This window comes from Aliinostoc maniaoense, assembly GCF_058172895.1.
In genome coordinates, this window is record NZ_CP187953.1 from 1 (window position 1) to 52,759 (window position 52,759).

The 52,759-nt window shown below is 40.7% G+C and carries 67 protein-coding genes, 15 tRNA genes and 1 pseudogene (1 of these 83 cut by a window edge); 45 read left to right on the plus strand and 38 right to left on the minus strand.

Annotated features, from left to right (window positions below):
• Position 1 precedes the first annotated feature (1 nt).
• Positions 2-556: pseudogene (locus ACPZ3T_RS29390) on the minus strand (DNA/RNA non-specific endonuclease); the annotation flags it as partial.
• Positions 557-836: 280 nt separating this feature from the next.
• Here ACPZ3T_RS29390 and ACPZ3T_RS29395 point away from each other — a divergent pair.
• Complete coding sequence (locus tag ACPZ3T_RS29395; RefSeq protein WP_490277484.1) at positions 837-1,352, plus strand: hypothetical protein; 516 nt, start codon at positions 837-839, stop codon at positions 1,350-1,352.
• Positions 1,353-1,528: 176 nt separating this feature from the next.
• Positions 1,529-2,614 (plus strand): tyrosine-type recombinase/integrase, encoded by a 1,086-nt coding sequence (locus tag ACPZ3T_RS29400; RefSeq protein WP_490277485.1) that lies wholly within the window; start codon positions 1,529-1,531, stop codon positions 2,612-2,614.
• 67 nt (positions 2,615-2,681) lie between these two features.
• Here ACPZ3T_RS29400 and ACPZ3T_RS29405 read toward each other — a convergent pair whose 3' ends face one another.
• The 3 genes from ACPZ3T_RS29405 to ACPZ3T_RS29415 all read right to left on the minus strand — a co-directional run bounded on the left by ACPZ3T_RS29405 (position 2,682) and on the right by ACPZ3T_RS29415 (position 3,691).
• Positions 2,682-3,044, minus strand: coding sequence for a VHL beta domain-containing protein (locus tag ACPZ3T_RS29405; RefSeq protein ID WP_490277486.1), 363 nt, complete (start codon positions 3,042-3,044; stop codon positions 2,682-2,684).
• Between the two features lie 74 nt (positions 3,045-3,118).
• A complete protein-coding gene (locus ACPZ3T_RS29410; protein ID WP_490277487.1) occupies positions 3,119-3,430 on the minus strand; it encodes a hypothetical protein in 312 nt (103 codons plus the stop codon).
• A 75-nt stretch (positions 3,431-3,505) separates the two neighbouring features.
• Positions 3,506-3,691, minus strand: coding sequence for a hypothetical protein (locus ACPZ3T_RS29415; RefSeq protein ID WP_490277488.1), 186 nt, complete (start codon positions 3,689-3,691; stop codon positions 3,506-3,508).
• 105 nt (positions 3,692-3,796) lie between these two features.
• Here ACPZ3T_RS29415 and ACPZ3T_RS29420 point away from each other — a divergent pair, with 105 nt between their 5' ends.
• Together ACPZ3T_RS29420 and arfB are read left to right on the plus strand one after the other, a co-directional pair.
• A complete protein-coding gene (locus tag ACPZ3T_RS29420; RefSeq protein ID WP_490277489.1) occupies positions 3,797-3,976 on the plus strand; it encodes a hypothetical protein in 180 nt (59 codons plus the stop codon).
• 67 nt (positions 3,977-4,043) lie between these two features.
• Positions 4,044-4,457, plus strand: coding sequence for an alternative ribosome rescue aminoacyl-tRNA hydrolase ArfB (gene arfB, locus ACPZ3T_RS29425; RefSeq protein WP_490277490.1), 414 nt, complete (start codon positions 4,044-4,046; stop codon positions 4,455-4,457).
• 214 nt (positions 4,458-4,671) lie between these two features.
• Here arfB and ACPZ3T_RS29430 read toward each other — a convergent pair whose 3' ends face one another.
• The 10 genes from ACPZ3T_RS29430 to ACPZ3T_RS29475 form a co-directional block, all read right to left on the minus strand.
• The gene (locus ACPZ3T_RS29430) at positions 4,672-4,890 is read right to left on the minus strand and encodes a hypothetical protein (RefSeq protein WP_490277491.1); all 219 of its coding nucleotides are present in this window, start codon (positions 4,888-4,890) and stop codon (positions 4,672-4,674) included.
• A 793-nt stretch (positions 4,891-5,683) separates the two neighbouring features.
• Positions 5,684-5,962 carry a hypothetical protein gene (locus ACPZ3T_RS29435; protein WP_490277492.1) on the minus strand — a complete coding sequence of 93 codons (279 nt, stop codon included), beginning with the start codon at positions 5,960-5,962 and terminating at the stop codon, positions 5,684-5,686.
• Positions 5,953-6,243 carry a hypothetical protein gene (locus ACPZ3T_RS29440; protein ID WP_490277493.1) on the minus strand — a complete coding sequence of 97 codons (291 nt, stop codon included), beginning with the start codon at positions 6,241-6,243 and terminating at the stop codon, positions 5,953-5,955. Before ACPZ3T_RS29440 ends, ACPZ3T_RS29435 begins: the two co-directional genes overlap by 10 nt.
• 22 nt (positions 6,244-6,265) lie before the next feature.
• Positions 6,266-6,553, minus strand: a complete 288-nt coding sequence (locus tag ACPZ3T_RS29445) for a hypothetical protein (protein ID WP_490277494.1) — start codon at positions 6,551-6,553, stop codon at positions 6,266-6,268.
• 48 nt (positions 6,554-6,601) lie between these two features.
• Positions 6,602-8,128 (minus strand): ATP-binding protein, encoded by a 1,527-nt coding sequence (locus ACPZ3T_RS29450; RefSeq protein ID WP_490277496.1) that lies wholly within the window; start codon positions 8,126-8,128, stop codon positions 6,602-6,604.
• Positions 8,129-8,133: 5 nt separating this feature from the next.
• Entirely contained in the window at positions 8,134-8,763 is a 630-nt protein-coding gene (locus ACPZ3T_RS29455) for a hypothetical protein (RefSeq protein WP_490277497.1), read from the minus strand.
• A gap of 4 nt (positions 8,764-8,767) precedes the next feature.
• Positions 8,768-9,424, minus strand: a complete 657-nt coding sequence (locus ACPZ3T_RS29460; RefSeq protein WP_490277498.1) for a hypothetical protein — start codon at positions 9,422-9,424, stop codon at positions 8,768-8,770.
• A 183-nt stretch (positions 9,425-9,607) separates the two neighbouring features.
• On the minus strand, positions 9,608-10,225 hold the full coding sequence (locus ACPZ3T_RS29465) for a hypothetical protein (protein WP_490277499.1): 618 nt from the start codon (positions 10,223-10,225) through the stop codon (positions 9,608-9,610).
• Positions 10,203-10,673 (minus strand): hypothetical protein, encoded by a 471-nt coding sequence (locus ACPZ3T_RS29470; protein ID WP_490277500.1) that lies wholly within the window; start codon positions 10,671-10,673, stop codon positions 10,203-10,205. The genes ACPZ3T_RS29465 and ACPZ3T_RS29470 overlap by 23 nt, the downstream gene beginning before the upstream one ends.
• Positions 10,674-10,923: 250 nt before the next feature.
• Positions 10,924-11,142: a hypothetical protein gene (locus ACPZ3T_RS29475; protein WP_490277501.1), complete on the minus strand. Its 219-nt coding sequence runs from the start codon at positions 11,140-11,142 to the stop codon at positions 10,924-10,926.
• Positions 11,143-11,388: 246 nt separating this feature from the next.
• Between ACPZ3T_RS29475 and ACPZ3T_RS29480 the strand changes: the two genes are divergently transcribed.
• From ACPZ3T_RS29480 to ACPZ3T_RS29595, 24 genes are all read left to right on the plus strand, one after another.
• Positions 11,389-11,679 carry a hypothetical protein gene (locus tag ACPZ3T_RS29480; RefSeq protein ID WP_490277502.1) on the plus strand — a complete coding sequence of 97 codons (291 nt, stop codon included), beginning with the start codon at positions 11,389-11,391 and terminating at the stop codon, positions 11,677-11,679.
• Positions 11,680-11,718: 39 nt separating this feature from the next.
• Positions 11,719-12,066, plus strand: coding sequence for a hypothetical protein (locus tag ACPZ3T_RS29485; protein ID WP_490277503.1), 348 nt, complete (start codon positions 11,719-11,721; stop codon positions 12,064-12,066).
• 910 nt (positions 12,067-12,976) lie between these two features.
• Positions 12,977-13,150 carry a hypothetical protein gene (locus ACPZ3T_RS29490; protein ID WP_490277504.1) on the plus strand — a complete coding sequence of 58 codons (174 nt, stop codon included), beginning with the start codon at positions 12,977-12,979 and terminating at the stop codon, positions 13,148-13,150.
• 302 nt (positions 13,151-13,452) lie between these two features.
• Positions 13,453-13,659 (plus strand): hypothetical protein, encoded by a 207-nt coding sequence (locus ACPZ3T_RS29495; protein WP_490277505.1) that lies wholly within the window; start codon positions 13,453-13,455, stop codon positions 13,657-13,659.
• Positions 13,660-13,983: 324 nt separating this feature from the next.
• Positions 13,984-14,457 (plus strand): EVE domain-containing protein, encoded by a 474-nt coding sequence (locus tag ACPZ3T_RS29500; protein WP_490277506.1) that lies wholly within the window; start codon positions 13,984-13,986, stop codon positions 14,455-14,457.
• A gap of 740 nt (positions 14,458-15,197) precedes the next feature.
• Positions 15,198-15,470, plus strand: a complete 273-nt coding sequence (locus tag ACPZ3T_RS29505; RefSeq protein ID WP_490277507.1) for a hypothetical protein — start codon at positions 15,198-15,200, stop codon at positions 15,468-15,470.
• Between the two features lie 486 nt (positions 15,471-15,956).
• Complete coding sequence (locus ACPZ3T_RS29510) at positions 15,957-16,493, plus strand: HNH endonuclease (protein WP_490277508.1); 537 nt, start codon at positions 15,957-15,959, stop codon at positions 16,491-16,493.
• A gap of 201 nt (positions 16,494-16,694) precedes the next feature.
• Positions 16,695-16,769: transfer RNA gene (locus tag ACPZ3T_RS29515), tRNA-Asp, on the plus strand.
• Positions 16,770-16,949: 180 nt separating this feature from the next.
• A tRNA-Lys gene (locus ACPZ3T_RS29520) sits at positions 16,950-17,017 on the plus strand.
• A 34-nt stretch (positions 17,018-17,051) separates the two neighbouring features.
• A tRNA-Glu gene (locus tag ACPZ3T_RS29525) sits at positions 17,052-17,128 on the plus strand.
• A 7-nt stretch (positions 17,129-17,135) separates the two neighbouring features.
• Positions 17,136-17,220, plus strand: a tRNA-Tyr gene (locus ACPZ3T_RS29530).
• Between the two features lie 90 nt (positions 17,221-17,310).
• Positions 17,311-17,403, plus strand: a tRNA-Arg gene (locus tag ACPZ3T_RS29535).
• 6 nt (positions 17,404-17,409) lie between these two features.
• Positions 17,410-17,483: transfer RNA gene (locus ACPZ3T_RS29540), tRNA-Phe, on the plus strand.
• Between the two features lie 90 nt (positions 17,484-17,573).
• Positions 17,574-17,647, plus strand: a tRNA-Gln gene (locus tag ACPZ3T_RS29545).
• A 9-nt stretch (positions 17,648-17,656) separates the two neighbouring features.
• A tRNA-Leu gene (locus ACPZ3T_RS29550) sits at positions 17,657-17,734 on the plus strand.
• 4 nt (positions 17,735-17,738) lie between these two features.
• Positions 17,739-17,836: transfer RNA gene (locus ACPZ3T_RS29555), tRNA-Pro, on the plus strand.
• A 3-nt stretch (positions 17,837-17,839) separates the two neighbouring features.
• A tRNA-Leu gene (locus ACPZ3T_RS29560) sits at positions 17,840-17,913 on the plus strand.
• 5 nt (positions 17,914-17,918) lie between these two features.
• Positions 17,919-17,996: transfer RNA gene (locus ACPZ3T_RS29565), tRNA-Leu, on the plus strand.
• Between the two features lie 4 nt (positions 17,997-18,000).
• A tRNA-Lys gene (locus ACPZ3T_RS29570) sits at positions 18,001-18,076 on the plus strand.
• 6 nt (positions 18,077-18,082) lie between these two features.
• Positions 18,083-18,156, plus strand: a tRNA-Leu gene (locus tag ACPZ3T_RS29575).
• Positions 18,157-18,165: 9 nt separating this feature from the next.
• A tRNA-Arg gene (locus ACPZ3T_RS29580) sits at positions 18,166-18,241 on the plus strand.
• A gap of 5 nt (positions 18,242-18,246) precedes the next feature.
• Positions 18,247-18,320, plus strand: a tRNA-Ala gene (locus ACPZ3T_RS29585).
• Between the two features lie 604 nt (positions 18,321-18,924).
• Positions 18,925-19,566, plus strand: a complete 642-nt coding sequence (locus tag ACPZ3T_RS29590) for an AAA family ATPase (RefSeq protein ID WP_490277509.1) — start codon at positions 18,925-18,927, stop codon at positions 19,564-19,566.
• On the plus strand, positions 19,553-20,467 hold the full coding sequence (locus ACPZ3T_RS29595) for a ParB/RepB/Spo0J family partition protein (protein ID WP_490277510.1): 915 nt from the start codon (positions 19,553-19,555) through the stop codon (positions 20,465-20,467). The genes ACPZ3T_RS29590 and ACPZ3T_RS29595 overlap by 14 nt, the downstream gene beginning before the upstream one ends.
• A 23-nt stretch (positions 20,468-20,490) precedes the next feature.
• Here ACPZ3T_RS29595 and ACPZ3T_RS29600 read toward each other — a convergent pair whose 3' ends face one another.
• Positions 20,491-20,721 carry a hypothetical protein gene (locus ACPZ3T_RS29600; protein WP_490277511.1) on the minus strand — a complete coding sequence of 77 codons (231 nt, stop codon included), beginning with the start codon at positions 20,719-20,721 and terminating at the stop codon, positions 20,491-20,493.
• Positions 20,722-20,875: 154 nt separating this feature from the next.
• Between ACPZ3T_RS29600 and ACPZ3T_RS29605 the strand changes: the two genes are divergently transcribed.
• The 4 genes from ACPZ3T_RS29605 to ACPZ3T_RS29620 are packed head-to-tail and all read left to right on the plus strand — an operon-like array spanning position 20,876 to position 24,667.
• Entirely contained in the window at positions 20,876-21,529 is a 654-nt protein-coding gene (locus tag ACPZ3T_RS29605; protein ID WP_490277512.1) for a hypothetical protein, read from the plus strand.
• An 11-nt stretch (positions 21,530-21,540) separates the two neighbouring features.
• Positions 21,541-22,503, plus strand: coding sequence for an AAA family ATPase (locus tag ACPZ3T_RS29610; protein WP_490277513.1), 963 nt, complete (start codon positions 21,541-21,543; stop codon positions 22,501-22,503).
• The gene (locus ACPZ3T_RS29615) at positions 22,503-23,546 is read left to right on the plus strand and encodes a metal-dependent hydrolase (protein WP_490277514.1); all 1,044 of its coding nucleotides are present in this window, start codon (positions 22,503-22,505) and stop codon (positions 23,544-23,546) included. Before ACPZ3T_RS29610 ends, ACPZ3T_RS29615 begins: the two co-directional genes overlap by 1 nt.
• A gap of 38 nt (positions 23,547-23,584) precedes the next feature.
• Positions 23,585-24,667, plus strand: coding sequence for an ATP-binding protein (locus ACPZ3T_RS29620; protein ID WP_490277515.1), 1,083 nt, complete (start codon positions 23,585-23,587; stop codon positions 24,665-24,667).
• A gap of 191 nt (positions 24,668-24,858) precedes the next feature.
• On the opposite strand, the gene ACPZ3T_RS29625 is transcribed toward ACPZ3T_RS29620, so the two are convergent.
• Positions 24,859-25,611: a PEP-CTERM sorting domain-containing protein gene (locus tag ACPZ3T_RS29625; protein ID WP_490277516.1), complete on the minus strand. Its 753-nt coding sequence runs from the start codon at positions 25,609-25,611 to the stop codon at positions 24,859-24,861.
• A gap of 396 nt (positions 25,612-26,007) precedes the next feature.
• Between ACPZ3T_RS29625 and ACPZ3T_RS29630 the strand changes: the two genes are divergently transcribed.
• Together ACPZ3T_RS29630 and ACPZ3T_RS29635 are read left to right on the plus strand one after the other, a co-directional pair.
• Positions 26,008-27,255 carry an HlyD family secretion protein gene (locus ACPZ3T_RS29630; protein ID WP_490277517.1) on the plus strand — a complete coding sequence of 416 codons (1,248 nt, stop codon included), beginning with the start codon at positions 26,008-26,010 and terminating at the stop codon, positions 27,253-27,255.
• Complete coding sequence (locus ACPZ3T_RS29635) at positions 27,209-28,132, plus strand: TolC family protein (protein WP_490277538.1); 924 nt, start codon at positions 27,209-27,211, stop codon at positions 28,130-28,132. The genes ACPZ3T_RS29630 and ACPZ3T_RS29635 overlap by 47 nt, the downstream gene beginning before the upstream one ends.
• Here the strand turns inward: ACPZ3T_RS29635 and ACPZ3T_RS29640 are convergent.
• From ACPZ3T_RS29640 to ACPZ3T_RS29650, 3 genes are all read right to left on the minus strand, one after another.
• Positions 28,113-29,363 (minus strand): hypothetical protein, encoded by a 1,251-nt coding sequence (locus ACPZ3T_RS29640; RefSeq protein WP_490277518.1) that lies wholly within the window; start codon positions 29,361-29,363, stop codon positions 28,113-28,115. The genes ACPZ3T_RS29635 and ACPZ3T_RS29640 overlap by 20 nt on opposite strands.
• 379 nt (positions 29,364-29,742) lie before the next feature.
• Positions 29,743-31,053: an O-antigen ligase family protein gene (locus ACPZ3T_RS29645; RefSeq protein WP_490277519.1), complete on the minus strand. Its 1,311-nt coding sequence runs from the start codon at positions 31,051-31,053 to the stop codon at positions 29,743-29,745.
• A 73-nt stretch (positions 31,054-31,126) separates the two neighbouring features.
• On the minus strand, positions 31,127-31,789 hold the full coding sequence (locus ACPZ3T_RS29650) for a hypothetical protein (RefSeq protein ID WP_490277520.1): 663 nt from the start codon (positions 31,787-31,789) through the stop codon (positions 31,127-31,129).
• Positions 31,790-31,880: 91 nt separating this feature from the next.
• On the opposite strand from ACPZ3T_RS29650, the gene ACPZ3T_RS29655 reads away from it, so the two are divergent.
• On the plus strand, positions 31,881-32,441 hold the full coding sequence (locus tag ACPZ3T_RS29655; protein ID WP_490277521.1) for a thermonuclease family protein: 561 nt from the start codon (positions 31,881-31,883) through the stop codon (positions 32,439-32,441).
• Between the two features lie 442 nt (positions 32,442-32,883).
• A complete protein-coding gene (locus tag ACPZ3T_RS29660; protein ID WP_490277522.1) occupies positions 32,884-33,660 on the plus strand; it encodes a hypothetical protein in 777 nt (258 codons plus the stop codon).
• A gap of 382 nt (positions 33,661-34,042) precedes the next feature.
• Here ACPZ3T_RS29660 and ACPZ3T_RS29665 read toward each other — a convergent pair whose 3' ends face one another.
• The 6 genes from ACPZ3T_RS29665 to ACPZ3T_RS29690 all read right to left on the minus strand — a co-directional run bounded on the left by ACPZ3T_RS29665 (position 34,043) and on the right by ACPZ3T_RS29690 (position 37,533).
• A complete protein-coding gene (locus ACPZ3T_RS29665) occupies positions 34,043-34,783 on the minus strand; it encodes an ERF family protein (RefSeq protein ID WP_490277523.1) in 741 nt (246 codons plus the stop codon).
• Positions 34,784-34,793: 10 nt separating this feature from the next.
• A complete protein-coding gene (locus ACPZ3T_RS29670) occupies positions 34,794-35,030 on the minus strand; it encodes a hypothetical protein (protein ID WP_490277524.1) in 237 nt (78 codons plus the stop codon).
• A 123-nt stretch (positions 35,031-35,153) separates the two neighbouring features.
• Positions 35,154-35,876 (minus strand): hypothetical protein, encoded by a 723-nt coding sequence (locus ACPZ3T_RS29675; RefSeq protein ID WP_490277525.1) that lies wholly within the window; start codon positions 35,874-35,876, stop codon positions 35,154-35,156.
• A gap of 165 nt (positions 35,877-36,041) precedes the next feature.
• Positions 36,042-36,215, minus strand: coding sequence for a hypothetical protein (locus ACPZ3T_RS29680; RefSeq protein ID WP_490277526.1), 174 nt, complete (start codon positions 36,213-36,215; stop codon positions 36,042-36,044).
• Positions 36,216-36,517: 302 nt separating this feature from the next.
• Positions 36,518-37,318 carry an antirestriction protein ArdA gene (locus ACPZ3T_RS29685; protein ID WP_490277527.1) on the minus strand — a complete coding sequence of 267 codons (801 nt, stop codon included), beginning with the start codon at positions 37,316-37,318 and terminating at the stop codon, positions 36,518-36,520.
• 62 nt (positions 37,319-37,380) lie between these two features.
• Positions 37,381-37,533 carry a hypothetical protein gene (locus ACPZ3T_RS29690; RefSeq protein ID WP_490277528.1) on the minus strand — a complete coding sequence of 51 codons (153 nt, stop codon included), beginning with the start codon at positions 37,531-37,533 and terminating at the stop codon, positions 37,381-37,383.
• Positions 37,534-37,943: 410 nt separating this feature from the next.
• Here ACPZ3T_RS29690 and ACPZ3T_RS29695 point away from each other — a divergent pair, with 410 nt between their 5' ends.
• Positions 37,944-38,372, plus strand: coding sequence for a hypothetical protein (locus tag ACPZ3T_RS29695; RefSeq protein ID WP_490277529.1), 429 nt, complete (start codon positions 37,944-37,946; stop codon positions 38,370-38,372).
• Positions 38,373-39,388: 1,016 nt separating this feature from the next.
• Here ACPZ3T_RS29695 and ACPZ3T_RS29700 read toward each other — a convergent pair.
• Positions 39,389-39,688 carry a hypothetical protein gene (locus tag ACPZ3T_RS29700; protein ID WP_490277530.1) on the minus strand — a complete coding sequence of 100 codons (300 nt, stop codon included), beginning with the start codon at positions 39,686-39,688 and terminating at the stop codon, positions 39,389-39,391.
• A gap of 380 nt (positions 39,689-40,068) precedes the next feature.
• Here ACPZ3T_RS29700 and ACPZ3T_RS29705 point away from each other — a divergent pair, with 380 nt between their 5' ends.
• Positions 40,069-42,081 (plus strand): UvrD-helicase domain-containing protein, encoded by a 2,013-nt coding sequence (locus tag ACPZ3T_RS29705; RefSeq protein WP_490277531.1) that lies wholly within the window; start codon positions 40,069-40,071, stop codon positions 42,079-42,081.
• 46 nt (positions 42,082-42,127) lie between these two features.
• Here the strand turns inward: ACPZ3T_RS29705 and ACPZ3T_RS29710 are convergent, their stop codons facing one another.
• On the minus strand, positions 42,128-42,409 hold the full coding sequence (locus ACPZ3T_RS29710) for a hypothetical protein (protein ID WP_490277532.1): 282 nt from the start codon (positions 42,407-42,409) through the stop codon (positions 42,128-42,130).
• A 220-nt stretch (positions 42,410-42,629) separates the two neighbouring features.
• Between ACPZ3T_RS29710 and ACPZ3T_RS29715 the strand changes: the two genes are divergently transcribed.
• Positions 42,630-42,815: a hypothetical protein gene (locus tag ACPZ3T_RS29715; protein WP_490277533.1), complete on the plus strand. Its 186-nt coding sequence runs from the start codon at positions 42,630-42,632 to the stop codon at positions 42,813-42,815.
• 370 nt (positions 42,816-43,185) lie between these two features.
• On the opposite strand, the gene ACPZ3T_RS29720 is transcribed toward ACPZ3T_RS29715, so the two are convergent.
• Entirely contained in the window at positions 43,186-43,452 is a 267-nt protein-coding gene (locus ACPZ3T_RS29720) for a hypothetical protein (protein ID WP_490277534.1), read from the minus strand.
• A gap of 79 nt (positions 43,453-43,531) precedes the next feature.
• A complete protein-coding gene (locus tag ACPZ3T_RS29725) occupies positions 43,532-43,921 on the minus strand; it encodes a helix-turn-helix domain-containing protein (RefSeq protein ID WP_490277535.1) in 390 nt (129 codons plus the stop codon).
• Positions 43,922-44,175: 254 nt separating this feature from the next.
• On the opposite strand from ACPZ3T_RS29725, the gene ACPZ3T_RS29730 reads away from it, so the two are divergent.
• From ACPZ3T_RS29730 to ACPZ3T_RS29750, 5 genes are all read left to right on the plus strand, one after another.
• Positions 44,176-45,363 (plus strand): GIY-YIG nuclease family protein, encoded by a 1,188-nt coding sequence (locus ACPZ3T_RS29730; protein ID WP_490277536.1) that lies wholly within the window; start codon positions 44,176-44,178, stop codon positions 45,361-45,363.
• Complete coding sequence (locus tag ACPZ3T_RS29735; RefSeq protein WP_490277537.1) at positions 45,360-45,836, plus strand: hypothetical protein; 477 nt, start codon at positions 45,360-45,362, stop codon at positions 45,834-45,836. Before ACPZ3T_RS29730 ends, ACPZ3T_RS29735 begins: the two co-directional genes overlap by 4 nt.
• Before the next feature lie 192 nt (positions 45,837-46,028).
• Positions 46,029-46,850: a DNA cytosine methyltransferase gene (locus ACPZ3T_RS29740; RefSeq protein ID WP_490277430.1), complete on the plus strand. Its 822-nt coding sequence runs from the start codon at positions 46,029-46,031 to the stop codon at positions 46,848-46,850.
• The gene (locus ACPZ3T_RS29745) at positions 46,801-47,898 is read left to right on the plus strand and encodes an ASCH domain-containing protein (protein ID WP_490277431.1); all 1,098 of its coding nucleotides are present in this window, start codon (positions 46,801-46,803) and stop codon (positions 47,896-47,898) included. Before ACPZ3T_RS29740 ends, ACPZ3T_RS29745 begins: the two co-directional genes overlap by 50 nt.
• A gap of 73 nt (positions 47,899-47,971) precedes the next feature.
• The gene (locus tag ACPZ3T_RS29750; RefSeq protein ID WP_490277432.1) at positions 47,972-48,238 is read left to right on the plus strand and encodes an HNH endonuclease; all 267 of its coding nucleotides are present in this window, start codon (positions 47,972-47,974) and stop codon (positions 48,236-48,238) included.
• Between the two features lie 51 nt (positions 48,239-48,289).
• Here the strand turns inward: ACPZ3T_RS29750 and ACPZ3T_RS29755 are convergent, their stop codons facing one another.
• From ACPZ3T_RS29755 to ACPZ3T_RS29775, 5 genes are all read right to left on the minus strand, one after another.
• Positions 48,290-48,562 (minus strand): hypothetical protein, encoded by a 273-nt coding sequence (locus ACPZ3T_RS29755; RefSeq protein WP_490277433.1) that lies wholly within the window; start codon positions 48,560-48,562, stop codon positions 48,290-48,292.
• Positions 48,563-48,785: 223 nt separating this feature from the next.
• Positions 48,786-49,019, minus strand: a complete 234-nt coding sequence (locus ACPZ3T_RS29760) for a hypothetical protein (RefSeq protein WP_490277434.1) — start codon at positions 49,017-49,019, stop codon at positions 48,786-48,788.
• A 218-nt stretch (positions 49,020-49,237) separates the two neighbouring features.
• On the minus strand, positions 49,238-49,486 hold the full coding sequence (locus tag ACPZ3T_RS29765; RefSeq protein WP_490277435.1) for a hypothetical protein: 249 nt from the start codon (positions 49,484-49,486) through the stop codon (positions 49,238-49,240).
• Positions 49,487-49,636: 150 nt separating this feature from the next.
• A complete protein-coding gene (locus tag ACPZ3T_RS29770) occupies positions 49,637-49,840 on the minus strand; it encodes a hypothetical protein (RefSeq protein ID WP_490277436.1) in 204 nt (67 codons plus the stop codon).
• Positions 49,841-49,926: 86 nt separating this feature from the next.
• Positions 49,927-50,427, minus strand: coding sequence for a hypothetical protein (locus tag ACPZ3T_RS29775; RefSeq protein WP_490277437.1), 501 nt, complete (start codon positions 50,425-50,427; stop codon positions 49,927-49,929).
• A 104-nt stretch (positions 50,428-50,531) separates the two neighbouring features.
• Here ACPZ3T_RS29775 and ACPZ3T_RS29780 point away from each other — a divergent pair, with 104 nt between their 5' ends.
• On the plus strand, positions 50,532-51,101 hold the full coding sequence (locus ACPZ3T_RS29780; protein WP_490277438.1) for a GIY-YIG nuclease family protein: 570 nt from the start codon (positions 50,532-50,534) through the stop codon (positions 51,099-51,101).
• Positions 51,102-51,231: 130 nt separating this feature from the next.
• Here the strand turns inward: ACPZ3T_RS29780 and ACPZ3T_RS29785 are convergent, their stop codons facing one another.
• The 4 genes from ACPZ3T_RS29785 to ACPZ3T_RS29800 all read right to left on the minus strand — a co-directional run.
• Positions 51,232-51,747 carry a hypothetical protein gene (locus ACPZ3T_RS29785; RefSeq protein ID WP_490277439.1) on the minus strand — a complete coding sequence of 172 codons (516 nt, stop codon included), beginning with the start codon at positions 51,745-51,747 and terminating at the stop codon, positions 51,232-51,234.
• Entirely contained in the window at positions 51,737-52,069 is a 333-nt protein-coding gene (locus tag ACPZ3T_RS29790) for a hypothetical protein (protein ID WP_490277440.1), read from the minus strand. Before ACPZ3T_RS29790 ends, ACPZ3T_RS29785 begins: the two co-directional genes overlap by 11 nt.
• 140 nt (positions 52,070-52,209) lie before the next feature.
• A complete protein-coding gene (locus ACPZ3T_RS29795) occupies positions 52,210-52,506 on the minus strand; it encodes a hypothetical protein (protein ID WP_490277441.1) in 297 nt (98 codons plus the stop codon).
• Positions 52,507-52,578: 72 nt separating this feature from the next.
• Positions 52,579-52,759, minus strand: the final stretch of a protein-coding gene (locus ACPZ3T_RS29800; protein WP_490277442.1) for a hypothetical protein. It continues 203 nt past the right edge of the window; only the last 181 of its 384 coding nucleotides appear in the window; the start codon falls outside the window, past its right edge; the stop codon is at positions 52,579-52,581.

Here is a 52,759-nt window from a genome sequence, read left to right on the forward strand (position 1 = left end):
TACTACCACTAGGTCCAGCGACAATATAAAGTTCTTTGCCCTGGCTTATCAATTCTCGACAATAATCTTCTAAATTACCCCACGTATTTCTATTGTTATCGGGTGTCTGGGGCATCATGTTTGTCATGAGGAAAGTAGCCGCATTATCCTCTGCTGTTCGGGTGCGGTCTGCTGAAGGTGCAATATGCCCTCTGTCATAACCACTTCCAGAGTACATAGAAGGAGTCACTCGCACCCAACCCGCAGGCAATGTTTTGTCTGGGCGGAAATTATTCTGCCTGTCTGCATCTCCCAGCCATGAGGAGTTCAGCTGCCAAGCTACCCAGTTGGCAGTTCCCTTGCTGTTGTTGTAAGAGAGTGCATATTGATTTTTTACCATCAGGTAATTATCAGGCGTAAGCTTTGTTGGTGTTGCACCACTGGGATTTCCCAAGAGTAAATGCACGCTGATTGATGGGGAAAGTTCAGTTAATGGTGGCACTTGGGACTGGGCTGGCGAACACCCAACAATCAACGCCACCAACGTCGCTACACCCAAATTTCGACAAATTCCCATAAATTGACGCACCTTTAGAGATTTATTTCACTTCAGCATTTCTGATTGTATTTCCTGAGTTTCACTCCGCTTTGCTTCAAATTGTAAAGTCTCCTGCCCCACCATCCCTAATTTTTCCTCTAAGAATTTGGTGTAGGCGATCTTCGTAGCTTACCGTAGGTATCGCTCTTTCGGTGGAGTGTAGCCCATCACTCACTTTTCCTCTAAGAATTTAGCGGATCGCAATCAGAAGACCGCTTTCACTCTACAATCAGTTAATTGCTATCAAATTTGATATCAAATGACTGACCAAAAAAACCCACCAAGTGAAATGATTCGCGTCCCTACTGCCCTAATTCCAGCAGTAAAAAAACTATCTAAACTACATCGTCAAGGTCATACAATCGCCTTGCTGCAAGAGTTAGAGGAATTAATCACCCAGTTTGATAGCAAAATTGATAGCGATATTGCCCCTAGTAGTTTAGCAGTGAAGCAGCTAGAGGCGAAGCTAGAAACCAAACTAGATACAATTACCAAGAAGCTGGAGCTTCTTGAGAGGGCGATGGCTTCTCTTCGATACAGCAACAACACTCGACCTCGTAGACAAGCGTACTCATACCAGCAACCCCAAGTTGAACTACAGCCCAGAACAAATGAAAGTTTAGCCCAAAGACTAGGCGTTACTGCCCAAAGCCTGATTACTGAAAGAGAAAAACTCACCCCCAAAGAATTTATCAGTTGGTCACGTAACCGCGACCCCATGAGTACAGCTTGGGAATATCACCCCAATGACGGGCTGTACCATCCAGTGAAATAACTTCCTTCGTCTAAATGCTACACCTAAATCACCACCAACCCCAAAGCCAAAGCGAAGGTTTAACCGTTCTCTTCATGTCGGCACATCCACTTAAGCTTTAGAATAAAATATAAGCTTCCTGAAACTGCACTTCTAGGAAGCTAGATATTTATTGTCGCGTAACTCTTATTTCCCCAATGGATGTGACTAATATTGAGGTTAGCTCCGTAGAAGTTCTGCCTGCCAAATCAGGAAACGTTGTAACGTCAAATACTTCGCCACAAGTAACTCCAGAATTGGTATCGGAGGTGATCAGGCAATATTATTACCGCACCCCTGCTGTTAGTAATGATGAGGAGTTAATCTTAGCTTGGGCAGGCAGTCAAAACCGCGAACAAACTAAGCGAAAATACTATCGGTTTGGTCAAAAATTCCTCTTATGGGTACGCAGTGAAGGCATACCCGATTTAAGATTAGTTCAGCAGCCGAAGTTACTAGATTTTATTACATCTTGGGGTGAGGTTTCCCCTTATACAAAAACGAACCAGATTTTGATGCTGCGGTCGCTGTGGAGTTACGGGAGTGGAGAAAATGTTGGCTATTTCTTGCGGAATATTGCCAGTACCATAAATTACGATAATTTTAGTGAATTACCGAAGGCAGAACGGTATCTAGAAGATTGGGAGATGGCGAAACTAGCCCAAGCTGCCCAGCAGTTGGGGGGAAAGCACTGGCTAATTTTTTGTTTGCTGTTTTATAGCGGGATGCGGGTTGGTGAAGTAGGACGTGTAACTGTTCCGGGTGATGAACCAGGGAAACCCAAAGAAGATTATCCGGGGTTATATTGGCATAACTTTAAATGGCAACCAGACCCATCACCAGAAGATAGACAACGCGGGTATTACACAATTAAGTTTCGGGGGAAGGGTGGGAAGTACCGCGAGATTGGCTTAGACCACGAGACATCAAAGTTGCTCAAAAAGTACCGAGGGATGGCTAGTGACAAGATGCCAGTATTCCCCAATATGTCACCCGACCCGAAAAAGCGGGGGTTGCCGTTGAGCGATAGGGCGATTAAAAGGTTGATTCAAGATATCTCTGAGGTAGCCAAAATAGAATTTTCTTGTCACTGGCTCAGGCACTCTCACGCAACAAGGGCAGTGGAAATTAAACCACTGTTTGATGTGCAAGACCAGTTGGGACATACCAAGTCTGATACTACCAAAACTTATATTCGTCCCAAAAAGGATGCAGGGACAGGTACGGTACTGCCAAGATTTTGAGGGAAAACACCTGTTTAGACAGCAAGCGATGGCGTAACCGCCCGCCGGAGGCGATCGCTTTAGGATGTTAGAGAATTTCTACTATGCGCGGTTGTCCATCAGGATAATAAACACCCAGGCAGTTGTTTTTAGTATCAGTAATTACCCAAGGGTGAGTTACATAGGTGCTTTGAGTAATTCTATTGTTTGGAGCAATTAAGGCGTAAAACTTCCGTTGACCAGAGTAATCAAGCCAATACAACCTCACTGGCGCGCTGCGTTGGTTGATAAATGTAATTTCCGTAGCTATTTTTCCACTGCGGGAAATTGAAACAGATTCAGATTCACATTGTTTGGATTGAGCATTGGCAAGAGGCGCACCAGCACTGATTGCATATAAAAGCAACGTACTGCTAATAATGGCGAAGTTAACGTGTGTAAATTTGACCATTGATCGTCTTGAAGTGTACATCTTTTAAAAGTACAGCTAAAGGTTAAGCAACGGCAGCGATCGCTATTCAAAAACTAACTTGGTTCATCCCGCCCAATCCCCAATTCTTTGAATTTGGTTTTGACCGAAGCCCAGTCATCACCACAGTAGTAATATTGTTTGTCTCGAAGATTAGCAAGGTAATACCCAGATTTACCACCATTGATGCGGAACAATTCAATTACTATTTGATTTTTGGTTATCCCAAATAATCTTTCTCGGTCACTTTCGGGTAAAGATTTATCAGTGCGATTAAAGAAAACACTTCCATATTTGAAATACCATGTTGTACCAACTCTCTGAATAATCTGGAAGTGAAGGGGATGAATAATACTTGTCGTTGACATAAGCTATACTCCAAGTAGAAGAGATGATGAAGAAAGCCCCCAGGTGTCAGCTGAGGGCAGATGTCAATTTAAAAGCTATTCATCGTCAGAGTCCGATTCTTCATCTTCCTCTTCTTCTAATGCTTCTAAGACATCTTCAGTATAAGCAACGTCTCGATTCCCTTGAGAGTCTGATTTAATCCAGACATCTGCATCCAAGTATTCAAACTCGACTTCAGGGTTATATTCTCCGTGTCCGTTGCCATCTTTGGATTGAGTCATTTGTTTCACCTCCTGATGAGGGTGTAGTTTTTTTGTCCCTCATAGTAATAATTATATCATGATAGATATCATGATATAATATGCTATTAATTAAAAAGGTGAGCCATGCCCAGAAAAAAATTAGACCGAAAAAAAGACTATATACAAATTGTGATAGAACCAGATGATAAGGCTGCTTTTGACGCTTGGTGTCTGGCGAATGGCATCACCATGAGTGAAATTATTCGCAAGGAAATAGCCCCTTACATTGCCAAAGGTAAAAAGCTTTTGGAAGGACAAAGTTAATCCGTAGGTAGACGCTCTTGGACTTGCTACCGCTACGCGATCGCCCTAATAACGCTATATATAAGGTATGCTGCACATCTCTAATAAAATTATTATCCCCGATAGCGAACTCGAAATGAGCGCGATTCGTTCTCAAGGAGCAGGCGGTCAAAACGTCAACAAGGTTGCTACTGCCATTCACTTACGCTTTGACATTGAGGCTTCATCATTACCCAGCTTCTACAAAGAACAGCTTTTGAAACTGAATGACCGACGCATTACCCAAGAGGGTGTTATTGTCATCAAATCTCAAGAACATCGCAGCCAAGAGCAAAACCGTGAGGAAGCTTTAGAACGACTCAAAGAACTTATTAAAAGCGCAGTCGTACTCAAAAGAAAACGCAAACCCACCAAACCAACTCGCAGTTCTCACTCCAAACGTCTCGACAGTAAAACTAAGCGAGGACAAATTAAGTCAATGAGAAGGCAGATAATTGATTAAAGTTCGGCGCATCGCATCCTGAACATATTGCAATTACTGCTAATCCTTATTACGGATTGAAACTTGTGCGGATTAAGCGATCGCAACCCTTCAACTTTCCTAACCTTCGCGCCCCGCTTTTTCCTCTAAGAAATTGCAAATGCCCAGTGATGGCGTTCCGTCCACCAGAGGTGATCGCATAATCGCACCACTGGGCATCTTAATTTAACTCATCCTACTTCTGCTGTTGATCTGGTGGAAGTTGACAAGCCCCCTTTTCAAACTGGTACTCAATACCTAGTCCTTTTAGGTAGAAGCTCACAGGATTACAACCAGATAACACGGCTGCAACAACATGAGCGATCGCAACAAGGGCAAGGAATAGGTAAGCATACTTCCCAGTGGGTAAATTTTTCTTGGGAAGTAGGGGCGAGTTCTTTTTTTCAATTCGCATAGCTATATCATGAAAGTGGATTATATTGATTGGCCTGGAGAGATTCCGGGCTTTTTTCTGTGAGCAAAACAGCAAACACAAAAGCCCCAGACTCAAGACAGCCTGGGGCATCCGCATTTAATGCGGTCTTATTACTATTGCTGATACTGATCGAACGTTGCACTTTTTATACCTCCTTGAGTTTAATCTAGGAGGCTGCCTTGAAGAGAGCGTTTGCAACAATTCCGGTAGCTAAAAGCTTGATTTTATGCTGCTTTGTTTAACCGGGCATTCGTGCATACAACTCAAATCACAAATTGCTATAGCAAAATGTGACCAGCAGTGGACATCTGCATATAAAATACAGTTATCCTTGTGCTTCTTCAAGGCAAGCCCTGAAGTTAAGTTGAATGAACGAACACCATAGCAGCTTGTTGACTTTTTCCTTAACCCATCCACCCAATTAGCACAACTCTGTGAACGGTCAAAACATAACTCTGGTCAAAACATCAAATGACGAATATTGCTGCTGCGAGTGTCGCTCGAACGAAACAGGGGGTGGGGGACAAAAGCAACTAAAATCAAAGATAGCAAATTTTCAAGACTTGTAGCAATTAGCTAGAATAAATTTTTCTGCAACATCTTGCACTTGGGGACTTTCCGCCTATGGCACTGATTCCAAGGTAAGCTTAATTGCCCTGGGGATGACTTTTTTTACTCGCTGGTTTCTGTTTTACATTCATCCCGCCTAGCAACTTGCTACCCCAATGACTTCGCTTCTCTGGTTTGGGTTGAGGTTTGGTGAACGGTGCAGCTACATCAACTCTTCTATAGTGCGCTTGGCTTGAGCCAATGCACCATCAATACTACTTTCCCCATATCCTTTAGTATTGTCTGCCAAAATTTCTAAATTGGCATTGCGGATATAGTAGAAATAACAGCCTACATCATAAGGATCTGGCTGGCAGTAAGTAATGATTATTGCAAATCCCTGGTAATTTTCTTGGGCTTCAATGGGATTATTTTTAAATGTTAGCGTTTTGGGAATCATATTCTTAGAGGATGGAGTGCGATCGCTCTCCACTACAAACAATTATTAAAACTTTTTTGTACAACTTCCTTGGCAAATTTAGTAGCTCTACGAGTTAAGGCTTTATCAGATGATAGCTCTTTACATCTACATCCAAGATGATAAGATTTGCCACTCCATATAAATTCAATTGCCCAAAAACTAGATTCAGCATAGACTTTTACAAATCCAAAGGGAGTTGTGACAACTCCTTCTGTATATGTTCCGCTACTTGTAGTGTGGTGTGAATAATTTCCAAAGTTTTTTGAGACTTTGGAGATTCTGGCATTTTTAACTAAGCTCATTTACTAACCTTGTTAATTATATTTAGTCTTTAATTATAGGCTTCATTATATAAAATGGATGAATTAAAACCACCATCCAATCAGTATTAGGGACATTTTCAAGCTCTTTGTAAAATTTAATATCACCAGCCTCAGTCCAGTGTTCCACCACTTCTAAATTAGAGTGGTAGAAAGCATTGGCTACTTCACCTATATTGAGTTGATCATGGGTGATATACACCCATGCGTGAATCTGGCTTTTATATGGAAATAAAGCCCGAAAATCCGCCGCATCTGCTAAAGCTTCAAAATCAGTAATTGTAGTCATCATTTCATTCTTAGAGGAAAGTGTAGAAGTAAGCGATCGCTTATGACTTATTTACCTACATATTATTTCCTCATACCAATCTCCGTTATTAGTTTTTGATTTTTGTTTAGTTTCAATTGGGGGCGGTTGTGCTAATGCTTGATCACCAAAGTTTTTACTTTTGGGATAGTTATAAAGGTCAACTTCTACAGGTTCTTTATCCTTAATTCCCTTCATTTTCAGTAAAGCTTTACCACTGCTGACGGCCTCCCCATCTAGTCCAGCCTTGGCTATACAATCTACTCTAGGTGCTGCATCAATATTCTTGGAAAAGCCTGCTAACTCGCTAGATATACTGGTTTGGTTGTCTGAGTGAGCAGTTAAGCAGACTGTATAACCCCATTTTCTGATGTTAGTCAATGATTGCTTGAGAAAGTTAGCCCAAGGTGATGGATTAACACCGTGTACTTCGTAGGTGTTCGCCTCCATCAAAAACACAGCTACTTTACCCGCCTTACCGCTTTTATCCTTGATGAAATCGAGATAGTCATCCTCATCAATGCCTAAATCTCTGCATTCCTGTTGACGCATTGCGATCGCAGTCGGGAATTGCTCAAAGAAATCATTAATTTCATCAACATCAGCAAGGACTTGAACGCCTGACCAAACATTAGGATTAGTTTCAGGGTTAATAATGACAACGTGCCAGCCGTCATCCTTGAGCAGCCGTATCATTAACCGTTCAAGTGTGGACTTACCAGAACCTTGCTCACCACTCAAAACTCTAAATGGAAGTTTTAATAGCTTATAAATCCACTTGTAATCATCGCCAAGTTTTAATTTTGATTTAGCAACTTTTGAGGATGATGATTTACCACTACTATCACTATCCTCGTCATCATTACTAATATTATTTAATATTTTATTCTTTTCCTTATCAGCCTTAGCTTTGGCTAATTGTTCCTCAGCAATTTGCTTATCAATCTGACTATCATTTAAGTCAAACTGTTTAAGTGTGGAGTTATGGGTGCGCTTTTGAATTTCAGATTGTCGCTCTAACTTATCTTGCACAGCCTCAACAGAAATTTGACCAGCCCTGACACGCTGAGTATCCCAATTTTGATTTATAGCTGTTACCTTAAAATCACGCTCATTTCTTGCTGATACAGTAGTCAGCTTGTAGTAGGTTTTCAAATCTTCCAACTGCTTAAATCTTTCATCATAATCATATTGGCATTTGGTAGACCATGCTAAATAAGCAGTACCAGCCAAAAAGGGAGCTAGTAATAACCAGATTCCACCGGAATTATTGCCCCTTAATTCTTGAATATAAAATGATTCGTCTGAGAGAGGTATAGATGCTTTGTATTGTTCAGTTTGCCATACTTCTTTTAGCAATCTATATCTGTACCGACAATATTTTAAATCTAACCTTCCCTGTGACTCTTGGGCATCTGGTTGATTAATATTTGCAGTCCTTGGACAAAATTGTACAACTATTTGGTCAAAGCTAAACTCATTAATCTTTCCTAAGTAGAAAGCTGATGCTAATGAACTGACAACACCTATAGCAGTAACAATAGGCAAAAGCTTTCTCATAACAATTACTTTCTATTCGCTCCAATACCAATAAAAATTAATGCCACCAACGCTGCACCTACCACACCACCTGTTAGCAGTTGGTTTTGTTCTTCCTTTGGGTAAGTATTGAACTGTTCAATAGCGTTATTTAATGCGCTATAAGTTGATTTTGAATCATTTACCATGCCAATAAAATTACCTATAGAAGCCCATATAACAAAGAAACTGGCTAATAATCCAAAAACAAATTTTAATAACTTACCCATACCGTCTACTTCCCACTGTCCATCTTTCCTATTTAAGTTGAAGCTATCCAGGCAATCACGGTTTACTATTTGGTTTGCGGCTAATGCTATTGCGATCGCAAGGCTTATACCATTAGTTCCAAGATTTAAAACAAGCCATTTACACAAGGAATAGGAACTTACGCCCCAGAAGAATGTCTCTAACCCACGTAACACAGAATCATTTTTGGATATCTTGCTATTAGCTCTTTGTTTATAGTTGTTAATTTCCTCTATTTGGTCAGGTGTAAAGCTATCATCTGTTTCTACTGGGTAATTTGCCTGTACTGCTTGCGATTCATCATCATTAAAGTCTGAAAAATCATAGGGAATCATAATAATTAAATATTCCAGCCCCCAATGGGGCATTTAATTAGCTAAATGTTTCTCTTACCCAATTCCAAGCTTTTTGTATTGGGTTAGTAACGTATTGTTTACGGGGTAATAAACTTAAATTACTCTCACTACCATTTTCTAAAATGTGCTGAATTTTTCTATCTTCATAATCTGCATCAGCTTTCATCTGGCTTACATAAGGTTTATTAGATATAGACCTCATTTGTACCTTATGGTCTACCTCCTTCATTTGGCTATCTACCCAAGCTTGTAATTGAATTATTTCCATCTGGTCAGTATGTCTATTGTTTTCAGCGTTTAAAGATGCAAGCAACCGCGTTTTATATTCCTCTAAAAAATTGTTAAACTTCGTATTTTCTAACGTTAAATCTGACCCAGATTTATTAATAGCTAGTGCGCCTTTACCACCTTGTTTGTAGATTTCAGCGAGGGATTGATTATACTCTGTATTTCCCTGAATATAGGTGGTTAAATGCTCCTTAATTTTTGGCATTACCATTATTATTCTCTCGCCTAGCTTACCCATGTCAGCAATTTGAGTCAGGGCTTTTTCATCTCCCATCGCAGCTTTAACTATTAGCTGATTGGAGACACCAAATTTATCTCTAGTAGCTCTACTTAAATTTTTACCGTAACCTGTTACATGGTCTTTTATGTATTTAGCCTTGACCATTAGCATTTTTCCTTTGGAATAGATAAAGGGCAGTAGTAAATTAAGTTTTTTTCTCTCAGTCGTTCCTCAATATTTGAAGGTAAATGATAGTGTTGGTAGGCTTGAGAAATTCCTGAAAAAGCAAAGAGTAAAGATATCAACGCAATTATTCTAAAAAATAATCGCGTTGTTGGCGTAGCCTCTTTACGAGAAGCGAAACCGAGACAATATAGCAGCTTGTGAGGTTCTTAAGTTGGTTCTTACTTCTTGAGTATCGGTTTGGATAGCTTTTACATTGTCAGCAAAGTTAGAAAATTTTTGATTTAATTGGTTAGTACGTGAAGTTAAATATTCTTTAACTTCAGTAGTGCTACTTTCTAAATCACTTTCAATAGTGTCAAACTTATGAGCAATGTAAGCCTTAATAGCACTGGTAACACTGCTTATAAATGATGAGTAATCATCAAATACATCATCAATTTTATTAGCTATTTCTGCCGTTTCCTCTTCAGTCAAAGCAAAACCTAGTGCTGATGACTGGGTATTTACTAATGCTTGTTTGTCAGCACTCGACATAACTATCTGATTACTCTGTGTAGTTACATCAGTTTCAGTGTTATTCTCAACTGATGTTGATAACTCACCCTTGGAAAAATGATTAACAGTTTGATTAAACTGCTCATTAGTCAGGTTATCAGCATCAAAGTTATGAGATGTAAAATATTCTTCAATTTGAGAAGGAGTTGGAGCATAAGCCCCAGCAGTAGCCTTATTTTTGTACAGGCGGTTATAAACTCTTCTAGTTCCTGATGCTAAAGCCATTTCTTTCTTTCCTTTCACTAATGAACTTCCAAACCACAGCACGGTAAATAACTGCAAAAATTACGCTACTAGAGTAGGTGGTGATTTTGCTATATTTAGAGCCAGCCTGCTTAAACCATCGGTAAATAGTTGAAATATCTGGTCTGATATCCTTAGCAATTAGTAACCGGATAAATTCTTCACCAGTTATCAAATTAGGAACTAAGTTTTTAGCATTATCAAATGCTGCGAGAATTGCTCTAAATTCTAGTGGCGTTAATGATAATTTTGGGTAGCTTTTCCTTAATGTTGCATACTCGTGTAAGTTGTTCGCATTAAGTTCAAGTCCAGATTCTAAGAGGAATTTTTTGAGCGATCGCCATGTAGTATCCCCGATGCGATCGCCTATAAAAGCCTCATATACTTCTCTTAGTTGTCTATCAACAGGTCTTTGCAGTGTACACACCATTGCATCAAAAATCTGCGAATTTTGGCAGTAAAAGTATTATGTTTTAGCACCAAACTGATTATTTTTTAATCATTAAGTTAAGTTTTTGTAGTAAATTTTCTCTTGCTCAAGCTTAATGAATACGCCCAATAATCAGAGTTTTTCTATCACCTGTAATTGTTTCAAGTGTTAGATTTTGGTGCAAAAAACATCTAAACTAATTAAAAACCCCCTAGCCAGTAGGGGGCAATAACTAAAGTAAATTAGTAGATTAAAAATTTATCGGCGGTGGTATTTCAATTCCCGCACCCTTTAAAGTCTCTAAAAGCTGAACTACTCGAACTGCTAAGTCTCTGGGTTGAGCTTTATTTCTGTTCCATTGCGAAATCACTTTAGGACACGTCCCCAGTGCGATCGCTGCTTCTTGCTGAGTTGGGTAAGCGGCGATCGCATTCAAGACATACTCGCGTTTTTGTTCTTCTGCACTCATAATAGTTTTGCTCCTGCTGTAGCTGATTCTACGGTTGGGGAAGTCCCCGGCGCGTCACCGTCGGGGGCGCATTGCTTCTTACTTTTGCATCCTATCAAATGTGGGCATATTTGTACCACATTTGGGACAATATCGGGATAAAGTATGTTTATATTCCTTTTTTGTGCCAATTCTGGGGCAGATTTGGAAAAATAGAAGCACTTAGGTAGCAATATGAATGCAGTAGGTTTGACCAGAAAGGATGAAATGCCCAGAAAAGATGAAAGGTTAGCAGTTCCCGCACTAGGCGAGTATTACAATGATTTACTCCATGTGGATTCATGGGTAAATGGTCGTACTAAGGTTGTCCAGGCACAATCATTGCTATGTGCCAAGCTTCAGGAACGCGACAAGCTAATTAAAGAGCGGGTGGAATATCTAGCTAAAAAGCGGGGTATCACCTTTGATGAGATGTGGGAGCAAATTCTTAACGGCACTGCTCAAAAGATGACTCCTGGTGAGGAAGGGCTAGAGTATAAGTCAGGGGATGAGGGGTAGTTTGTGAAAAGAGTAGTAATCTAAACTGAGAAAGATTTGATGGGTAAAGCAAGTCAACGTAAACAGAAAGCTAGGCTAATAATCCACACCTTAACTAGCAACGAGTTCTCAGAGCATATCAACAAAAGCCTAATGGGTATGCCTAAAAAAATTTACCAGCCACTTGTGGAAAAGCTTTTAACTAATATTCGCGCTGGTGTGAGTGATAAATGGGCAGGGATGATTGTAGGAGATATTGAGTACAGAATTGGCTACGAAGCTAATGGCAACTGCTACACAATGGTTATCCTTGATGAAGTGGGACATTGTTACAATTTCTACCCTGAGAATCCAAACTATGAAACTTGCATCCCGACCCCACCAACTAAACTGAGTCTTTTTGAGTAAATTAAAACTTATATGCTCCCCCAGTCACGAATACTATCTCAATAGCTATGGCGTAACCGATCGCTTATCGCTTATTGTTTAGTTTAATTTTTGTGAAACCATGCAAAAATTTCTGGAATTGGAGGAATTGCTATTGATTCCTTATTTCACAGAATAAGTAGCCTAGATTGTTATTTATTCTGCCTGTATATTTAATAACTATCTTACGAGTAAATATAAATATTTTTTGGTTTCCATCCTCATTCGTATTAGTTTTTTAAATATATAAAAGTGCCAATATGGCAACATTTATAGGGATTATTGCGAGAAAATAAAATTCTGGCCAAATTTTGCTAATAATATTGACGTTTACCAAAAAACCAGATAGATTAGAGGTTTTTGTTGACGTTTTTGTTAAAGTTGTCTAACATAAAGAAGCGACCACTTAAGAGTCTGTCTTTTGACAGATTTCTTACATGGATAAAAAAACAGATTAGCAGTTGGACTAATTAGTTCAACTGCTAATTTGCTTCAGTGTAGTAATATCCGTACTAACAGTATATTTAACAGTAATAGCTGTTGAGTGACAAAAAATTGTACACGGACTTGAATTGCAATTCTTAGTATCCAATTAAAAATATATTTATCAAGCAAGCTCTTCAGGTAATTAAATCTCTATAAATTATTAAATTAACAGTAATAAAAATTACTTGTTGTTATTACTAGTTGGATTTTATAAACAAGAAAATACAGATGCTATTTGCTGTATTCTTTGCAAGCACTAATCTATAATAAAGTCAGCGAAGTTGGAATCTGGTATCAAGGATTCCGAGAAAGACAGACTCTTAAGTGGTCGCGCCTTAATTGTCCCTTTTTCGTGTTCTTGTACTGAATCCGCTCCGTTGCCAAGAGACACGAAAGGAGAAAATTCATGTCACCCAGAAGAGCCTATTTTCTTGCTGGCACTTTGATCATCAGTGTTGTTTTATCTACAGCACTGACAATTACAGCTTTGAAGGGTAAAGTGATTACCCTGAAGTATGGAAATTTTAGTGTGGAAATTAATCACCCATCTGTTTGTGAACTACCACCAATAAATTTCTAGTCTAAGAAAAATCACTTGATACTAAAAATTACCTAGCTTGTCTCAGAGTTTTTACAGCTTCGAGACAAGCTTTTTTCTTGGTATTCAAAAATGCAGACTTCCTATGATTTATACACTAAGAATTTTGAGTTAAAAAAAATATCAAGGAATATTACTAGTGTTGGTTATTAACTCTAGTTTTATTACTTAGTAAAAAAACTAAATATCATGTAGAAAATTTGACGTTATGATTGTTTAATTTTGGTCTTATTTAACGATAAATCAAAGCATCTACGTATCTACCAAAAGTTTCCTCTAAGAAAATGACACATCAAAGTCAAGTATCAGAAAACTTATTTGAGCCAATTGAACCGCCAAAAGTCAGCGATAATTTGCTACCTAAACTACACCACATACTGGAGGCTAATGATTGCAACCAGTTTAGCAGCTTGGCTTATGAAGAGGTAAAAATTTATATAGAACAGGGAGACTCAGTAAATTTCAAAACTGCAAACTGCAACTTGGGCTGAATTTTTAGGACAAGTTTCATTGATGGGCTGATGGGCGATCGCTCAGGCTGTTAACTGCAATTTCCTAGAGGAAAAAAGGCGATCCGGTCTTTGAGAGGGCGATGGGCTTACGCCCCGCCTTCTTGCGATCGCCTTTTGCGCTTCAGGTACTAAAAACTGTTTTTCAAAGCGAAACGCGTATCGCCTCTCTAACTTACGGGAGCAGATTCTGGTACAGTCAGGTTAATTTGTCGGGATTGGCATAAATGATTTAATTATGGTCTAATTTTCGCCTCCCCAATGGGATAGTAGATGAGAAAGCTTATCTATCTATAATCTATTGCGATGAATTATTGGCTCATGAAGTCAGAACCAGAAGTATTTAGCATTACTGACCTACAACAGCAGGGGAAAACTATCTGGGACGGTGTCCGCAATTATCAAGCTCGTAACTTTCTGCGCCAAATGCAGCCAGGAGATTTAGCTTTTTTCTATCACTCCAATACTAATCCTCCTGGGATTGCTGGGCTAATGCGTGTAGTGAAAACGGATATTGCTGACCCCACACAGTTTGACCTAAATAGTATTTACTTTGATCCAAAATCAAGTCCTGAATCTCCCCGTTGGCAAACAGTTGTAGTGGAATTTGTGGAAACCTTCGACCAACCTATCTTGCTATCAACACTCAAAGAAGAATTTAACCCCGAAGAACTAATGGTGGTGAGAAAAGGAAATCGCTTATCGGTGATGAGCGTTCCTGAAGCGGTGGCGCAGAAGATTTTGGGGATGAGGTGTTCAATACCAACAAATAACTATTAACTATGAAGTGCTTATGTACTTTGCGAGTATACAGATACTCAAGTATCCAAGTATTTAAACAAAATCAATGCAGCAACAGGCTTTGTACAGGAGAAAACATTACATTAGATAGAAACTGCGATTATGGCTGCACTTAACTAAACAATTTTCTTAGAGGAAAAGGCGATGCCTTGGGTTGGGCGATCGCCTAATATTTGCGCGATTTCACTATCTTTGATAATCTTTACTTATGTATAATTTTAATCAAAACACTTATGAGTTCATGTACATTTACGGGGTAAGTGTGGGGTAAGTGTGGGGTAAGTGGGGGTAAAATATAAAAAAAATTGGTTAACCAAGTTTATAACTCTAAGCAAAATAGGCTGTTACCAAACAAAAACATATGAGATTTGAAAAAAACAAAAATGCTAATTATCACCACGGTTTGTAGAACATTGACATTGTTGAAAAAATCAAAAAATTTTTAATTATAAGAAAAATTAACCATATAGACTATTAAAACTACTGATTTTGCTTGTATGCTAGTTAATAGGTATAAAGAAACCTAGAACTAATTCCCGTCAGTTCTAGGCTCTTTGTTATTGCTTATATTAATACTGATTCCCGTCAGTATTTTTTCTCTTTGCATTCAACAGAACTGATTCCCGTCAGTTCTAGATGCTCGTGTTTTGTTCGCCAAAGTACCATTACTGGTTTATACCAGTAGTGAGCTTTGGTATTGTTTATTGGTACACACCAAAATGATAACAAATAATCAGCAACATCAGTCAAGAGATTATCTATCTCAAACTAATATCGAAGTTCCATCTGCTAATCCCAACTTGCAAGCACCACCAATAATTCAGCCAACGCCATATCATTATCTAGCTCTCCTACCTACCATTATTGCTGCTGCTACACCGTTAATTCTGGGACTAGTGAGACAAAGTAAGTCTTCGACAAATCCGCAGCCCACAAAAAAGCAAGGTAGAAAACAGGCAAAGGAAAATAGTGATGATGTAACTGAGAATTGAGATTAAGTGAGTTGTAAGTCACTTACAAGATAACAAAATCAGTAAAGTGACTTTATCATCCCCAAGGAAAAGGCGATCCGGTCTGAGACTGCGATCGCTCGTTAGGCTTTCCCCCCACATCTGTGCAGTAGACAAAACCATACTACAAGTGTATTATTGAAATTAGTCTGAATTACAAATACTACAAACATTCAATGATCAGCAGATTCTCCTCAACAATTAGTAGCGCGGTGCATTGCCGACCCAAGGGTTTAGGCAGAATATTCGCGCTGTTTGCATTTGAGGGAATGTATCTGTTCATTACAGATTTATCTGTAAGTGTTGGCATTTTTGGAGCGTTAGCCTGTTGGCTCAATCCAGATCAAATTATCCAAAGCGGGAGGTGCAAATGTCTCATAGCACCGATATAGGGCAAAAAGTATCAACTACCTAACCCCCGCTCCTGAATCTCAGAGGCGGGGGTTATTTTTTTAGGAGTGAATCAGAATGGAAGCTCAACCACCTTTTCAGCAATCCCATATACTACAAAATTCAGTAGTAGTCTTCTCCAAGAACTACTTACCACTAGCACGCATCAATATCAAACGAGCAATCGTGCTGTTAGTTACAGGTCAAGCAGAATCGTTGAATTTTGGTACTACAAAAGAGTGGGAAGTTCGCTCACCCAGTCTCGTACTACAAGTACCAGAACACATCCGCTTGACCATTGGCAATCCCGAACGGCATTGGAAAGTACCGCCTGTAAACCGTCGTGAGGTTTTGAAGCGAGACAACCACACCTGCCAATACTGCGGTAGCACCAAGCATTTAACGCTTGACCATGTAATTCCCCGTTCAAAAGGTGGACAGCATACCTGGGACAACGTTGTAACTGCGTGTTCCAAGTGCAATTCAATTAAGAGCGATCGCTTACCCCATGAAACTGGAATGGTACTAAAAACCAAGCCCAAAGCCCCAATTCACCCAGCAGTCGCATTTGCAGAACAGTTTTGGAACTCACAACGCCTGACTGAAGCTGAGTAATTTACTCAAACTCAATCACAGAGGGCAATACAGCTATTAAGTAACCCTTGCCCTCTCAGTTCTCAAAAAAGTTTGTAGTATGCCCTTGACACCTTTGTAGTATTTATGTAGTATAAATGTAGTGAAGCAATCAAGCCTCCCAAAAAGGCACAGAGCAAACACTATCAGAACCATGAAAACTGAATAATTGCCACTCAATGTGGGGGTGTAACTCAGTTGGTCTAGAGTGCCTGTCTGTCGAACAGGAAGCCGTGGGTTCAAATCCCATCATCCCCGTGTAGCCTTGTGGACAAATAGACAAGTCGCTTTGATTCTCAGTCAAAGAGAAGCGGGTGCAACTCCCGTCAAGGCTTCCAAATGCACAGATGGTGTAATGGCAACACCACAGTCTCCAAAACTGTTGTTCTGGGTTCAAATCCAAGTCTTTAGCGTTGCCGTGTCCTAACCGAAAAAGCTTACATACTAGCCGAATGGTAAGGCAACTGTCTCTTAAACAGTCTATGCAGGTTCAATTCCTGTGTGTGAATCAACAGCTTTTTCAACTTACATGGCATACATGGTGCAGAAGCGAAGTGGCCGAGCGGCAAGTCTTTCAAGCTTGTAATTAGCGGGTTCAAGTCCCGTCTGCACTACCAAATTCATGGGTCGGCTCGCCTATCAGCGTGGGCAACTGTCTGTAAAACAGCCGCTTCTTGCGTTGCAGGTGCGACTCCTGCCCGACCTACCAACAATGGAGAGTAAATCGATCAGGCGATCGGCACTGTTTGCTAAACAGATGGGATTGCATCTGTGGTTCGAGTCCACTGCTCTCCGTTTTGAGAACGTGGTGTAACTGGATAACACATCGGTCTACGAAACCGTAGCTTGCTTCCCGCAGGGTAAAGTGAAGGTTCAAGTCCTTCCGTTCTCGCCTTATCCCCTGGTAGCTCAGTTGGTAGTAGCGTCTGTTTGAAAAACAGAAGGTCGTCAGTTCGATTCTGATCTGGGGGACTGGCACATTGCCCTAGAGCTTCGATGGCAGAGCAAGCGGCTGTTAACGCGGAGGTTGTAGGTTCAAGTCCTACTGGGGCAGCCATTTATTGGGAAGTAGGCAAACAGGCAAAGCCGTCGCACTTTGAATGCGAAGTTTGAGGGTTCGATTCCTTCCTTCCCAGCCTATGTATACTCCTGTAGCCCAACTGGAAGAGGCGGCTGTCTCAAAAACAGTCTGTGTGCGGGTTCAATTCCCGTCAGGAGTACCAATATCGGGATGTAATTCAGTGGTCTAGAAGCCTTGTTTTGGGGACAAGGAGTCGTAGGTACTGCTCCGCAGAAGCAAGCTACAAATCCTACCATCCCGACCATTTGCCCTTGTGACGAAACTGGCAAACGTGCTGGTCTTAGAAACCAGATTTTGTGGGTTCAACTCCCACCAAGGGTATTGATACTCCCGTGGCGAAATTGGTAAACGCTTCCGTTTGAGGGACGGAATTGTTACTCTTTCAAATCCTGTCGGGAGTACCAACTTGGGTCGTTAGCTCAATGGCTAGAGTTCCCGCCTTTTAAGCGGAGTGATCAGAGTTCGAGTCTCTGGCGACCCACCAAATAATGCCCCTGTGATGCAATTGGTAGACATGACCTGCTTAAAACGGGTTTTCTACAGGTTCAAATCCTGTCAGGGGTATCAATTTATGGGAGTGTCGCCTAATGGATGAGGCAACCGTCTTCTAAACGGTTTTATGTAGGTTCAAGTCCTACCACTCCTGCCAAATATGGGTCTGTAGCTTAATTGGGAAAGCGTCTGCCTTGCAAGCAGAAAGATGTCGGTTCAAATCCGACCAGTATCCACTTATGGTGTCTAAAGTCGAAGTGGTCGAGACGCTAAAGAGTGAAGTTAGTCGATAGCGTCTACAAGTCCCGTCAGACACCCCTTTAAGGAAGATGCCGCTAAATGGTCGGCAACCGGTTTTGAAAACCGGGGTGGGGTAAAACCCAGGGGTTCGATTCCTCCATCTTCCGCTTTCCACCAGAGGCTAAAAAGTGAAGCACCGTGCTGATAACGCGGTAACAGGAGGGGCAGTACCTCCCTGGTGGATTAACGTTTCCATTGGTTTGATACCAGCAAGAGTTTCCAAGAGAACGGCTAGATGAGTAGGCGCAGCCCGTCGTAGAAACCGTCTATGCCGATTGCTCTGCATTATCTATTGTACCTCCACCAAAAAACCCAGTTATTATGACTGGGCTTTTGTGGGGCTATATTCCCCTGGTTATTTATAAAAGTTATATATAATTTGCCATTCTGATAATTACTACCACCTCGGCATTAGCAATTTCGGAATCAATAAACAACTCATCTAATAAAAAAACTGATACTATTGCAACTAAATAAATAGTGAACATTAATTGCGACAGATACAAGCGCAATAGTACATTGAGCATACTTAAAAAAAATATGATTATTGGGCTAACAAACCAGAAGGGGGGCGCAGGTAAAACTACCGTATCTGGTCATCTGGCATATTGGTTAAGCCAGCAGGGAACAGTGATGATTGTAGATGCAGATGCACAACAAAGCAGCACCAACTGGATGAAAGATTTACAACTGCCCTGCAAAACAATGATTGACCCAGATGATTTGTTTGATGAACTTCCGGCATTGGCAGAACAATATGATGCTGTAGTTGTAGACGGGCCAGGTAGCCTGAGTGAGACAACCAAGGCAATCTTATCTAGATGTGACCTAGCACTAGTACCCTGTAAACCAGCAGGTCTAGATATGCACAGCACATCAAAGATGGTCAGGATTTTACGGCAGGCAAGAGAACTGCGCTCTGGTATGCCCCATGTTGGCTTATTCCTCAATCAAGCTAAAAAAGGAACTGTATTACTCAAAGATGCCCAAAGAGCTTTATCAGAGAAAAATACGGGCTTTCCTTTACTAAAAACGATGATATATGACCTACAGGTAATTGCTGATGCGCCAGGGCAAGGCACAACTGTTTGGGGACTACCGGGAGCAACCGCCAAACGCGCTGCCAAAGATTTTGAGGCACTGTTTACCGAAGCCTTGGGGGTAATCAATGGCAAGAGATAGACGCATGGTAGAAGATTTTATCTTTAGGGATGATACCAACCAGACTAAGGCAACTATGCCCCTAAGTTTGATTGTGCTGCCCAAAGATGAATTACGGTATTACATCGACCCAGAAGAAGTAGACAAAATTGTTGCTAGTGCCAGAAAAAACGGCATTCTCGAACCACTCCTAGTCCGTCCCATTCCTGGTAGTGACAAACACGAAGTAGTTGCAGGGGCAAAACGCTACAGAGCTTCCCAGATTCTGGAACTAGCCCAAGTCCCAGTAGTTATCCGTTCTCTCAGTGATGAAGATGCTCTAGAAATTGCCCTCATAGAAAACTTTGCCCGTTCAGCACTCACTGACCTGGAAGAAACAGATGGAGTTTTGCGCCTTTTGGCTGTCAAGTTGAAGATTGAACCCCCAGAAGTACCGCCACTACTGCATCACATTCAAAATCAACAACGTGGTAGAAATTCTGCCAATAACGTTATTGGCAATGATGTAATTACTATAGTGCAAGAAGTTTTAACCTCCCTCGGCAACATTAAACTAGATTCATTTATCAGCAATCGTCTCCCACTGCTCAATTTACCCAGTGACATTTTAGAGGTATTACGCCAGGGTAAACTAGAGACAAGTAAAGCCAAAGCGATCGCACGAGTTAAAAATGACCAGACAAGGAAAGAACTCTTAGAAGATGCGATCGCCTACAATCTGTCATTAAGCGAAATCAAGCGCAAAATCAAAGAACTTGAGCAGCAGACTGCATCAGAACCAACATCAATAAAAGACCTAGCTGATGAAACCTTTCGCCGCTTAAAAAAATCTCAAGTCTGGGATGACCCAAAGAAAAAAGCGAAAGTAGAAAAACTGTTGGCTCAATTAAAGGCACTGATAGAAGATGACAACTTAAAGTGAAGTAATGTGGTAATTCTCTCTCACTATTCAATTTGCTTTCTAAGAGATGGTGACATAATCATCAGTCCTCGGACAACTTCTTCAGGAGTAGCAGTACCATCAACTACTTTTGGCATAATCGCCATCAATTCTAAAGCCAAATTTGTGGGAATACCACTTGCTTCTAACCGCTTCAATTCCAAAATATCAATGCCTGCGGCTAATCCCTCTAAATATTCCTCTACAGTCACGCCTAAGTTTTCAACTTCCGACATAAGTATAATTTCCTGATTTTTTGTGTGATTACACTCCCATTGTCTGGTAAAACTTCACAAGACAACTCGTGATTATCCGGTAGTGTATGCCGTACTGTCCAGCAGACAATGGTTTTAAAAGTAACCAGATAGTTTGATACTAATGGCAGACAGTATGGAGAACAACAGCGTAAATCTGGCAGACAGCACACCAGACAATAGCCTACAGTCGGCAGACAATCCGGCAGACGACAGACAAAATATTGATAATTTTTCTAAAATTTCTATATTAGAATTACAAAAAAAATATGGCATAGGCAGAGATCCTTTATACAATCGGATGAAATATCTGAAGATAACTACCTGGAAGATAGGCAAGAAAGCTTATCTGGATGCCGAGCAGATAACACACATGGACGGGCTGCACGACCACATTAAAACTACCGGAAAGATGGAAGGCTACCCAGTACCGCCGCCATCGGGGCCAGTTGAAACTGAGGACGAGCAGCCGACACCTACAACTACTCTGACAGTGGCTACTCAGACTCAGCAGATTGCCGCCCCAAATTACGCACCTCAACAAAAGCGACCACAGTCTTCAGAACAAGTTAACGATGTTGCCGCTATCGTACAATCTGCACAGGGTAAAGCTGCTGGTACACTCATAGCTGAAAACATACTAGCCAGACACTTTATTGAAAATCCTGACTTGCTACCAGATGAGCTAAAAGCCAAAATCAAGGAGTCTGGACAGATGCCAGGTGTTGACCCTTTCGCATACGCGGACTCATTGATCAATATGGCAATGGGTTCTATCAACGTAGCCTGAAATTCTTAGGAATGGCCTTTACAGGAACGGCGATCGCTCTCAACGGACTAAACCCCTTATCCTTAGCAGCTTTGGGGATTAGCGGATTGTTCGCCATGCTCCCTAAATTTTCCTCTAAGAAAAACGACCCAGACACAACTGACGAAATAACCGCGCCTGGGGAATTTAAAATTTACCGACAAGCCGAACTCAACCGGACTACAGCATCACTACTCGCTAATGGTGCAATTCTCATAGCTGGTGAAGATGGTAGCGGTAAATCTGTACTAGCTAGTGCAGTAGTTGAGAAACTTCAAGCCGATGGTTTCACTGTGGCGTTCATCGAGCCGGCGACACCCAAGCAGATGTTACTTGAAATTGCCCATCAGTTTGATATTGCAACTGAAGACCTGGAGGGAAAATCATTAACAGCCGACAAATTAAAAAGAGCGATCGCCCAATTCTTAGAGGAAAACACAGCATTTCTCATCGTGGATGATGCTCACAGTTGCGACACTAAATTTAGGATGTGGCTTAAGCAGTTGCGCCGGAGTAATGTACCAATGCTATTGCTGGCTACAGACCCACCCCGCACCGACATCTTTATCAATATCCCGCGTATTGAATTAAAGCCCCTGCCGGAGTACGCGATTAGGGAAATCATGGTAGCCGCAGCCGCAGACAGGGAAATTCAACTTAAACCCTCGGAACTTGCCAAACTGCAAGAGCGCGCCGGGGGAAATCCCATGCTGGCAACACGAGCTGTAGATGAGGAATATCTTGGTTTGGAAATAGAGGGTGCTGACCACCGCCGTTACTTTGACATCACGCCTCTCATTTTGTTGGCAGGTATTGCTTTCGTAATTATGCGCTTCATTGGGCTAGGTACTAATGACCAAGCACTCTATATATTTGGAGGTATTGCGGCGGCTGTATTCCTTGGACTTTCCCGCCTACTGTACAACTTACCGCGTGAAGATAGGAGAATCCGCTAATGCTTGGTATCTCCCATCTCCTAATTAGTGGCACTGCTACCAGCCTATTACTTGGGACAGCTAACCCGGCTGTTATTGCTGTAGGTGCGATCGCTGGACTTCTCCCAGACATCGACATTTCCACTTCGCCTGCGGGTCGTGTTCTGCCTTGGGTGAGTACGTTCTTTGAAACCAGAATGCCCCATAGAAGTTGTACTCATAGTTTAGTTGCTAGTAGTGCGATCGCCATTGTCGGCTATAGTGCAGTGCTACTAAATCCCAGTTTTATCAATCTCGTTCACGCCTTGAATATTGGCTACTTCTTTGGCTGGTTTGCAGACGTGTTTACTCGCGGTGGTGTGGAAATGTTCTGGCCTTCCCCGGTGCGGTGCGTCTGCCCTGGTAATCGTGATTTACGATTAAGGACTGGCAGCAATGCTGAGTATTTTGTATTGGTGCTACTGATTGCGATCGCTCTATTTACCTTCAATATCAATAATTCTGGTGGACTGCTAACTCAATTCAACAGGTTAATAGCTGCGCCGTCAGGTGTGCAGAAAATCTATAACGAATCTGGCAGTACGCACTTAATCAAAGCCAATATCAAGGGAGTTCGGACAACTGACAGGTCTAGAGTTGTTGGCCAATTTCTCATCATCCAGGCTCAAGGCACAGGCTTTTTAGTCCAGTCTGACGACAACAGAATTTACAAAGCCTCGACTGAACCGGATGCCCAAATTTTCTTAGAGGAAATTACAGCTGATGTGGGTCGCCCAGCCATCACTAATATTGAAGCCATTTTCTTAGAGGATGAACCGATAGGAGCAGCACTAGAAAAATTTAACCGCACTGGGGCAATGGTATTTATATCTGGACAGTTATCCTTTGACACCCTTGACGGCGTGACGTTACCACGCGACCCTTATCAATTCCCCTACATTCGGGCATCTGACAGCACAGTTACCCTGGAAGCTGCACCCCTGACAATTGTGCAAAGTAAGTTAGGTGAAGAGTTCGCCACAGGTCAATTACAGGTAAGAATCATCAACACGACCAGCCAGTAATACCCCTACACCCCTACACCCCTATCCCCCCAATCCCCATGCCTAAACCACTACCAACCCAAACCCTTAAACCTAACCAGACTAAAAAAGTTAATACAGAATCATCAACAGACGGTATTCTACTAGGTGATAAAGTCTGGTGGAATCCTGCCAAGCTTCGCAACGGTCATGTTGTTATTCTCGGAACTTCTGGAAGTGGTAAAACTCAGACACTTAAAGCACTTGCTCACGAATTACCGTTATTGTTTCCTGAAATTAAAATAGTGATTTCCGATTTTCATGGAGATTTGGAATTACCTGGAGAAGTTTGTTACTCTCTTAATGCTGAATCACCACATGGGCTAAATCCATTAGTCCTTGATTTAGATCCAAAAGGTGGTGGCCCGGATTTACAAGCGATCGCTGTCTCATCTATCCTGAGAAAGTCTTTAAAGATGGGAGACAACCAAGAAGGCTTAGTCTTAAATGCTTTTATAACCTGTTATGAAAATAAAGGCATTTTTCAAAAAAATCAATCAACCTGGACGCTAGAACCACCTACCTTTGCTGACTTAGAAAGTGAACTGCAAAGTCGGGTAGAAGATGGTTGTAAGGATTCAGGTAAGTTACTTTTAAAACTAGCCGCTACTTTCAAATACGGAATTTTTAGTAAGCCTCAGCCATCAATGAATTTCCCTGTTGTCAGATTTGATTTATCTGCATTATCTAAAGTACCAGGGTTGAGTGCGATCGCAGCAGAAACCCTCTTAAAACAGCTTTTCGACAGTCACAAGTTGATGGGCGAAATTGATGGTAGAGTTCCACGCTGTTATGCTCTACTAGATGAAGTAAAAGAAATTAAATCATCCCATACACTTGAGAAAATCACCAGTGAGGCGCGAAAATTTGGATTAGGAATAATCGTTGCTAGTCAAATGGATTCAGATATTTCTAATACTGTTCTTGCCAATTCCTCAACTAAGATGGTTCTCGGAGTAGATCAAGTAGAAGTTACTAAGGTTGCACGAAGATTTAGATTTGCAGTCAACTTAATCGCTAATCTACAACCGTTAGAGGCTTTAATCAGAATGGATAACGATGGATTTCATACTAAGATAAAGCCTTTTTATGAAAGAGTTTAAATAATAGATAAATTTATTTTTTGTGGTGTCTGCCAATTTATATTTCGGAATTATATAAATAAATCAAAAACAAGCCCTTCCAATAAATGAAAGGACTATTGTATAATTTATTGCTAATCTCTAAGAAGTTCAGCGTAATTAAACTATTTATATAGTTCGGTTTATTTGCATCTACTTACTTATGAGATTTTTTATATCTCTTTTGATTTAAACAAGTTGATTTTGCGTTTGGAGTATAGACCGTAGCCTACAACTATCAGACTACCAAATATAGTGGCGGGTTCGGGAACAGGCTGTGATTCATGCTTTCCTTCAAGGACATAAACAAACGTATCTAATTCCTCATTCTCACTTGAGTCTCTTGTAATTGTTAGGCGATTAGTATAGTATACATCTCTATGAGTTGGTTGGTGTTCCACTTGATTTGGCGTAGTGAGTGGATCGAAGACAATTGTATTATTCTTCCATCTAGAATCTGTTAGTGATGTCTCTAAATTAAAGGAAGGAAATAAAACTCGGAATTGGTTGCCTGTATCTCGGTCACTATCATGTTCATCACCTCTAGGTTTAACATTGTGGTAGATAGTTCCATTTAATGCAAAAGTGCTTTCATCTTCAAAAAATCCATTTGCGTAATCGAAAGTAAAACTATAATTCCAAAGTTTGTCATTTGCAATCTGAAATCTATAATCTTTTTCGGGATTGAAATTAGCATTAGTTTCAACAGTAAGCATGAAGTCAAAATCACTTTCCATGTAAGTAACATTTACGGGTGATTGAGGATGGCTGGCTGCTGTAATATTAACAGGAACATTTATTACGTTTATATTAAGATCCAAGTTAATTCCTATCAGACTGACAGCATCAGCATTTCTTGGAAAAAACACAAAAGAAACTACAGAAAAATAAATGAAAATACTTTTGAATTTATTAGTTTTTATCATAAATTATTTTTTACCCACTAAATAACACAATTTGCATTCTTAATTTAAAACACAAAGGCATATAAAAACATTAATTTTAATTAATATTTTTATATAAAAATTGCGAGGCTCTTTAGTCTTGAGTTCATTGTGCTTTGAACGAAAAAATGAGGTGCGATTCGTTCAAGGCACATTCATTTTAGGGAACAAAATAATAGAAAAACCTAATTGTAGATTGTATTAATTGTTGTGATTGGATTTTAAGTTTTTTAGACTTTCTATAAAACTGCGATTTTAATACTTCACCATAAAACCAACACAAGAACTAGTTTTGATACTAAAGACTTGAGCTACATAGACTAAGTTTTCGGTTAGCTGTGGGAATTATAGGAGAAAAGACTAAAATCAAACCTTTCTATGAAAGAATTTAGCAATAATTTATATATCTATATATGTGTCGGGCTGATTGCATTAATTTTCTTGGCAAGAAGTACCCCAGAAAATCAGCCTGTAATTGCTGCTAAAAGTGAGGTGACAAATACAAAAAATCCCTCTCTCCGAGACGCTACGCGAACTGAGGAGGATGAGGGATTAGAGTATGATTCTGCAAACTCACTATTACAACAAAATCGTCCTCTAAGAATGAGTATAACTGTGGATAATCCCTCATTCTTAAAGGTTCGAGTTGGTCAAGAAATCAAGCAAGGTGATGTAATATCAGATAATTCCACAGAGCGCGATCGCCTATCCAAACAGAAAAAATCTGTCACACTCCAAATTGATAATTTAAAATCTAAAGCTATTCCCGAACCTTTTAAACCTACAAAGCCATTAGGATTAAAGCAATTACCACCAGCCATTTTCTCAGAGGAAAAGGCAGCGATCGCTCAGTCGAAGTTGAGGTTAAATCAAGCGATCGCACTCCTGGAGACGCGGACAATTATTCTGAAATCTGACAACCCAGAACGACGGGCAGAGGCGGAGAAGGCAGAGGCAGGGTTACAGATTGCTAACCAAAAAGTGCAGGAGCAAGAGCAATTAATTCTGGCTATGAGAGATATGAGGCTGGAAGATACAATCTTGCACCATGAGGAAGCTAAGTTAAAACAGTTGCGCTCAGAAATGGATCAGGCTAATTCAACACTCGACCAAGCCAAAGCCAAACTCAACACATCGGCAATACTCCAGCAGCAAGAATTGCAGCAGCTTCAAATAAATGTGAGACTGGCGCAATCTGATTTAGAGGTAGCCCAATCACGCCTCATTGCTGCTCAAAACCGCCGTCAACTTACAGAATATGATGCCAACTTGAACGAAGCGAGACAGCAGCAACAAGAGAATCAAACTCAACAGGAATACTCAAGGCAACAGCAGCAGTACGCTCAGGCTATAAGAGACAGGGATTACCAGTTAGCACAACTTAATATTTCACTGACCACCATCGAGGATAAACTCGCACAAATCCCGATGGTGAGAAGCCCCAGGCATGGCTACATTAGGCGAATTAAGCCTTGGGTGGGACGTGATGGAAAATATACCACGACTATTACTATTAGCCCTACTCCTATTTCCCTTAAAAATAGGGGAAGTACAAGCACAGTCACCCCCACCAGTACCAATCAAAGTAGCACCACCAACAAAAACCCCGCCAACTCCAGAAGATGAACCCCAGGAGGAGAAAGAGCCACAGGAGGAAATTGCACCGGAAGACGCGCCACAGGTGGATCAAGATGCTGACGCGCAGATTCCTAAGCCTGAGCAAAACCCATTTAACAAACCCAGCATCGATGCAATTATTCAGAGAGAATTTAACGAAGATATGTGGCGGCTGCTGCGCGGTGGTCTTCCCTGCTTGGAAACTTCGGCGGTATGTTTGCAGCAATTGCAGGATAGAGCTATTACACAATCGCCTTTACTCAAAGAAATCGATGCCCGAATTAACGAGGCCAACGAGCGCATCAATGAAGCTAAGGCCAGAAACAAGAAATCAATTCAATTAGCCATCCTTACCCCAGCACTGCAATATTTATTGGGGCCAACTCCCACAGCAGGAGAACCACAAAAGGGAAATGGACTAGTTGACAACATCGCCGCCATTTTTCGTGGTGACACTGGGATAATAAATGGCTTATTAAATATCATTGGAGTTCCGCTATTTCAAGGCACACAGGGCGGAAATGCTGACGCGCAAAGGAATGCGATCGCAATTGGTGATTTACAGATTAAGGTGGCAGAATTGCAGCGAAACAGAGCGCAGTTAGCTGATACAATTCGTTCCAAGGTTACAGAGTTATTAGTTGAGTTTGATGAATCACGTACTGATTACCAAACCTCTCAGGTGGTAGCGAGTAGGGCAATTGATCAGTTTAAAGTATTTGAAATCCGTTACAGACGAGGAAATTCAGACACAGAAACTTATCTAACAAGACAAAACTCTTTAGATAACACTAAAGCCCAAACATATAGAGCTTGGGCGAAGATGAGACGGTCATTATTTAAACTTAAACTCCTGGTTCTCACCATCAAGGATGCTGAGATTTAAAATGGTGTCCCCCTGCAATTACTTCTAGCTTCCCATCTTTCCAAGCTTGGTAAATGGGGGCTTTGTTCAGTTTGGTATTGTCACTGCGGTAAATATCATAATGAAATCGCCAATCATGAGGCTTTCTGTTGCGCCAAACATTTGGTAACTCTTGCCCCTGATGTTGTACTTTCAATGTAGCGTTCTTAGAGGAAAAATATTGAGCAGTCCTATTATTAAATTTCAATTTAGAATTTAACAACACTGACCGCTTAAAGTTCTCCCAACTTAGATGACTTTCAGCCTCGCCTACTTCCAAAGCAAAGCCGCTCATCCTTCTAGAATCGGTAGCAGTGGCAGTTAAAATCTGGTCATCTGGATAGTTTGCTGCATCCTTAGTTACACCAAATTCTAAATTGATGGGTGCTACGCTCAACCATGTTTTCTCAAGTCTGACAAACATTTTTCCTCTAAGAAACTCTACTTGTGCAGACTTGGGTAAGAAAAACTGGAACGGTGCAGCCTTATCATTCAGCCAAATTGTTAGATTCTGATACTGACCTACAGCATTGTTACCTGATGAGGATGTAGGGATAAAGTAGTCAACGCCCCGACGTGGATTGTAGGACATCAATTTAAATCCGTTCCAATCCCCGCCGCTACCCTGTGCTAGCGTCCCCAGTTGGAAGCTGTGGCCAAAATACAGAGTTTCATAAAACTGTGGTTTGTCACTTCCCCCTGGTTTCCAATTCTCATAAGTCGGTTTTGAGTTCAACAGTTCCAGAGGTTTAGTAAACTGTTTTCTCGCTAGTGCTACAGATGCGGCGGGTGGTCTGTAACTACTAGTAATCAAATGAACTAAATCAGGATTTTGACTAACATCCTTAACTGGTGAGTCTCCAAAATATAACCCTAACGTCTGGGCTGCACCAGAACACCACGCACAATTACCATTACCATAATCACGCTTATTAGCTCCCCCAAATCCACCGCGCCAATATTTTAAAGCACCGGTGATAAAGAACCAATCAAGGGCAGCTTTAGCCGTCGCATTCACTTCCTCATCCTTAGCAAAATCATACAAATTAATATAACTGGTGATTGTGTGACCAAGGTAAACGGGACTATCCCATTCACCTTGACCAATCATATAGAGCGATCGCACCCTATGCCCTATTCTCTCTTTATAGATTTGCCGCGTACGCTCGTTTCCAGTTTCCTCAGCCATTAAGTAAGCTGATGTTTCACGCATAGCCCGAAGGTTGTCAGTATTCCTGCAATCAATCCAACTGGTACAGTTATCCTGTGAATTTTCCCAAAATTTTCTAGGTTCTGAGAAATGTTTAGTTAGCGGGTCAACTTTGGTGAAAAGTTGCATTGCGTCCCTCATCCTTAATCTGTAGCTAGGGCTGAGGAATTGACCAAAACCAAAGTATTTTCTAATCTGACCTTTTAGAGTAAATCCTGAATAAAAGTCTATTCCTAATGTGTGCTGATTCTTAGAGGAATGTGCATCATCGGATTGAAGGAAAGTGATCGCAGTTTCCCCATTTCCTCTAAGAAAATCAATCATGGCTTTGGGATATGAATTTTTCTCATACTCATACGCCGTACTTCCATACTTACCAGATTCAAAATTTTCTAAATATTCGCGCTTTCGCTGCTGAAACTCTCTCTCTAATTCGGGAGACCACTGAGCCAAGGCTGAGGATTGACCAAGTATTAATAGAAATATTATTAACATTTTTTTCATAATTAAAGAAAGATAAACTCCACCAGAATATATGAGTAAATTGGGCGCATTCGTACCATGTAAATGTATAGGTGAGATAAGCGATCGCAACTGCTGTCATACCTGCCATTGATGATTTATATACGAGATACAAAGTAAAGCCTATTAAAATCAAATAAACTGCTGTACCTATTATTCCCACTGACACAGCAGAATCTAATACTAAATTATGAGCTTTACTTGTGGGGGTAGGCTGAGTTTTCATCTTCCCATCTGGTTGATAGGGAAATGCTATTTCAAAGCCATCAAAGCCCCATCCTAGCAAGGGACGCTGATTAATTCTTCTAGTTGATATTTCCCAAAGCATGATTCTATCTGAAGTGATTTGCTTCATGATTGGGAGATTATTAATATTTCTATTTGTGGATAGAATGCTAATGATTAAGATGGAAGCGATCGCACCCACAGCAATCACTTTATAGTGCTTCCTTCCTAATAGATATGCAGTAGCAATAATCAAAGCCAGTAAACCTGCTCTAGTCTGGGTAAAGATTAAAGCAGGTAAGACAACAGCCACATACAGCAAAAACTGATTAATCTTAATCCATCTTTTTTGATATGCCACCAACGCCATTACACCAGCCGCCGCCAGGGTAAAGGCAGCATGGCCTCTATGGGAATAAAGCCCGATTGGTTGATGTCCTTGAAAAATGGTGCTTTTAAGAATGTTATCTCTGATTAACTGACCAGATGTAGCTGTATAGTCAATCTGCCAATTAAACATCTGGGGAAAGATGCTCAATGCTAAAATTCCACTACCAATTAATAAGCCTTGAATCTGCGCTTTTACCACCTCTGGCTTAAGCTTCACCACCAGGGCATTACTCAGGGTGAAGATAGCAATTAATCCATAATATAAAAGCCCACTTTTCATAGTGGATTGTCCGAGTAGCGATCGCAGGGGGAGAGGGCTGTAAATTGTGGTGATTAGCCCAATTGATAGAAATATTCCCCACAAAAAAGTGGCTATTTTCCAGAGTTTAGAAATTTTTAATAATTTCCATTCCTGAGAAACTATTAATAAGTTAAGTATGGTAATTAACTGTAGGGCTAAAATTTTGGGCTGAGTCCAAATCATTCCTCTATCTATACCCAAGGGATTGATGAGGATGACACTAAAGCAGAAAAGTATGCTGATTAATTTATTCATATATTCATAAAAGACTGAGGCTAAAAATACTCAACCTCAATCTTTTATAGTTGATTAATTTAGCCAAAAATTATTAAGTTCCACTGCCACCAGACCAAGAAGCTGGTACGTATCCTACTCCACTGGTACAACGAGGTGCATTACCCGCATCTGGAAGAGTGGAAAGTGTTTTCTCTAAACCATTTACTGAAAAAGTGGCAGGAATGCTAAATGATGAAGTATTGCGTAATGTACCGTAACCACAAGCATTAATTCTTACATTTTTATTTGTGTCTCTAGGTACGTTTAACAATACTGCTGAGCCTGGAGTCTGGTTAACAATCACCACATCACCAGCAGGGGTTTTGAAGTTTTGGCTTCTGGCTTCTACAAAGCTGCCATTAGTACAGCTTGGTAAAAGTTGAGTAGGTAGGGAAGCTAATGTAACTGTAGTGCCTGCTACTTGAATAGTTGGAGTCATCCCCACGCTGGAAGCACTTAATCTGATTTCCCCACACGCGCCAGCGACGCGTGAGCTAAAGCGGTCTACATAGCCAAGGGCTACGGATGCAGTTCCGTTGGCAGTGCCGGAAATATAAACCGTTGTTTGCCCATTGCTAGTTACTTTATATACAGTCTCACCATTGTAAGGAATTGCCGAGGCTGGAGCTATAGAACTAGCGATGCCTAACGGCAAAGCTGACGCTAACGCACCTACACCTAAAACTAAAGCGAAAATACTTTTTACTCTTTTCATAACACTCAATATTGACAATCGATTACGCTGCACACATCTTAGAAAAAGCCTTATCGATTTGATAATTGTTGAAATTAAGTAGGAAATTATTATGAAATTTGTATTACATTACAAAACAAAAATTTATATTGTAATTTTATTAAGTGCAATTACTGCTATTTCTGGATGCGGCAGACTGTATGCCAATAATCCCACCGTACCAATAGCAGAAAGTTGGGAAGTTATTAAGGTGTCGGATGGTGATACTATCACTGTCCGCCGTACAGGACAAGAGAGAAAAATTCGCCTGTGCGGAATTGATGCACCTGAAAAAGCCCAGCCTTTAGGTAAAGAATCAAAGGCGAATTTAGAGAGATTATCGAAGGAAGTAGGGGGGCAAGTATCGATTGTACCAGTGGAGAGCGATCGCTATGGTCGCCTTGTCGCTGAAGTATTTTCTTCACCTCCAAATAACAACGAAATTGAAAAATTTTGGAATGAGGAACAACTATCATCTGGCAATGCTTTTTTATATAAACAATATGTGGGGAAATGCCCCAATAAAATAGCTTTGGAGAATGGGGAAGCGATCGCTAAATCTAAAAAGCTTGGTGTATGGTCAGGGAATTATCAAAAGCCTTGGGATTATAGAAGAGAGCAGCGCAGTAGATAAAACCCACTGTGCCGAGTTATGGCTTTTGAGTGGGCTGAACAGCCATCACAAATTTAAAATTTTGGAGTCTGCACCCACTAGAACACCGATTCAGTAATAGTGAGGAATTTCAAGAAGAACTGAGCAAGTTGTATGCAGATTCTCCAAAAGGGTATCCACCAGTACCACCAGCACAGTTGGCGTTAGCAACTATCTTGCAAGCGTATCGTGTCGCACCCAAAACGGGAAAATTGTACGTTAAGGAATATGTCATTATCGATAAACCGTTATTCAACCTAGCTTATAGCCTCCGTCCCCTGAAATTTTTCGATTATGGATCTAAATCAGGCTCCAAAACTAACTTGCCCCTAAACAATGGACTGATTGTAGCGGTTAGAGTATTATATATACGGTTTTAAGTCGCCTTTATTATTAACTAGTGTTGTTGTGAATGATACATTTTATGCTGAAAACAACTGTAAGCTCAATTTTAGCGGTTGGAGCTATATCTATAACCTTTCAACCGTCAGTGATTGCTTTTTCAACCACTGATGATGGAACTCGTAAAGTAACTGGTTCTGTTGAAATTCCCTTCATATCTTACTCAGGTTTTACCTCTGGTGTAGAGTTGCAGTTAAACGGAAGCTTAATAGAAACTGGTGAGATTATCTATTCTAATAACCCAGAAAAAATTAGTTCTATGTTAATTGATTTTAACATGAGAGAAGTTATAATCACTGAACATAACCTGGTGAATTTTTCCTTTTTAACTACTCTTGGACTTAAGCCACTTCCTATGACTATTGTCCAAAGGTCTAAGCTTCCTTCTTTCAATTTGATTGAACCTAGTACGGAAAATAATAATGATATTTTAACAGCAAATAATATAGGTTTTATAGGTCAACCGAGTGTGGATAAAAGTCTGACATTGGGAAATTTTGTCGGTCAATTGTTGGTTTCTTCTTCTTCAGATTCTCTAGTTTTAGATTTACTGGAAGATTTAGTTTTTTCTGGATACGGAGAAGTCCAAGAAGGTTCTTTTGCTGGTTTTTACTATGCTAACGAAAAAAGGATTAAAAGAGTAAAAGTTGGTCCTGTAGAAGTTGAGTGGGAACACATACCTGAACCTACCTCCGTATTATCCCTCTTAGCCCTCAGCACACTCGGCGCAGCTTCAACCCTTCAGCGCAAACTAAAAAACTCCAAATCCACTGCAAAAGAGCTAGAAAAAGTTTCCTAAAAACCATCAATAAAACTCACAAATCCTTCATTGTGTCTAGTGAAGGGTTCACACAGTCAACCTTTTTCTGCTGTAAAGTCTCTACAGTAAGACCACAGGAGTGAAATTTTCTTAGAGGATAAATTAGCTAGGATGAAAGAAAGCTTATCGAACATCTCACGATAAAATTGCTCGTTCGTCGGCGGTGGTTTCGTCGAAGCTCCTCACCACCCCCTCCTCACTCACGCCAACCCATCCCATCCCTGCACCATCCGCCCCATTGCGCGTTTTTGAGTAAGCATTGAAATACTTGCAAGCAGACTCAAAAACGCGCTTTAAAAACCCTGGTTAGTTATTAGCCAGGGTTAACTGTTGTTTACTGCGACACTCCTTTCATTGACTATCAAAATTTGGTCGCGTAGTTTTTCATAGATTCGATTACAGCGTCGTACTTGCTCGTAGGTATATCAGCAGTGCGTTCAAGTTGAAATCCTGCCAGCACAGATTTCACATCTGATTCTGATAGGTGTAACTCATTCCTTGCGATCGCCCACAGCCTTTTTACCTGCCCTTCAGATATGGTCTGTACACCCGATACACCAGCCATATCATGCAAAATTGAGCCGGGCTTTTCTTTAGGCTTTTGAGTAAGGCCAGCTTCCTGTCTAATTTCTTTACCTATCTTTCGCTTAACCTCTTCCCAATTTTGACTATCAACTACGGTAATATCCAGTAAACAAAGGGTGTTATACCTTCTACCGTAACTAATCTGTACACCAAGCTCCTTGGCATCATTAAAATCGCCAGGGAGGGGAAAAACAGAATCAATCTGTTCGCCGCTTTCATGTCTGAGGCTCGAAACTAAGCAATATCTAGTTTCTATTAACATCATCTGATGAGCGATCGCTAGCCCAAAGCCTGACAATACAGGTGTAATTTTAGGTGTAATTTCTTCAAGTTCAGCGTATGTAAAATTAATCTCTCTACCAGATTTAGTAGGAATTTTTACATTTCTGTTGGCCAAAATAGCGGGTATTTCGGCTTTAGCTTTGGCCAAGGCTGCATTGAGTTGTGGTGTTTGCGTTGTCATATTCTTAGAGGAAAATTTTATAGGTGCATTGGCGTTAGCCTTGCCGTTAGGCATCGCGGATTAACTACGAATCCATCAATCTACGTGCTGTATTTAGGCGTTGGCCAATAGCGTCTAACTTGGCCTTAATTTCTGAGTCAGTTTCAGCCGTTGCGTTTTCTAGCTGTCCCATATATTGAAGAAGCTGCTGCAACTGGGCTGCTGCTTCCTGAGAGTGAGTCCAAATTTGGGCATAGCACCAAGCTGGATCAGGTATTGGGTAATCAGCGTTAATTAATTGGTTTAGTTCCTCGTTACTCATAAAGTCACCTGTTTGCTATGATTAAATGGCCATCTTGGCGAATCGGGGAAAATATCTTTGGTCGGATACCTGCCCCGATTAATACCCTCTCTTATGGCTGTGGGCTGGCGGCCAGTTTAATGTTTACCAGTCTGCAAACTCTGTGTCTCGTTCTGGCTCAGGTTCAAATTGCCATGCTTGCTCTTTCATAGCCGCTTCCTTGCGTTCGAGCCAGCAGTATTCATACTGGCGCAAAGTTTCACAGCCAAGATACTTCCACACTGCAAATATATGCTTATCTGGGATTTGTCCCTGTGCAGTTGAGTGAAGCATCAGGTATTTGCTAGCAACTGCATCCTGGTTAAAAGCTTTTTCTAATCCCGAATAGGCGTGACAAGTACAAGTTACTTCGTATCTGCACAGTTTAAGCTCGTAAAATTCGCCTGTGTTGCCACGAGCAATTAAATCATCCCAGTTATCGCCCGGCTGCAATTTGTAGGGGTCAGCTTTCACCCAAGAACGACTGATTAAAACTTCTACAAAATCAGCTTTAGAAACAAAGCGTGATAAGCCTCTGATTTTTTTTACTGTAGTGTGAGGAGCAGGGGTTTTATATTCCTTAACAATTTTATTTGGTATGTGAATATAAACACAATTCTTATATACATCAATAGTGGCATAATCAATCCCAGCTTTAATTTCCTCTGCCGACCATCCCCATTTTTGTAATAATGATTTAGTATTTTCTAGGCTGTAAATATGGCGTAATGCGTAGTCCTCGCTATTATCTTCATGTAGCAAGGATTTATGAAAATTAGAATAGTTGTAATTAGGTCTGATATGGGCTTTGGCAGAGAAACGTGTCATTTGGTCGGATACCTTTTTCTAAGGTTTATATAATTCATTATAGCGTGTAGACAAGCTATAATAAAGAAATTTACGCAAATTTCATAAATTCTTAGAGGAAAAGAAAAGCGATATCTACAGCAGCAAGAGTGGCGATCGCCTGGAATGTGCGATCGCTGTGCAAAACTATTCAATTTCTTCTACTGCACTTTCTAAATTTTGAACAGCAAAGTCTAGATATTCAATAAATGATTGATTTACATTTTCGTCATCTTCATCATTGATTATCTGCTGAATTTCAGAAATTAAATCGTTCAGTTTTTCGACAAGGGTTTGTTGTTGCTGCTTTTTCTTTTTCATGGTAGTAAATCAAAAATTGATAATTGGATGTATTCTTGGTTGATGTAGCTGTGAATAGTAGCTCCTTCAACCTCGTAGCAAGTTGAAGTTAGTTTTTTGTGGCCAATGATTAAATCAGTTCTTTTGCGTTGCCCTGGCAGTGGTCGAAATTTGTATTGTGGGTGTGAAATGTAGTTAATGTTGTCTTCTCTGTAGAGGAATCTGTAAAAAGTTCCTCTAATCTCGTAAATCTTGCGTGTGCTGAGTAGCGTTGAGTCGTAAATTCTCATTGGATAGGAATTTGAAGCGAACGCAGATATTAACTAGCCGTGATACTCACGAAAAACATAAACGCCATGAGGTGAAGCTTTTACAGAATCATAGCCTTGGATAAATAACTCACGCGCTACAGAATCCCAATCAATATGCTGCGACCAAAACAGAAATTTCTTCTCAAACTCTGACCAGTTATACATATTTTCAATTTCGTCAGATTTTAAAACAAAATCTCTCTCTGACTCCCAGTGTCCACAGTAATAACTACTAAATTCTTCAGCTAACTTTTCAATATCTGGATCATGAATTGGGTCTTTTGCATAATTGAGCCAAGCTGACATCGCGTCGGGGTCGTCGGCATCATCTAGTACCTGGGCTAATTTGCTGATATATTCCAAGCTTTCATATTCACGCAATGAGAAATCAGCAAAGTTTTCATAATCATGTATCGCGTATTCCTCGCACGGTTCATCATCCGCAACTGGCGACCATGAAAGCATCCATTTAATATCATCTTCTATGTCTTCTGGGTCTTGGGTTGCGTCAATCCAAAGCCCGTGTAAATGCCCGTTATTGTATGCAGATAAGCAAGCCACATAAATTTTAGGGGTGTTTTCATCGCTGCATTCTCTCTCATCTCTGGGAAATGGTAGACGACATTTTAAACTGCTAACAATGGGAAAGCTGAAACTAGGAAAATTGACACCTGCTAATTTAACAGCCAATTCTAAAGCTTGATAATCAATTGTCTTAGTTTCGGGAATTAAAATTTTACCTACCTGCTGCACGTTATAAAGTTGTTCAGCCACAGATAGGGCTTCTGATTCAGAATTAAAAACTAATTGCATGGTGGTCAGATACCTTTTAAAATCAAGCGAGGAAATGAAGGGAAAGAGCGATCGCTTTAGAGCTAGTACCAAATACTAAGTAATTGCCATCCTGGTAATTCTTTGGCAATAATTTGCCTGAGTTGGTAATCGTTTACTGTTGCTTGTTGAAACTCAAATTCAACGATTTTTAGCTTGCCTTCTGTATCGATGAAATCAGCCTGAAATTTCAGCATAGATACATTTGCAAAATTCTTAGAGGATAAAAGGAGAGCGATCGCTTGAGTTAGGCGATCGCAGAGATTAATTAGAAAGGTGCAATATTAAATGATTTGAAAAGTGTTTGAACTGTATCAGTAGCCATTAAACAAAATTGGCTTTTATCATCCGATACCCAAATCAATCGTAATTGGCCATCTTCTAAGCAAGCCCCGGTTATTTGCCCCCATGTCTGCGTGTGTGGGTTGTAGATCGAAACTGCTGTAATATTGCTATCTGCTGTAATCATTGGTCGAATACCTTGTGTTGTGCCATAAGTTCATTATAGCTTGTCTACACGCTATAATGAACTAGCTCAAAGCAATCTTTACAGAAATTTTAATTTGTAGACACGCTATAATGTGGCGGCAACGTAAGAGTAATAACAATGGCAGGAACTTTAAGCAGTGGCAGACCGGGAGGAAACCCAGAACTAGAAAAGCATCAGTTTAAGCCCAAAGGTGATGAGCCTTTGACCGAAAAAATCACTGTGAGGCTGACACCATCAACTATGGAGTTTTTAAAAACTTTGGGGAAAGATTACCCTGAATTTGTGCGTGAGGCGATCGCTGAAAAGATAGAACGGTATGAGGCCACCCAAGCTAAAACAGTTGCAACTGAACCGGCGACGGTTGGCCAACAACCTGAGAACAACCAAACCAGCCTTTTAAGCCAGGAAGCGGGAACAGACCCCAGCCAGCCGGAACAGGCAGCGACCCCAAAAACACGACGCAAGGCAGACCAGACCCAAGGGCAAAAGCAAGAGAAGCCCAAGACCCAGAACCGCGGCCGGAAAAACAGCGCGACTGAGAACTAGAGGGAACGAGGCCAGTAGGGCAGCAGGAAGCTGGGAACGACACCCACAACCCGCCGCCACTAGCAACAGCGCGAACGCAGGCAACAGAACGGGCAGCGAAAGCACCACGACCAACACCCCACACACCAGAAGAAACGGCGAACACCTCAGCAGATGGAAACGCCAGCCGAAAGAACTCGTCAACGCCACGCGCACACCCAACCACAACACGAGAACCAGCCGGAACAGCCGCCGCCGCCGCAGACAAGGGAGCAGGGGAAGAACCCCAGCGACGAGAACCAGAGAAACCAAAGCAGGTGTAGCGCGAGAAAATAGCTGAAAGCATGGTGAAAAGCTTGCAATAATCATTATTATAGCACGTAGACACGCTATAATAACTATAATTTAAGCCTGTCTTGCCCCGGCGCAGCCGGGGCGAGTGCTACTTGTCTTACACGAAAAATCGGCCACCAGTGGCACACCGACAGAAGCAACAGCCGCCGAGATACCTTTACCTCTCCTTTCTCTTTCTCTGCATTTCTTCCTCCCGCAAAAAAAGCAGCCCAAGATTTTTTCCATCACCGGAGCGGCTTGGCCTCACGAGTGGATTTCTCCTCCTCATTCAGAGGACGAGCGCAGGTGATATACTGAAAAATCGCTGCTTTTTTTGCACCGTTTTTTGGCTGCTGTTTCCGAGTCTTCCGCATCAAATGAGTATGCTTTGTGACAGCAGACAAAAAACATAACAACTACGAAGTAACATTATCCTCTGTGGAGTGACCAGAGTGTAGTGGAGGGATGCAGGGGCGGCGGGGTCTATCAACGAAGTGCAGGATTTTTCGGATTCAAGCCCCTGCCCCCGCAACGGAACGCCGGGAACGGAACGTTTTTAACTATGCAACTAAGCTGAAATATTTGTCAGAGCTTATCTAAAATTTTCCTCTAAGAAATTTATCTATGGAGCTTATCGAGCAGTTTTTCTCATAGATAAGCGATCGCTCTTACCCCAAAAAAAGGGAGCAAAAGCCCCCAACGAACTAGCTGTAAACTAACTCAACCCTAGACCCACGACTAGCCCAACCCAACCTGACCTGACCAACTGGCACAACGACAGGAACACGCACAGCAAAACGAGCAGGCCCCGCAGAAACACAACGCACCTTGACCGAGTAACCGACCACCTCAGCCCACCGCACAGCAAACTCACGCGGCAACGACTCAAACCACACCTCAGCCACGAAACCAGTAAAAGAACTGTCAGACTCCCGCCAGAAACAATCAACTGCACCAAAATCACCAGCCAAACCAGAAACCAACTCAAATGGAACTGAACGCATAGACCGAACCTCACAAGCGAAAAGACCAACCAGGAAACACCCCGGCTATTTTCTTCAAGCGGAGTGGGTCAAGGGTGGCGGATCGGGGTCTGGGGTGTCCCCAGATATAAATACGTAGTAACAGCTTTCCGCCACTTGCTCTCGCCCTTGACGCACGTAGCCATCCTGAGAAAGCCGGGGTAGCCCTGCGGCGATTGAGCGTTCCCCCAAAGGGGGCGGAGGGGGGAATCGACCGTAAGGGAGTCAATGATAGAAACGGCTTTGCAACAACTTTCTTTAAAAGCGTAGCTTTATGTTCTAAAATGTAGGCTTTAATATTTATTTATCGAGCGTACGCTGCATTCACTATACTATTTAGTAATAGTGTCCGACCCAAAAGTATGCCAAACTATCATCCTAAAACTGAGCATCTAACCAAGCAGAAAGCAGCTTGGCAGCATTTACCCACAAAAGCTGTACGAGTTCCTGAGATATTCTTAGAGGATATTGAGCGATACGCGCGATCGCTGGATGGACAAACTAGCCCATTTGAATCAATCATTTCTGTATTGGATAAGTTGAGTAAAGATGAATTAGCGCAAATAAAGCTGGCTATAGAATGTTTATCTGGCAATGATATTGATGAGACAACTGTACAAACTACATTACCTAATGTTTCGGAAAGTAGGGATACTTTACCTAGCTCAAATACCGCACTGTCCGCACCATCTTTACCCAATCTAGAATTTTCAAATAGTCAAATTGCAGAGTATAAAGCAAAGTTTGGTTTTATTCCTTCAAGATTTCAATTAGGAATAATTGATTGGGTTATCAACCAAAAGGGTAACGGCTGTTGCAACGCTGTAGCAGGTTCTGGTAAAAGTAGCACACTGAGAATAGTTGCAAAATCCCTATGGGAAGCTGGATTAAGACCTAATGAAATCAAGATTTGTGTTTTTGGGAAGGATAATTCCACAGATTTAATTAAAAAATTTGGCCTACTTTGGAAAAGTTCAATTAGTACATTACACAGTGCTGCCTTCACTCTCATCAGAAAAGAGCTTGGAGTTAAGCGCAATGAAGACATAACAGTTTCTAAATATAAATATGAGAAGATTGCCCAAAGCTTAGAATTAATTCCTAACCGAAGACGTAACATTCCTATAGGTAGGTTGCAGAGTGAAAAAATCATCAGTGACAGTGACGATTTTCTAAAACTAATTGATTTGGTGAGATTGAACAATCAAGAACCCACAGCAGAGATTATTAGAGCGATCGCAAATCATCATGAAATTGACAGCGTACAACAACCGCAGTTAGTAGCCCGATGGATTGCTTATTGCCTCAAAATTGGTGAGGAGATGGCAATTCAACAGAAGAAGCTGGATTACACTGATCAAATCTGGCTTGCTGTTAAGTGGCGACTGCATGAGCAGCCCTGGTTTAAACCGTACAAGTTTGCTTTGGTTGACGAGTGCCAGGACTTGAACCCGTTGCAACTAACATTTGTGCTGATGCTAATAGGTGATACTGGCAGAATACTTGCTGTTGGAGATCCAAGGCAAGCTATCATGGGATTCGCCGGGGCGGATAACCAAAGCTACAACAACATTGTCAGGCTTACTAGAGCTACAGAATTACCGTTATCAATTTGCTATCGTTGTCCGAAATCCCACATTGCCCTAGTTAAGAAAATCTTCCCCAATATTCCCATTGAGCCAGCACCAGATGCGATTGAGGGGATAATCCATCAAATTGAAGCAGTAGAAATTGAGAAATTTATAAAAAATGGTGATGTAATCATTGGCCGGAAAAATGCCCCATTAGTTAGCTTGTGTATTAAATTAATTGGTCAGGGGATAAAGGCTACTGTTAAAGGTCGTGATGTAGGGGACTTAATTAAAAAAGAAATTGACCTAATAGCAAAGATGCCTGGGTATAGCTTTGAGTTTTTTAACGATGCTGTTGCACAGTACCAGGACATCAAATTGCAACGCTATCGTGACCTAGATAATGAGGAAGAACTTAAACAAAAATTGTTGGACAAGTTAGAAGCGATTTTAGCTATTTATCAATCTCAAACACAAGCTAAAAATGTTGATGATTTAAAAGTTTGTATTGATAGAATATTTAGTGATACAAACTCGCCTATTACTTTATCTAACATCCACAAATATAAAGGAGGTGAGGCAGAGAGAATATTTATTTACAAGCCAAAGGATTTACCTATGACTTGGAGAAATCAGCAAGATTGGCAACTAGAGCAAGAGGAAAATTTACTTTATGTAGCACTAACTCGCAGTAAATCTGAGTTATTTATAGTAGGTGAGCCAGATTGGTATACACCGCCAAAGACAGAAAAAAAAGAAAATCAGCCTACTGTAACTGCTGATTCTAATAATGATGATTTTTAATTAGTAGTGTGGCGATCGCTTGTATGGTGCTATCGCCTAATTTCCTCTAAGAAATTTCATCATCTAGCCATTCTTCTTCTACCTCAGCGAAAACCTGAGCAAATTCTGCATCAAAATTTTCGTAATCTAGTAACCCATCATCATCAAAACAAAGCTCATCTCTACATTCTTTACACAAAACCTCATTCATCTCTGTGTAACGTAAATCATGAGATGAGCCGCAATGAAAACATCCGTAATTAAATTTATCTAACTTCCCCAAAATACTAATTGCACTGGTTTCGTCAGGTATGCCTAACTGCTCCATTGCCCATTTGATATCTAACATAGTAATTTGTTGATAAGTATAGTTTTTGATTATCCCGCAAAATTAACCAATAACTAACTTTCTATGTCTATGATAGCGATCGCTGGTGTCATCCTTGTGAGAGATGTGGTTATCAACACTATTCGCTTGTAGTTATTAGCACTATTTGCTTGATGAACTTTGTTAGGATAAGAGTGGGAGCTTCCAAAATTCTCAACGTAACGTTAGATAGGTTACTTTTATGGCTTGGAAAAAAAGTGATTCATATGCGAAAGTTGCGAAAGAAACTTTGGAGGCAGGGACTAAAGGCTTGGCACTAGGAGTTCCTCTTGCTCTGCTTGGGATAACTTCTGCACCAGCAGTTGCTTGCTTTGCTATGGCTTTATACCTTGGTGGAGTAATGATTGATGAGTGGAGTAATGATTAATTAAAATAATAGCTGTGCTTTTATCTATTTTGTGACCTAATTCGTGAATTATAACCTGGCCTAAAATTCACAAAATTACTGGATTTCAGTGTGACTTTATCCTTCAAATCACAATAGCAGTACAGCTTTTCTTGATGTTGCAAAAGTTAATATTTGGGCATTTATGGGCTATTTAATCCCGAATAATCCTAATAAATAAACCCCGTTGACAAACAACGAGGTCTACTTTTTTTAGTGCAATAAAGCTCTTGGTGCTGGTAACACCGGGAGTTTTCTTTTTAATATTAGCTCCATCATCAAGTGACAAATAATAATTTTTAGCGATCGCACTATCGGATCGCCTAATTTCCTCTAAGAATCGCAGACATACTTACTTTTTATCTCGCTGCTTATAGTATTCTGCTAAAGCTCCAAAAATCTTTTCTGCATCGAAACCAGAAGTGTTTTGTATATTAATGGACACATCTGAATTGAGACTTACAAACGATCCTGTTACAATAGTTAACCCTGATTCAGCCAACCCAAGCACTCGCAGCTTGGACTCTGGAGACAGCTTTTTCACCTCCTCTGCTATCAGGGCTTCCCTTTCGTCTTGGGATAATTCTTCGAGCATTCGCTTTACATCTTGTGCAGTCACAAAGTTTATTCCCTCTAGCATACAGCCATACCCTGATCATGATCGATAGCTATCAATCATAACTCGCAATAGCAAATCATCAGGCGATCGCACCTTCTAATTTTGCGCTATAACCATTAGAAATCGGCTGATTCTGTCGTGTTGTCTTCCATTTACGACCAATAGCTAGCAATACCTGCTCTATTTCATCATCATTAGCAGCATCAATCATATCTACAATGCTGGTCTTTTCCTCCTCCGAAGTCAGTGGCTCATTTGCCAATAACTCGCAGAAATAACGACGAGAGCCAGGAGCAAGTTGATCCATTCCTTCTAATAAGGCTGAAAATACCTCTGGGCTTACCCACTTTTTACCATTCCTAAACTCAGATAAATGGTTCGGGCCAATGCCAACTAAACTGGCTAGCTCCTTTCCTTGTATACCGTGTCGATCCATTGCTTGCTTGAAAAGCTTGCTGATCTGAGTCATAAATTTTTGTTACCCCATCATTAAACTAGTAGATGTATTATATACTAGCTATCAATCTACTAGATGAATCTAATCAATCTGATAAGTTGATTAGATTTTGATTCTATCTCAATGAAACAGCCCCGACAAGTTACTTGCCAGGGCAATTGTTAAAGCTAAGAGAATAGTATGACAATCAGCAAAACTACGCAAACGTCTTTTGACGGAAGTTTTAGCTTCCGTAATGTCGCAGTTGCAACAAGGGAGTCGTAGCTGTGGCAGAACAACATTACAGAATGACATTAGACGATGCGATCGCACAGTATGGATACCAGTTTGGCGCAATTTACAGAATTTACTGTGAACAAACAGGTTATTCCTATGTTGGCCAAACTAAAGACATTTCAACAGGACAGAAGCAGTTATCTCGAATTAAGACTCATTACAATGCTTTAAAAAAAGGTTGTCACCCATGCCTGAAATTACAAGCTGTTTGGAATGATACTCAAGGCAAATCAATTAAGGATGAAATTTTAGAAATTATTCCTTGTGTTGAGGGAGATGGAATCAACAGGAAGTTTAAGAAAAAGTTATCCAATGCAGAAAAACACTGGCAAGAAGTCTACAAGCATCATGAGGAATCAACTCCAGAGCGACATTATGCACTAAAAGCTCAAGAACTCAAAGAGCTAAAAGACGCAGGAATCATTAACAATGCAACCTTTATCTACTTTGCACTGAAATTAAAAAATCCTTGGTGCGATCGCCCGCTTCGTATTAAGCCAGCAGAATTAGCAGTTGAATTGGATATTCCTGAAAGCAGCATTTATGAAGCGATCGCTAAACTAAAGGCTTCAGAATTAATCAGCATTGATAAAGCTGAAATTGTTCTTAGATGGCAAAACCATTCTCAACAAGATAGTCATTCTGACAATTCAGAATCAATTATGGAAACTCAGAATGGATTCCAAGAACCCAGAATGGATTCTGATAATCCAGAATTGATTACGGAAACTCAGAATGGATTCCAGAAACCCAGAATGGATTCTGACAATTCAGAAAATCATCAGCCAGAACCTTTACAGGACAAGGATTCTAAAAACCCTCATACTATTCATACTTATTCAGACTTTATAAATACTCTCTCAGACAGGGAGAGAGAGGAATTTTTGAAATTCGGAGAACAGAAAGCCGCACAGCTTCCCCATCCCCCTACACTCCCCCGGCGGTGGGTAGAGGCCAACTGGGAAGAGTTAGCAGGCCAGTGGTACAAATCAAAAAATCAAACTCCCCCGGCGCAAAATTCAAAATGGGAGAATGACCCCCGCACCCCAAACTGGCTAGCCATCATCGAGGAGACAGCCAATCCCTTAGAATTTGCAGTGGGAGACAAAGAAAAACTCGACTTTGTGCGCTGGGCGAAGGAGACTAAACAATTTAGCTGGTTGAGGGAAGAATCATGATAGAGGATTTCCCCCAATTTGAACCTATACCAATTCGCCCAGAGGAATTAGAGGATAAGGAGATTTGGCAGCCAAGTTGGAAATGCTTTTGCTGTCAGGATACGGGTAAAGTTCAAAATCATTTAGTTAAATTAGTCATGCCAAATTATGACTATGACCGCGATCGCATCCCCCTATGCCAATTGTGTGGTGCGGGTGACAAGCTTTACCACTTAGTTGAATTTGGTGTAATTGATACTCGTTTTGAAACTTTACTGTGTAAGAAACTAGACGCTTTAGCTCGTGAGGAATGGAATAAAGCGACACAAGAACAGTTTGCAATTGCTAAAAAACGAGTGGGATTAATAACTGATGAAATCGCCGCAGCGCATAGCTTAACTAAGCGAAAACGCACTCAAAACGACGAGCGAGAAATACAGATACGGAAAGATAACGCGCACGATACATCAGGAGAAAATGATGAACTACTGTGAGGGTGACAGAATCATTACCCCTGGCGATGCCTTCGGCGGGCAAAGCCAACGGTTTGGTACGGTATCGAGTGTACACGCCAAAAAGCTTACTATTACTTGGGATAACGGACTTAGTGCCGAATATACCCCAAAACAGTTGCAAGCTTGGAATTACAGAAAATTCTTAGAGGATGAAGGAGCGATCGCGGATATATGCAACTCAAACACGCCAGCTTCTTTGCAGGAATCGCCGGTTTTGAACTCGGAATCCAGGCAGCCGGAGCAGCTGACATCATTACTACAGGATTATTCATCGAAAATAACCCCGACGCGCAAGCAGTCCTTAAATGCAGATATCCCAACATCCCGATCCACAGCGATATTAGAAATTACTACCCCAAGTCAGGACAATTCAACCTTTACACAATTGGATTTCCTTGTACTGGAACATCAATTGCAGGAAACGGAACAGGACTTGAACACCCAGAATCATCACTCTGGTTTGAATCCCTGCGCTGCATTGCCGACGGCCGCCCCAGCTTCATCATCATTGAAAATCCTGAAGGGCTTATCAATAGAGGATTACGAGCAGTTCTTGGGGGACTGCGAATGGTCGGCTATTGTTGGGACGATCCGCATCTTATATCGGCGGCGGAAGTCGGATCACCGCAAGGACGTAACCGACTCTTCATTATTGCCTACACCAACAACGTATGCGAAAGGCTCAACGGGATGCAGGCCTGCTGGGCAGACCAGATTGGAACAGAAATTGAAACCATACTTAACCAAGGGAGACAAGTTAAACCCAGCCGTGCCAGGGTGGATGATGGGCTTCCCCGTTGGCTGGGTGGAAAAAGTATTGATGGATGGTGGCGAGACAATCTCAATACAGCTCCCATTTACCCAGGAGTACGTCACCACCTCAACAAGCGACGAGAATGTAACGACCTCTACGCCCGTGCAGTCTGCCCCTTGCAAGCAGCAGTTGCAATTAAACGAGTCTGTTACCTCGCCAATCTCGTCACAGCAGTTTAATAAAGCTATAACTCTGCATCAACCCTGGGCTTATTTAGTTGGTAGATATAAGTACTTTGAAACTAGAAGTTGGCCTACTAATTACAGAGGTAAAATCGCTATTCATGCAGCTAAAAAGCAGAAAGATACCGATTACTGGTGTAAACAACTATTAGATTTGTTGCCAGAAACAGAATTAATGTTTGGTGCGGTGGTGGCGATCGCTGACCTGACCGACTGCATTAAAATGACTCCTGAGTTTATAGCCCAGCAGTCACCAACAGAATTAAGGTCTGGGTTGTGGGAAGTTGGGCGTTATGCCTGGAAGTTACAAAATATTCAAATTCTTCCCGAACCTATACCAGCTAGAGGTAAGCAGGGACTTTGGGATATTGAGTTATCAATCCCTATGCCCCATTCCCTCAGCACCAAATTCTTAGAGGAAAATCATTCAATCGAGTGTACACAGCAATTAAAAATAGGTGATCGTGTCCGTATCCTAAAAACCAGAACCAAAAACCTTGAGGGATGGGTAGGTTACGAAGCCATAGTAACGGGTATTAATGGGGAAGCAATCTCTGTAACAACTGGTAAAGGGAAGGAGAAAAAGCACCTTACTCTCAAGTATGGATGGTATGAGCTAATACCCGTTAGCGAAGCGGGCGCGCGTACTCGCGCGACAAATTTCTTAGAGGAAAAACAGCAGCCATCACAGCTTCCGCAACAGCCCAAACCCAGTAAAAAAAAGGGTTGTTTGTACAAGTATCTTGAAAATAAGAAGTTGAAGAGTGGGGCGATCGCCAGTTACCCCCGTGTAATTGGAGACAGGAAACCTGATAATCCTAACCATTGGCGTTGGGGCTTTAACTGGGAGGAGAAGATTGACGGCGAGTGGAAGGGCAGAAGTATTGGATCAGTACCAGTGGGGGCGATTCCTTTAATTGAAGATATGAGAAAGCGCAATATTCCCCTTGAAGAAATAATTGATTTTATTAAGAGGTCAAAAAAGCGAAAAGTTGGAGATGTGGCTTTCTCAGACCCAAACTTTTCAAGACCAAAGAAATCTTAATAGTTTAGGGGTATAAATCAAACCCCTAATTTTATGATATTTATTAGTTAATAGAATAATTATTTAATGCTCAATGTATCCTGAAAACTGGTCAGAAATTGCAACCGAAATTAAACAGCAGGCGCAATGGTGCTGTGAAAAATGCGGCTTGCAGTGTGCCAAACCAGGAGAAAAGTTAAAAAACCGAGTTTATATGCTGCAAGTTCATCATTGGGACAGAAATCCAGCAAATAACCACAGAGCAAATCTTATAGCTCTTTGTGGTGCGTGTCATCTTAATTATCATAGAGGCGGTAAATCTAATATTTCGCCAGGGCAATTATCATTATTTGATTCTTAGAGGAAAGGGGCGATCGCATATAAATTTCCTCGCTTGAAAAAGCACAGCAAATTAGATAATTTTTGATGCGATAATACCAATCAAGACAATAAGGCCTAGTGACCTGCGAAAATAATTAACGCCTTGAAATAATTCCATCCACGCCCAAGTAAATAAAGAGCCATTTGCTACTACATCCAATACTGTATTAATCTTGCCAGTTGTAAAAATTAAAGTTAATAAACTAGATACTATCCAAACAATAAGCGGTAGATTAGGTATTTGAGCGATGACAATATTGCCATCGCTGTCACGGAATATTTTATCAACTAATGTATTTTCCATAACTTTTCGTTCCAATTATTTAATAGATTGAAACATTAAAGTAAATCTCGTTCCCAGTATCTAATTGCTGAGATTAAAGCGGTAAAGACTATATTGAAAGGCATACTCACAGGGAAGCTGCCAATATAATGAATGCCAGTTTTTGGATCAATCTTAGATAGAGCAATAGAGCGATCGCCTGGGCTTGGGGCGGAGCATCGTCGCTTTTCCTCTAAGAAAAAAACTATGCAGCTTTCTCCTCTTGGTTTAACACCTGTAACCAGTCAACAAGCCTTTGGCGTTGTGCTTCACTTACCTTAATACTTGCCGAGCGTAGCGCAGCCCTGGGGAAGATTGCCCGTAAATTAGCCACCATTTCTAGTGATTTGCAAGCTTCCAAGCACTCGACAATGTAATCAATCGATTCCAGGGTGAGCCATTCTCTTGTCGCTTGCTCCTCGCAAATGTGATATTTCATAGTTTTACCTTTGGACTAAGGCGATCGCGCTTATTGTGGGTGGTTACGCCAACGCTTCTTGAGTTCCCTAGCCGGGGATAAACCAGTGCTTTCCTCGTTTCCTCGTCATCTTAGAACATAAATGTAAATTGTGTAAATTAATACGTGTAAATTTCTTAGCGACAGTGTAGAGCGATGTCTACGGCGGTAAACTACGCTCAAAGCAAAAATTCTTTGCGTCAAGAGGTTGGTTCATCTCTACCAATACCTAATTCTCTTAGCTTGGTTTTGATATCTTCCCATTTTTGACCGCAGTAGTAGTATTTTTTATCTCGCAGGTTTGCTAAATAATACCCAGGCTTACCGCCATTAATGCGGAATAATTCGATGGCTACATTCTGATCCGTTGTGCCAAATTGCTCGGCTCTATTGGTTAACTGCGTAGGCTCGTCAGTAGGGTTGTAAAAAACTCTCCCGTTTTCTTTCACAAACCAGTCAACACCCGATCTTCTGTAAATTAGGTAGTGAAACGGAAAAACAATTTTAGACATAGGCTAAACTAAAACTAAGAATTAAAAAAGAAAGGAGAAGCCCCCAAGGGCTAGTTGAGGGCTTCTTTGATTTAGTCTAGGTCGAGGTTAGGATTCTTCATCTTCTTCCTCGATTCCTAGATCCTCGCGGACTTCTTCGCCAAATACGATCCGGCGATCGCCTGTTTCCCCATCTTCCTCAACCCATCTGTCTTGAGTTGTCTGGGTATCCTCATCAAGATGTTCATAAGTTTTCTCGATGTCTGGATCTTGGCTGTGTCCGTTTCCACCTGATTGAACTACTTTTATCACCTCCTGAATTGAGGGTATCAATTTTGCCCTCATACTTATAATTATTACCTATTTAGCTAAATCCGTAAACCATTTTTGAATAAACGTTAACCATAAATTGAATGAGATTGATTCATGATTTCTATGATTTCGATAATAGGAACTTCACTTGTGAAACATTCAGTCCGACCATCAAAGTCGTTAACCGGTCGGTAAGAGAACTGTGCAAAGTGCTGTAAAATTAATTCCTCCTTTTGAAGAACAGAAGTAAGCAAATCTTCAACTTGATGTATTACATTAACTTGATAATTTTTACCAGGAAACCTTTTGTTGATGGGAAGCCCTGTAACACCAATCTTTATGAAAGTCTCATCAGGAAATATAAATTCTGCTAAATAAAGATATTTTCTGGTAGTCTTTTCAAGTTTTCGATCCTTATGAATCAAAATAATCTTTTCTGTTGCAATCGCATCTAGCAACTGTCCTGTAGAGCCTTCATTATCGTATATGTAGCCTAGCTTGTGAGCTATTTCTTTTAGTTTATCTGCTGTTTTAGGGTCTACCCTAGCATGAATATTAGTGCGGTTAAGCTTCTTTCTGCCTACCATAAATTCTCAATAAATGGTTTACAGATATTCTAGCAGCATTTTTTACTTTCAATAGCGATCGCAACTTCAGTTCTAGGAGATAATCTACTAGTTTGAACTGTCTAATGATTATCTTGGAAGATCACCAGCTAAACCTATTTCCAGATGTAAAACCTACACCAGCACCTAGAACAGAAACACTGGTGATGAGTGCTTCTGCTTTGCTGAAGTGGAAGGCACAGATTTTGGAATATCAGCACAAGGTAAGAGATAACAAACCACCTGAGCAGGTGACACTGTTTGACATTGCACCCAAGCACTGTGACCCTGACCAGATTGATCCGTTGCAGTTACAGGTGCGATCGCTCTCGTTTTGGAGGATGCCAGCTGATAGCCCCGGCGATGCGTGTCTGTACTTTGTTGTTGACTCGGCGGCGGAGTTAATTTTGTATGTGGGGGAAACCTGCCGGAGTAACAAGCGGTGGAAAGGGATTCACGGCTGCAAGGATTACATTGCTAGCTACCAGGATTTACATTATCGCTATGAGATGAAGACAGCAGTAAACATCGCTTTTTGGTGGGATGCTCCTATTGAGCGACGCGCACGGCAAGAGTTAGAGTTGAGCCTGATTCAAAAGTGGCTCAGTCCATTTAATAAAGAAAATTGGGAACGGTGGGGACAGCCGTTTAAGTAGACTGTTTTATGGTGTAGAAGGGCTAATTAAAATGTCTGATAATTTTCCTTCATTCTTAGAGGAAACCCCAAATTATTGTCCAAATCAAAGCCTATTATTAGGGCATAGCATAAGCGCACCCAAAACAGTTTTACTCCGGCACACTAACAGAAGGATGAAATATCGGATGAAGTGCTGACGGTGGAAATCCTTCTTTTTTTAGTTTGTGTTCATTCATATAATCACTATCAAGGATTCCATAACTTCTAGTAATTTCCGCCATCTCCATCACAAATTCTCTATTGAAAACTACTCCAAAATAAGTGCTACCTTTAAACTTATGCCCAATCCATGTTGGGTCAATTACTTCAAAAGAATTGTTAACTAACCAAGCATGAGATACTGCTAAATTCAAATCATCATCAATAGCAAAGCCTTCACAGTAATTTAGGTTGGAGTAGTCCCATAATGCTTTAAAGCAATTCTCAAAGCATGATTTTGGTTGTCCTTTAAATGGCGATTTGACATTTTTATCAAAAGGTATACCATTAGCTAAAATAATACTTTGTGTACTTTTATGGCGAAAATCAGAACGTGTGTTGAGTTGGTCAATTAAGTCTGCTTGCTGTTTTAATATTCCCAGCAGACGGTCTAAGTTATTGCTCATTATTTAAATACTTATTTGCTAGTTCTTTATTCAATGCAGGGTTTCTGTTTTCGATAATTTGAATCAGACTAACTAGCCGATTCAACCAATATTCACGAATTGCGTCAATTTCTAGTGCTGCATAGTTTATTGATAACTTTTCATCTGGATTTGTAGCCATGAGCTTACATTCTGCCGCTTGATTAGCTTTTTTCATTTCTCTCGTGCAAAGTGCATATTCAGTTTCTATTATCTTCTGGAACTCATGAGCAATACTTAGTTGTTCTGGACTCATGTATTGCTGGTTTTTAAACACATCCCTGACTACTTCATTGTTAGTCATAAAACTATAATCCTTGCTGTTATATTTTTTTAAATTTTATAACTTACGATTCAAAAATCAAGTATTAGTTTCAGTTAGTCGATTTTCATTTTAATATCCATTATTATTTGATACTTAAGAATTAAGTTGATTAAATTTAACTAAATATTAAACCACCAATACTTATGAAGTCCTGTCATTTTTGATCCAGCTACAGAGTTCTCGTCAGCCCATGTTAGCGTACTACCATCCCCGCACTCGTAACCATCCCCACCAAATTTACTTCTTCCCTCTTCTACTACTTGCATCATCACTTTAATAATCATTTTTTCACTTACAGAAATATTATAATGTTCTAATAGCAGAGCTTTGATATCTTTAGTACAAACATGATCAAAAAATCTAGGCTTTTCTTGAAGAATACTAATAATCAAATTTTTTAATTGTTCTGATTTCATTGTTTTACATAAACACTCCCATATTTTTATTTTATACCTATTATTTGATTCAAAAAATTATTCTAAGTGCAATTATTCATTATCTACAAGCTTATAAACATATTCAGGTTCTAGCCCTCTACCATTTCTAACGGGTGATTTCTTAACTTGAATCTTTTCAACTGTGCGTTTTTTACTCAATTGACTTAGCAATGAACTAACTGCATTAGGGTTCATGCCTGTATTTGATGCAATGTCAGCACGAGTGGCACTA

Excerpts from the sequence above, each read along its gene's own strand:
- ACPZ3T_RS29395 (WP_490277484.1), top strand. The coding sequence starts at position 837 with ATGACTGACCAAAAAAACCCACCAAGTGAAATGATTCGCGTCCCTACT.
- ACPZ3T_RS29400 (WP_490277485.1), top strand. The coding sequence starts at position 1,529 with ATGGATGTGACTAATATTGAGGTTAGCTCCGTAGAAGTTCTGCCTGCC.
- ACPZ3T_RS29405 (WP_490277486.1), bottom strand. The coding sequence starts at position 3,044 with ATGGTCAAATTTACACACGTTAACTTCGCCATTATTAGCAGTACGTTG.
- ACPZ3T_RS29410 (WP_490277487.1), bottom strand. The coding sequence starts at position 3,430 with ATGTCAACGACAAGTATTATTCATCCCCTTCACTTCCAGATTATTCAG.
- ACPZ3T_RS29415 (WP_490277488.1), bottom strand. The coding sequence starts at position 3,691 with ATGACTCAATCCAAAGATGGCAACGGACACGGAGAATATAACCCTGAA.
- ACPZ3T_RS29420 (WP_490277489.1), top strand. The coding sequence starts at position 3,797 with ATGCCCAGAAAAAAATTAGACCGAAAAAAAGACTATATACAAATTGTG.
- arfB (WP_490277490.1), top strand. The coding sequence starts at position 4,044 with ATGCTGCACATCTCTAATAAAATTATTATCCCCGATAGCGAACTCGAA.
- ACPZ3T_RS29430 (WP_490277491.1), bottom strand. The coding sequence starts at position 4,890 with ATGCGAATTGAAAAAAAGAACTCGCCCCTACTTCCCAAGAAAAATTTA.
- ACPZ3T_RS29440 (WP_490277493.1), bottom strand. The coding sequence starts at position 6,243 with ATGAGCTTAGTTAAAAATGCCAGAATCTCCAAAGTCTCAAAAAACTTT.
- ACPZ3T_RS29445 (WP_490277494.1), bottom strand. The coding sequence starts at position 6,553 with ATGATGACTACAATTACTGATTTTGAAGCTTTAGCAGATGCGGCGGAT.
- ACPZ3T_RS29450 (WP_490277496.1), bottom strand. The coding sequence starts at position 8,128 with ATGAGAAAGCTTTTGCCTATTGTTACTGCTATAGGTGTTGTCAGTTCA.
- ACPZ3T_RS29455 (WP_490277497.1), bottom strand. The coding sequence starts at position 8,763 with ATGCCCCATTGGGGGCTGGAATATTTAATTATTATGATTCCCTATGAT.
- ACPZ3T_RS29460 (WP_490277498.1), bottom strand. The coding sequence starts at position 9,424 with ATGGTCAAGGCTAAATACATAAAAGACCATGTAACAGGTTACGGTAAA.
- ACPZ3T_RS29465 (WP_490277499.1), bottom strand. The coding sequence starts at position 10,225 with ATGGCTTTAGCATCAGGAACTAGAAGAGTTTATAACCGCCTGTACAAA.
- ACPZ3T_RS29470 (WP_490277500.1), bottom strand. The coding sequence starts at position 10,673 with ATGGTGTGTACACTGCAAAGACCTGTTGATAGACAACTAAGAGAAGTA.
- ACPZ3T_RS29475 (WP_490277501.1), bottom strand. The coding sequence starts at position 11,142 with ATGAGTGCAGAAGAACAAAAACGCGAGTATGTCTTGAATGCGATCGCC.
- ACPZ3T_RS29480 (WP_490277502.1), top strand. The coding sequence starts at position 11,389 with ATGCCCAGAAAAGATGAAAGGTTAGCAGTTCCCGCACTAGGCGAGTAT.
- ACPZ3T_RS29485 (WP_490277503.1), top strand. The coding sequence starts at position 11,719 with ATGGGTAAAGCAAGTCAACGTAAACAGAAAGCTAGGCTAATAATCCAC.
- ACPZ3T_RS29490 (WP_490277504.1), top strand. The coding sequence starts at position 12,977 with ATGTCACCCAGAAGAGCCTATTTTCTTGCTGGCACTTTGATCATCAGT.
- ACPZ3T_RS29495 (WP_490277505.1), top strand. The coding sequence starts at position 13,453 with ATGACACATCAAAGTCAAGTATCAGAAAACTTATTTGAGCCAATTGAA.
- ACPZ3T_RS29500 (WP_490277506.1), top strand. The coding sequence starts at position 13,984 with ATGAATTATTGGCTCATGAAGTCAGAACCAGAAGTATTTAGCATTACT.
- ACPZ3T_RS29505 (WP_490277507.1), top strand. The coding sequence starts at position 15,198 with ATGATAACAAATAATCAGCAACATCAGTCAAGAGATTATCTATCTCAA.
- ACPZ3T_RS29510 (WP_490277508.1), top strand. The coding sequence starts at position 15,957 with ATGGAAGCTCAACCACCTTTTCAGCAATCCCATATACTACAAAATTCA.
- ACPZ3T_RS29590 (WP_490277509.1), top strand. The coding sequence starts at position 18,925 with ATGATTATTGGGCTAACAAACCAGAAGGGGGGCGCAGGTAAAACTACC.
- ACPZ3T_RS29595 (WP_490277510.1), top strand. The coding sequence starts at position 19,553 with ATGGCAAGAGATAGACGCATGGTAGAAGATTTTATCTTTAGGGATGAT.
- ACPZ3T_RS29600 (WP_490277511.1), bottom strand. The coding sequence starts at position 20,721 with ATGTCGGAAGTTGAAAACTTAGGCGTGACTGTAGAGGAATATTTAGAG.
- ACPZ3T_RS29605 (WP_490277512.1), top strand. The coding sequence starts at position 20,876 with ATGGAGAACAACAGCGTAAATCTGGCAGACAGCACACCAGACAATAGC.
- ACPZ3T_RS29610 (WP_490277513.1), top strand. The coding sequence starts at position 21,541 with ATGGCCTTTACAGGAACGGCGATCGCTCTCAACGGACTAAACCCCTTA.
- ACPZ3T_RS29615 (WP_490277514.1), top strand. The coding sequence starts at position 22,503 with ATGCTTGGTATCTCCCATCTCCTAATTAGTGGCACTGCTACCAGCCTA.
- ACPZ3T_RS29620 (WP_490277515.1), top strand. The coding sequence starts at position 23,585 with ATGCCTAAACCACTACCAACCCAAACCCTTAAACCTAACCAGACTAAA.
- ACPZ3T_RS29625 (WP_490277516.1), bottom strand. The coding sequence starts at position 25,611 with ATGATAAAAACTAATAAATTCAAAAGTATTTTCATTTATTTTTCTGTA.
- ACPZ3T_RS29630 (WP_490277517.1), top strand. The coding sequence starts at position 26,008 with ATGAAAGAATTTAGCAATAATTTATATATCTATATATGTGTCGGGCTG.
- ACPZ3T_RS29640 (WP_490277518.1), bottom strand. The coding sequence starts at position 29,363 with ATGCGTGAAACATCAGCTTACTTAATGGCTGAGGAAACTGGAAACGAG.
- ACPZ3T_RS29645 (WP_490277519.1), bottom strand. The coding sequence starts at position 31,053 with ATGAATAAATTAATCAGCATACTTTTCTGCTTTAGTGTCATCCTCATC.
- ACPZ3T_RS29650 (WP_490277520.1), bottom strand. The coding sequence starts at position 31,789 with ATGAAAAGAGTAAAAAGTATTTTCGCTTTAGTTTTAGGTGTAGGTGCG.
- ACPZ3T_RS29655 (WP_490277521.1), top strand. The coding sequence starts at position 31,881 with ATGAAATTTGTATTACATTACAAAACAAAAATTTATATTGTAATTTTA.
- ACPZ3T_RS29660 (WP_490277522.1), top strand. The coding sequence starts at position 32,884 with ATGCTGAAAACAACTGTAAGCTCAATTTTAGCGGTTGGAGCTATATCT.
- ACPZ3T_RS29665 (WP_490277523.1), bottom strand. The coding sequence starts at position 34,783 with ATGCCTAACGGCAAGGCTAACGCCAATGCACCTATAAAATTTTCCTCT.
- ACPZ3T_RS29670 (WP_490277524.1), bottom strand. The coding sequence starts at position 35,030 with ATGAGTAACGAGGAACTAAACCAATTAATTAACGCTGATTACCCAATA.
- ACPZ3T_RS29675 (WP_490277525.1), bottom strand. The coding sequence starts at position 35,876 with ATGACACGTTTCTCTGCCAAAGCCCATATCAGACCTAATTACAACTAT.
- ACPZ3T_RS29680 (WP_490277526.1), bottom strand. The coding sequence starts at position 36,215 with ATGAAAAAGAAAAAGCAGCAACAACAAACCCTTGTCGAAAAACTGAAC.
- ACPZ3T_RS29685 (WP_490277527.1), bottom strand. The coding sequence starts at position 37,318 with ATGCAATTAGTTTTTAATTCTGAATCAGAAGCCCTATCTGTGGCTGAA.
- ACPZ3T_RS29690 (WP_490277528.1), bottom strand. The coding sequence starts at position 37,533 with ATGCTGAAATTTCAGGCTGATTTCATCGATACAGAAGGCAAGCTAAAA.
- ACPZ3T_RS29695 (WP_490277529.1), top strand. The coding sequence starts at position 37,944 with ATGGCAGGAACTTTAAGCAGTGGCAGACCGGGAGGAAACCCAGAACTA.
- ACPZ3T_RS29700 (WP_490277530.1), bottom strand. The coding sequence starts at position 39,688 with ATGCGTTCAGTTCCATTTGAGTTGGTTTCTGGTTTGGCTGGTGATTTT.
- ACPZ3T_RS29705 (WP_490277531.1), top strand. The coding sequence starts at position 40,069 with ATGCCAAACTATCATCCTAAAACTGAGCATCTAACCAAGCAGAAAGCA.
- ACPZ3T_RS29710 (WP_490277532.1), bottom strand. The coding sequence starts at position 42,409 with ATGTTAGATATCAAATGGGCAATGGAGCAGTTAGGCATACCTGACGAA.
- ACPZ3T_RS29715 (WP_490277533.1), top strand. The coding sequence starts at position 42,630 with ATGGCTTGGAAAAAAAGTGATTCATATGCGAAAGTTGCGAAAGAAACT.
- ACPZ3T_RS29725 (WP_490277535.1), bottom strand. The coding sequence starts at position 43,921 with ATGACTCAGATCAGCAAGCTTTTCAAGCAAGCAATGGATCGACACGGT.
- ACPZ3T_RS29735 (WP_490277537.1), top strand. The coding sequence starts at position 45,360 with ATGATAGAGGATTTCCCCCAATTTGAACCTATACCAATTCGCCCAGAG.
- ACPZ3T_RS29740 (WP_490277430.1), top strand. The coding sequence starts at position 46,029 with ATGCAACTCAAACACGCCAGCTTCTTTGCAGGAATCGCCGGTTTTGAA.
- ACPZ3T_RS29750 (WP_490277432.1), top strand. The coding sequence starts at position 47,972 with ATGTATCCTGAAAACTGGTCAGAAATTGCAACCGAAATTAAACAGCAG.
- ACPZ3T_RS29755 (WP_490277433.1), bottom strand. The coding sequence starts at position 48,562 with ATGGAAAATACATTAGTTGATAAAATATTCCGTGACAGCGATGGCAAT.
- ACPZ3T_RS29760 (WP_490277434.1), bottom strand. The coding sequence starts at position 49,019 with ATGAAATATCACATTTGCGAGGAGCAAGCGACAAGAGAATGGCTCACC.
- ACPZ3T_RS29775 (WP_490277437.1), bottom strand. The coding sequence starts at position 50,427 with ATGGTAGGCAGAAAGAAGCTTAACCGCACTAATATTCATGCTAGGGTA.
- ACPZ3T_RS29780 (WP_490277438.1), top strand. The coding sequence starts at position 50,532 with ATGATTATCTTGGAAGATCACCAGCTAAACCTATTTCCAGATGTAAAA.
- ACPZ3T_RS29785 (WP_490277439.1), bottom strand. The coding sequence starts at position 51,747 with ATGAGCAATAACTTAGACCGTCTGCTGGGAATATTAAAACAGCAAGCA.
- ACPZ3T_RS29790 (WP_490277440.1), bottom strand. The coding sequence starts at position 52,069 with ATGACTAACAATGAAGTAGTCAGGGATGTGTTTAAAAACCAGCAATAC.
- ACPZ3T_RS29795 (WP_490277441.1), bottom strand. The coding sequence starts at position 52,506 with ATGAAATCAGAACAATTAAAAAATTTGATTATTAGTATTCTTCAAGAA.